Source organism: Candidatus Nitrotoga sp. 1052 (genome assembly GCF_927312905.1).
Lineage (GTDB): Bacteria > Pseudomonadota > Gammaproteobacteria > Burkholderiales > Gallionellaceae > Nitrotoga.
Window position 1 is genome coordinate 1 of the sequence record NZ_CAKMHQ010000005.1, and the last position, 57,671, is coordinate 57,671.

44 protein-coding genes and 3 pseudogenes (1 of these 47 running past the window's edge) are annotated in these 57,671 nt (G+C 48.7%); 32 read left to right on the top strand and 15 right to left on the bottom strand.

Translation table 11 applies throughout. The features are described 5' to 3' along the window. Nucleotides 1–2,560 (top strand): annotated as a pseudogene (locus MJ768_RS00230) (AsmA-like C-terminal region-containing protein); the annotation flags it as partial. A gap of 35 nt (nt 2,561–2,595) precedes the next feature. On the opposite strand, the gene MJ768_RS00235 reads toward MJ768_RS00230, so the two are convergent. Further along, nucleotides 2,596–3,789: a pyridoxal phosphate-dependent aminotransferase gene (locus tag MJ768_RS00235; protein ID WP_239287200.1), complete on the bottom strand. Its 1,194-nt coding sequence runs from the start codon at nt 3,787–3,789 to the stop codon at nt 2,596–2,598. Nucleotides 3,790–3,866: 77 nt separating this feature from the next. Between MJ768_RS00235 and uvrB the strand changes: the two genes are divergently transcribed. Both uvrB and MJ768_RS00245 read left to right on the top strand, forming a co-directional pair. After that, nucleotides 3,867–5,888, top strand: a complete 2,022-nt coding sequence (gene uvrB / locus MJ768_RS00240; RefSeq protein WP_239287202.1) for an excinuclease ABC subunit UvrB — start codon at nt 3,867–3,869, stop codon at nt 5,886–5,888. Between the two features lie 61 nt (nt 5,889–5,949). Next, the gene (locus MJ768_RS00245) at nt 5,950–6,429 is read left to right on the top strand and encodes a low molecular weight protein-tyrosine-phosphatase (RefSeq protein WP_256449805.1); all 480 of its coding nucleotides are present in this window, start codon (nt 5,950–5,952) and stop codon (nt 6,427–6,429) included. Between the two features lie 132 nt (nt 6,430–6,561). Here MJ768_RS00245 and MJ768_RS00250 read toward each other — a convergent pair whose 3' ends face one another. Then, on the bottom strand, nt 6,562–8,994 hold the full coding sequence (locus MJ768_RS00250; RefSeq protein ID WP_239287204.1) for an Rne/Rng family ribonuclease: 2,433 nt from the start codon (nt 8,992–8,994) through the stop codon (nt 6,562–6,564). Nucleotides 8,995–9,366: 372 nt separating this feature from the next. Here MJ768_RS00250 and rluC point away from each other — a divergent pair, with 372 nt between their 5' ends. The 3 genes from rluC to MJ768_RS00265 all read left to right on the top strand — a co-directional run bounded on the left by rluC (nt 9,367) and on the right by MJ768_RS00265 (nt 12,987). Beyond that, nucleotides 9,367–10,308 (top strand): 23S rRNA pseudouridine(955/2504/2580) synthase RluC, encoded by a 942-nt coding sequence (rluC, locus tag MJ768_RS00255; RefSeq protein WP_239287206.1) that lies wholly within the window; start codon nt 9,367–9,369, stop codon nt 10,306–10,308. Nucleotides 10,309–10,741: 433 nt separating this feature from the next. Further along, nucleotides 10,742–11,473: a c-type cytochrome gene (locus MJ768_RS00260; RefSeq protein ID WP_239287208.1), complete on the top strand. Its 732-nt coding sequence runs from the start codon at nt 10,742–10,744 to the stop codon at nt 11,471–11,473. Nucleotides 11,474–12,033: 560 nt separating this feature from the next. Continuing rightward, complete coding sequence (locus MJ768_RS00265) at nt 12,034–12,987, top strand: DUF808 domain-containing protein (protein WP_239287210.1); 954 nt, start codon at nt 12,034–12,036, stop codon at nt 12,985–12,987. Nucleotides 12,988–13,165: 178 nt separating this feature from the next. On the opposite strand, the gene MJ768_RS00270 is transcribed toward MJ768_RS00265, so the two are convergent. The 3 genes from MJ768_RS00270 to MJ768_RS00280 form a co-directional block, all read right to left on the bottom strand. After that, entirely contained in the window at nt 13,166–13,780 is a 615-nt protein-coding gene (locus MJ768_RS00270) for a DUF1003 domain-containing protein (RefSeq protein ID WP_239287212.1), read from the bottom strand. Between the two features lie 424 nt (nt 13,781–14,204). After that, entirely contained in the window at nt 14,205–15,053 is an 849-nt protein-coding gene (locus tag MJ768_RS00275; RefSeq protein ID WP_239287214.1) for a GGDEF domain-containing protein, read from the bottom strand. A gap of 374 nt (nt 15,054–15,427) precedes the next feature. Continuing rightward, on the bottom strand, nt 15,428–17,569 hold the full coding sequence (locus MJ768_RS00280) for a hybrid sensor histidine kinase/response regulator (RefSeq protein WP_239287216.1): 2,142 nt from the start codon (nt 17,567–17,569) through the stop codon (nt 15,428–15,430). Nucleotides 17,570–17,971: 402 nt separating this feature from the next. Here MJ768_RS00280 and thrS point away from each other — a divergent pair, with 402 nt between their 5' ends. The 8 genes from thrS to MJ768_RS00320 all read left to right on the top strand — a co-directional run bounded on the left by thrS (nt 17,972) and on the right by MJ768_RS00320 (nt 25,385). After that, entirely contained in the window at nt 17,972–19,885 is a 1,914-nt protein-coding gene (thrS, locus tag MJ768_RS00285) for a threonine--tRNA ligase (RefSeq protein ID WP_239287218.1), read from the top strand. A 21-nt stretch (nt 19,886–19,906) separates the two neighbouring features. Then, nucleotides 19,907–20,425 (top strand): translation initiation factor IF-3, encoded by a 519-nt coding sequence (gene infC, locus MJ768_RS00290; RefSeq protein ID WP_239287278.1) that lies wholly within the window; start codon nt 19,907–19,909, stop codon nt 20,423–20,425. Nucleotides 20,426–20,586: 161 nt separating this feature from the next. Beyond that, complete coding sequence (gene rpmI / locus MJ768_RS00295; protein WP_173052938.1) at nt 20,587–20,784, top strand: 50S ribosomal protein L35; 198 nt, start codon at nt 20,587–20,589, stop codon at nt 20,782–20,784. A 10-nt stretch (nt 20,785–20,794) separates the two neighbouring features. Next, nucleotides 20,795–21,154 carry a 50S ribosomal protein L20 gene (gene rplT / locus MJ768_RS00300; protein ID WP_173052936.1) on the top strand — a complete coding sequence of 120 codons (360 nt, stop codon included), beginning with the start codon at nt 20,795–20,797 and terminating at the stop codon, nt 21,152–21,154. A 190-nt stretch (nt 21,155–21,344) separates the two neighbouring features. Continuing rightward, entirely contained in the window at nt 21,345–22,364 is a 1,020-nt protein-coding gene (gene pheS / locus MJ768_RS00305) for a phenylalanine--tRNA ligase subunit alpha (RefSeq protein ID WP_239287220.1), read from the top strand. A gap of 1 nt (nt 22,365) precedes the next feature. After that, a complete protein-coding gene (pheT, locus tag MJ768_RS00310) occupies nt 22,366–24,717 on the top strand; it encodes a phenylalanine--tRNA ligase subunit beta (protein ID WP_239287221.1) in 2,352 nt (783 codons plus the stop codon). Between the two features lie 10 nt (nt 24,718–24,727). Then, entirely contained in the window at nt 24,728–25,033 is a 306-nt protein-coding gene (locus MJ768_RS00315; protein ID WP_239287222.1) for an integration host factor subunit alpha, read from the top strand. Continuing rightward, on the top strand, nt 25,014–25,385 hold the full coding sequence (locus MJ768_RS00320; protein WP_239287280.1) for a MerR family transcriptional regulator: 372 nt from the start codon (nt 25,014–25,016) through the stop codon (nt 25,383–25,385). Before MJ768_RS00315 ends, MJ768_RS00320 begins: the two co-directional genes overlap by 20 nt. A gap of 111 nt (nt 25,386–25,496) precedes the next feature. Here MJ768_RS00320 and MJ768_RS00325 read toward each other — a convergent pair. Next, a pseudogene (locus MJ768_RS00325) lies at nt 25,497–25,676 on the bottom strand (IS630-like element ISCARN69 family transposase); the annotation flags it as partial. Nucleotides 25,677–25,799: 123 nt separating this feature from the next. On the opposite strand from MJ768_RS00325, the gene rimP reads away from it, so the two are divergent. From rimP to efp, 9 genes and pseudogenes are all read left to right on the top strand, one after another. Beyond that, a complete protein-coding gene (gene rimP, locus MJ768_RS00330; protein ID WP_239287223.1) occupies nt 25,800–26,225 on the top strand; it encodes a ribosome maturation factor RimP in 426 nt (141 codons plus the stop codon). A gap of 233 nt (nt 26,226–26,458) precedes the next feature. Beyond that, entirely contained in the window at nt 26,459–27,931 is a 1,473-nt protein-coding gene (nusA, locus tag MJ768_RS00335; RefSeq protein ID WP_239287224.1) for a transcription termination factor NusA, read from the top strand. A 250-nt stretch (nt 27,932–28,181) separates the two neighbouring features. Then, nucleotides 28,182–30,821: a translation initiation factor IF-2 gene (gene infB, locus MJ768_RS00340; RefSeq protein ID WP_239287225.1), complete on the top strand. Its 2,640-nt coding sequence runs from the start codon at nt 28,182–28,184 to the stop codon at nt 30,819–30,821. Continuing rightward, nucleotides 30,814–31,161, top strand: a pseudogene (rbfA, locus tag MJ768_RS00345) (30S ribosome-binding factor RbfA); the annotation flags it as partial. The gene infB and the pseudogene rbfA, both read left to right, overlap by 8 nt. A gap of 112 nt (nt 31,162–31,273) precedes the next feature. After that, on the top strand, nt 31,274–32,188 hold the full coding sequence (truB, locus tag MJ768_RS00350; protein ID WP_239287226.1) for a tRNA pseudouridine(55) synthase TruB: 915 nt from the start codon (nt 31,274–31,276) through the stop codon (nt 32,186–32,188). 213 nt (nt 32,189–32,401) lie between these two features. Further along, nucleotides 32,402–32,671 carry a 30S ribosomal protein S15 gene (rpsO, locus tag MJ768_RS00355; RefSeq protein ID WP_173052917.1) on the top strand — a complete coding sequence of 90 codons (270 nt, stop codon included), beginning with the start codon at nt 32,402–32,404 and terminating at the stop codon, nt 32,669–32,671. A 115-nt stretch (nt 32,672–32,786) separates the two neighbouring features. Then, nucleotides 32,787–34,898 carry a polyribonucleotide nucleotidyltransferase gene (gene pnp, locus MJ768_RS00360; RefSeq protein WP_239287227.1) on the top strand — a complete coding sequence of 704 codons (2,112 nt, stop codon included), beginning with the start codon at nt 32,787–32,789 and terminating at the stop codon, nt 34,896–34,898. 101 nt (nt 34,899–34,999) lie between these two features. Continuing rightward, a complete protein-coding gene (earP, locus tag MJ768_RS00365) occupies nt 35,000–36,217 on the top strand; it encodes an elongation factor P maturation arginine rhamnosyltransferase EarP (RefSeq protein WP_239287228.1) in 1,218 nt (405 codons plus the stop codon). A 6-nt stretch (nt 36,218–36,223) separates the two neighbouring features. Further along, a complete protein-coding gene (gene efp, locus MJ768_RS00370; protein ID WP_239287229.1) occupies nt 36,224–36,784 on the top strand; it encodes an elongation factor P in 561 nt (186 codons plus the stop codon). Nucleotides 36,785–37,013: 229 nt separating this feature from the next. Here efp and MJ768_RS00375 read toward each other — a convergent pair whose 3' ends face one another. The 4 genes from MJ768_RS00375 to tsaE form a co-directional block, all read right to left on the bottom strand. Continuing rightward, the gene (locus MJ768_RS00375) at nt 37,014–38,735 is read right to left on the bottom strand and encodes a bifunctional sulfate adenylyltransferase/adenylylsulfate kinase (RefSeq protein WP_239287230.1); all 1,722 of its coding nucleotides are present in this window, start codon (nt 38,733–38,735) and stop codon (nt 37,014–37,016) included. Then, nucleotides 38,728–39,693: an acetyltransferase gene (locus MJ768_RS00380; RefSeq protein ID WP_239287231.1), complete on the bottom strand. Its 966-nt coding sequence runs from the start codon at nt 39,691–39,693 to the stop codon at nt 38,728–38,730. Before MJ768_RS00380 ends, MJ768_RS00375 begins: the two co-directional genes overlap by 8 nt. Before the next feature lie 118 nt (nt 39,694–39,811). Next, entirely contained in the window at nt 39,812–41,143 is a 1,332-nt protein-coding gene (locus MJ768_RS00385) for an N-acetylmuramoyl-L-alanine amidase (RefSeq protein WP_239287232.1), read from the bottom strand. Next, entirely contained in the window at nt 41,119–41,610 is a 492-nt protein-coding gene (tsaE, locus tag MJ768_RS00390; protein WP_239287233.1) for a tRNA (adenosine(37)-N6)-threonylcarbamoyltransferase complex ATPase subunit type 1 TsaE, read from the bottom strand. The genes MJ768_RS00385 and tsaE overlap by 25 nt, the downstream gene beginning before the upstream one ends. Between tsaE and queG the strand changes: the two genes are divergently transcribed. Beyond that, a complete protein-coding gene (queG, locus tag MJ768_RS00395) occupies nt 41,605–42,675 on the top strand; it encodes a tRNA epoxyqueuosine(34) reductase QueG (RefSeq protein ID WP_239287234.1) in 1,071 nt (356 codons plus the stop codon). The genes tsaE and queG overlap by 6 nt on opposite strands. A 155-nt stretch (nt 42,676–42,830) precedes the next feature. Here the strand turns inward: queG and MJ768_RS00400 are convergent, their stop codons facing one another. Beyond that, entirely contained in the window at nt 42,831–44,999 is a 2,169-nt protein-coding gene (locus MJ768_RS00400) for a glycosyltransferase (RefSeq protein ID WP_256449806.1), read from the bottom strand. Nucleotides 45,000–45,241: 242 nt separating this feature from the next. Here MJ768_RS00400 and MJ768_RS00405 point away from each other — a divergent pair, with 242 nt between their 5' ends. Next, entirely contained in the window at nt 45,242–46,039 is a 798-nt protein-coding gene (locus MJ768_RS00405; protein WP_239287236.1) for a dimethylarginine dimethylaminohydrolase family protein, read from the top strand. Between the two features lie 63 nt (nt 46,040–46,102). Here the strand turns inward: MJ768_RS00405 and MJ768_RS00410 are convergent, their stop codons facing one another. Further along, nucleotides 46,103–46,612: a DUF1993 domain-containing protein gene (locus tag MJ768_RS00410; protein WP_239287237.1), complete on the bottom strand. Its 510-nt coding sequence runs from the start codon at nt 46,610–46,612 to the stop codon at nt 46,103–46,105. 324 nt (nt 46,613–46,936) lie between these two features. Between MJ768_RS00410 and MJ768_RS00415 the strand changes: the two genes are divergently transcribed. The 4 genes from MJ768_RS00415 to MJ768_RS00430 all read left to right on the top strand — a co-directional run bounded on the left by MJ768_RS00415 (nt 46,937) and on the right by MJ768_RS00430 (nt 50,753). Then, complete coding sequence (locus MJ768_RS00415) at nt 46,937–47,953, top strand: DUF262 domain-containing protein (protein WP_239287238.1); 1,017 nt, start codon at nt 46,937–46,939, stop codon at nt 47,951–47,953. Next, on the top strand, nt 47,937–48,554 hold the full coding sequence (locus MJ768_RS00420) for a hypothetical protein (protein WP_239287239.1): 618 nt from the start codon (nt 47,937–47,939) through the stop codon (nt 48,552–48,554). The genes MJ768_RS00415 and MJ768_RS00420 overlap by 17 nt, the downstream gene beginning before the upstream one ends. A 415-nt stretch (nt 48,555–48,969) precedes the next feature. After that, nucleotides 48,970–49,626, top strand: a complete 657-nt coding sequence (locus MJ768_RS00425; RefSeq protein ID WP_239287240.1) for an HAD-IA family hydrolase — start codon at nt 48,970–48,972, stop codon at nt 49,624–49,626. Nucleotides 49,627–49,805: 179 nt separating this feature from the next. Continuing rightward, complete coding sequence (locus MJ768_RS00430; RefSeq protein WP_239287241.1) at nt 49,806–50,753, top strand: S49 family peptidase; 948 nt, start codon at nt 49,806–49,808, stop codon at nt 50,751–50,753. A gap of 11 nt (nt 50,754–50,764) precedes the next feature. Here MJ768_RS00430 and MJ768_RS00435 read toward each other — a convergent pair whose 3' ends face one another. Continuing rightward, complete coding sequence (locus MJ768_RS00435; protein ID WP_239287242.1) at nt 50,765–51,394, bottom strand: arylesterase; 630 nt, start codon at nt 51,392–51,394, stop codon at nt 50,765–50,767. Here MJ768_RS00435 and MJ768_RS00440 point away from each other — a divergent pair. The 3 genes from MJ768_RS00440 (at nt 51,393) to MJ768_RS00450 (ending at nt 55,874) form a co-directional block, all read left to right on the top strand. Next, complete coding sequence (locus MJ768_RS00440) at nt 51,393–52,061, top strand: ABC transporter ATP-binding protein (protein WP_239287243.1); 669 nt, start codon at nt 51,393–51,395, stop codon at nt 52,059–52,061. The genes MJ768_RS00435 and MJ768_RS00440 overlap by 2 nt on opposite strands. Next, nucleotides 52,058–54,520 carry an ABC transporter permease gene (locus MJ768_RS00445; RefSeq protein ID WP_239287244.1) on the top strand — a complete coding sequence of 821 codons (2,463 nt, stop codon included), beginning with the start codon at nt 52,058–52,060 and terminating at the stop codon, nt 54,518–54,520. The genes MJ768_RS00440 and MJ768_RS00445 overlap by 4 nt, the downstream gene beginning before the upstream one ends. A gap of 268 nt (nt 54,521–54,788) precedes the next feature. Beyond that, nucleotides 54,789–55,874, top strand: a complete 1,086-nt coding sequence (locus MJ768_RS00450; RefSeq protein WP_239287245.1) for a porin — start codon at nt 54,789–54,791, stop codon at nt 55,872–55,874. Between the two features lie 263 nt (nt 55,875–56,137). Here MJ768_RS00450 and MJ768_RS00455 read toward each other — a convergent pair whose 3' ends face one another. After that, nucleotides 56,138–56,989: an SEL1-like repeat protein gene (locus tag MJ768_RS00455; protein WP_239287246.1), complete on the bottom strand. Its 852-nt coding sequence runs from the start codon at nt 56,987–56,989 to the stop codon at nt 56,138–56,140. Between the two features lie 235 nt (nt 56,990–57,224). Beyond that, nucleotides 57,225–57,671, bottom strand: partial view of an NADH-quinone oxidoreductase subunit NuoN gene (nuoN, locus tag MJ768_RS00460; RefSeq protein ID WP_239287247.1) — the 3' portion only. 1,005 nt of this gene lie beyond the right edge of the window; the window shows 447 of its 1,452 coding nt (coding positions 1,006–1,452); its start codon lies off the right edge, out of view; it ends in the stop codon at nt 57,225–57,227.

Here is a 57,671-nt window from a genome sequence, read left to right on the forward strand (position 1 = left end):
GGCTAGGGCAAAAGCGGAAGCTGAAACGGCTCGCCTCAAGGCAGAACAAGAAACGAAAAAAATAAAAGCGGAATTGGAAGCTGCGCTGGTCAAGGCAAAAGAGGAAGCGGAAGCATTAGCCAAGGCTCGATCCGAAGCTGAAGCTGTGCGTATCAAGGCAGAGCAAGAAGCGACGAGAATCAGGGCGGAACGGGAAGCTGCGCAGGCCAGAGCAAAAGTGGAAGCGGAAGCCAAGGCGCATGCTGATGCTGAAGCATCCCGCCTCAAGGCAGAGCAGGAAGCGACAAGAATCAGGGCGGAACAAGAAGCTGCATTGGCTAGGGCAAAAGCGGAAGCTGAAACGGCTCGCCTCAAGGCAGAACAAGAAACGAAAAAAATAAAAGCGGAATTGGAAGCTGCGCTGGTCAAGGCAAAAGAGGAAGCGGAAGCATTAGCCAAGGCTCGATCCGAAGCTGAAGCTGTGCGTATCAAGGCAGAGCAGGATGCTGCACAAATCAAAGCGGAACAGGAAGCTACTCAGGTAAAAGAGGACGCGGAAGCTAAAGCGCGTGCCGTAGTTGAAGCTCTGCACTTTAAGGCAAAGCAAGAAGCGGAAAAAGTCAGAGCGAAACAGGAAGCTGAGCAGGCTAAAACAAAAGTGGAAATGGAAGCTGCAGTCAAGGCTCGTGCCGAATCTGAAACGGCTCGACTCAAGGCAGAGCAGGAAACGTCAAAAGTAAGATCTGAGCTGGAAGCTGAGCAAGCCAAATCACAAGTAGAAGCCAAGGCCAAGGCCCGTGCTGAAGCCGAAACGGCTCGCTTTAAGGAAGAACAGGAAGCGGCAAGAATCAGAGCTGAACAAGAGGCTGCACAGGCAAAAAAGAAAGCTGAAGCAGTTCGATTCAAGGCAGAGCAGGAAATGTCAAAAGTCAGATTTGAGCTGGAAGCCGAGCAAGCCAAATCACAAGTGGAAGCGAAAGCCAAGGCCCGTGCCGAAGCCGAAACGGCTCGCCTTAAGGGGGAGCAGGAAGCGGCAAGAATCATAATGAAACAGGAGGCTGCACAGGCCAAAGCAAAAGTGGAAATGGACGCTAAGATGCGTGCCCAAGCTGAAGTAACACGCATCAAAAAAGAGCAGGAAGCGATAAGAGTCAAGGCGGAACATTTAGCTACGCTGGCCAAAGAAAAAGCGGAAGCGAAGGCACGTGACGAAGCTGCGGCGCACATCAAGGCTGAGCAGGACGCGGCAAAAATTAGAGTTGAACAAGAAGCGGCGCAGACTATGGCCGAGGCAAAAATGGAAGTGTCAGCTAAGACACAGGCCGCTCAAGTGCCGGAAATGAAGGCTGTTCAGCGAGTCGCCATAACACGTAGTAAGCCGTTGCCTTGGGGCAAGATAGCGGCTGGCTTGATTGTGCTGCTATTTCTACTGGCCGCTTTGCTGCCTTATGTTTGGCCGATGCAGGGCTATGTCACGCAAATTGAGCAGAAATTGTCCGCTCAACTGCAGCAACCGGTACATGTCGGCCATTTGCGTGCGACATTGCTTCCCCAGCCGAAACTGGAGTTGGAGGATGTATCCATAGGTGGGAGCCAGGAGTTAAAAGCGAGCAGTGTTGTGCTGAATTTCGATTTTTCTGCATTATTAAGCGAGATTAAAGCGATTCACAGTCTGGAAATCAGCGATCTTATACTTAGTGCTGAGAATTTCGATAAGGCGTTATTGTGGCTACAGACCGCAGGCGGTGACACCCATTATCCAGTAGCGCGCATGGTGTTGCAGCGTGCGCGTGTCAGCGACGATGAACTTAGTCTGCCGCCTGTAAATGGTGTGGTGAATTTTGATGGGCAAAGACATTTCGCCAAGGCAGTATTGAAGAGCGTGGATGGCAAGCTTAGCATAGAGCTACAGCCGCAGCAGTCCCGCTGGCAGATCGCATTGGCTATCAAGCAAGGTTATGTGCCGCTGTTGCCGGACATTTTGTTCAACGAGCTGACCGTAAAAGGCGAGTTGGGCGTAGGCGAAATCAAGTTCCATGAAATCGACGGGCGTTTGTATGGCGGCATGCTGACAGGCAGTGCGCACCTGACTTGGTTGAAGGGCTGGCAAATGCAAGGGCTTGTGAATGTAAAGGCTATGGAACTGCATGATGTGTTGCCGCAATTCGGCATTGCTGGTGAAATGGACGGTGACGCTAATTTTATTCTGCGTGGGGAGAAACTTCCCCTGCTGGCTAAAACCCCGCATCTGGATGGCAAATTCTTGGTAAAGAAGGGGCTTATCAATACCATTGATATGGTAGAAACTTCACGCATGCCCACCCGCAAGGTTGCGTCCAGCGGTCGCACACATTTTGACGAATTGAGTGGTGTGCTACAGATAGATAACAACAGAAAGCATCTGCGCCAGATTAAAATTTCAGCTGGTGTAATGAGTGCAAATGGCTATGTCGATGTTGCAGCGAACAAGCAATTATCAGGACGGTTAAATGTCGATTTGAAAATTCGCGCTGACTTGGGCAGCGTGCCGCTGGTATTGTCCGGTACTCTTACCGAGCCAGCCTGGAGCACGAGGCGTTAATTGGCAGCGTTTGCGAGGAATGAAACAAAATGGAATTATGAAAATGCCTTGGAGATTCGGCTAATCGCATTTTTCAAATTCTCCATCGAGGTGGCGAAAGACAGACGAATGTAGCCTTCACTGCCGAAAGCCGAGCCAGGCACTATGGCCACACCAGCCTGCTCCAGCAGGTATTCGGACAACGCTACGTCGGTAGCTTCTTTGATGATGCTTTTCTGGTGCAAAGCCGCAATAACCGGACGCACGTCGGGGAAAGCATAGAACGCCCCTCCACTCGTTATACATTTGACACCGGGAATTTTGTTCAGCGCATCCACTACGTAAAGATGTCGCTCGCGGAATGCTTTGAGCATCGGCGCAATGCAGCCCTGATCCCCGTTCAAGGCTGCTTCCGCAGCTACTTGCGAAATCGAAGTGGGATTGGATGTGCTTTGTGATTGCACATTTTCCATTGCCGTGATGATGTGTTCTGGCCCTGCGGCATAACCGATCCTCCAGCCTGTCATTGCATAAGATTTGGACACGCCATTCAGGACCATAGTGCGTGAATAAAGATCGGGGCAGGCATTCAGAATGTTGACGAATTTTTCGTCACGCAACGCAATGTGCTCATACATATCATCGGTGGCTATCAGTATCTGAGGATGTTTGCGCAACACTTCGCCCAAAGCTTGTAACTCTTCCAGGCTGTAAACTGCACCGGATGGGTTGCTTGGGCTATTGATTACCACTATTTTTGTTTTGGTTGTGATAGCCGCAGCTAATTGTGCAGCGCTCATCTTGAAGTCTTGTTCGATGCCTGCCTGCACGATTACCGGTTTGCCCTCTGCGATGAGCACGATATCCGTATAGGATACCCAATAAGGCGCCGGGATAATTACCTCATCGCCGGGATTGATTAAGGCAAGCGCCAAGTTGAAAAAACTTTGCTTGCCGCCGCAGGAAACCAGGATCTGTTTCGATGTGTAATCCAGCCCATTGTCGCGTTTGAACTTGGCGACGATAGCCTGCTTCAGAGAGGGTGTACCTCCCACTGCGGTGTATTTGGTGAAACCCTTGTTGATCGCGGCTATAGCCGCATCCTTGATATGCTGCGGAGTATCGAAATCGGGTTCGCCTGCTCCCAACCCGATAATGTCCTTTCCTTCCGCCTTCAATTTGGAAGCTCGCGCGGTAACGGCGAGAGTGGGGGAGGGTTTGATTGCTTGTACGCGCTTCGATAGTTCCAAGATTGTATCCTTATGGGTTCAGAGTAAACTGTCCCGTATTTTAAAATTTTTAATTCAAATTTGGCTGAAATTATACCGTGATTAAGACTTTTCCCAATAGCCCATATTTTTTGCACCAGCCTTTTGAACCAGCGGGCGATCAGCCCACTGCGATTGCGCAATTGGTTGAGGGGATAAATGAGGGGCTGTCGTTTCAAACTCTGCTTGGTGTGACGGGCTCCGGTAAAACATTCACTATGGCGAACGTAATCGCCCAATTGGGGCGACCGGCCATCATCATGGCACCAAATAAGACGCTGGCGGCGCAGTTGTATTCTGAAATGCGCGATTTTTTTCCTGAAAACGCCGTGGAATATTTCGTCTCCTATTACGATTACTACCAGCCAGAGGCTTACGTTCCATCGCGTGATATGTTTATCGAGAAAGATTCCAGTATAAATGAGCAGATCGAGCAGATGCGCTTGTCGGCTACCAAATCCCTGCTGGAGCGACAGGACGTGGTGATTGTGGCCACCGTTTCGGCCATCTATGGTATCGGCGACCCGGTGGATTATCACGGGATGATTTTGCACCTGCGTGAGCATGAAAAATTAGTACGGCAGGACGCAATCAAGCGTCTCACAGAGATGCAGTATGAGCGTAACGATGTGGATTTTTCGCATGGGCATTTTCGAGTGCGCGGCGATGTAATCGACATCTTTCCGGCTGAAAATAGCGAACATGCATTACGACTGACGATGTTCGACGATGAAGTGGAAAGCTTGTCGCTATTTGATCCACTTACCGGCCATATCTTGAGCCGCGTGCCGCGTTTTACCGTGTACCCGTCCAGTCATTACGTCACGCCGCGCAGCACCACATTACAGGCCATAGAAACCATCAAGGTTGAGCTGGCTGAGCGCATAGATTTCTTTCAGCGCGAACATAAATTGGTGGAAGCGCAGCGTATCGAACAGCGTACTCGCCACGATCTGGAAATGCTGAACGAGATCGGTTTTTGCAAAGGAATCGAAAATTATTCGCGTCATCTGTCTGGACGCAAGGCAGGTGAACCACCACCTACGCTGATTGATTATCTACCGCCCAATGCGCTGATGTTTATAGATGAAAGCCACGTTACCATCCCGCAGATCGGCGGCATGTACAAAGGTGATCGGGCGCGCAAGGAAAATCTGGTCAACTACGGTTTCCGAATGCCATCCGCACTGGATAACCGTCCGCTACGTTTTGACGAGTTTGAACAAGTAATGCGTCAATCCATATTTGTTTCTGCTACACCGGCTGTTTTTGAGGCAGAGCATACCGGGCAAGTGGTGGAACAATTGGTGCGTCCGACTGGATTGGTTGATCCACAGATTGAAGTGCGGCCGGCCACACATCAGGTGGATGATTTGATGTCTGAGGTTAATCTGCGTACTGCCAAGGGGGAGCGAGTGCTGGTCACCACGCTGACCAAGCGCATGTCAGAAGATCTCACCGAATACTTTTCCGAGCACGGCATTAAAGTGCGTTACCTGCATTCAGATATTGAGACCGTTGAGCGGGTAGAAATCATCCGTGATCTGCGTTTGGGCATGTTCGACGTGCTGGTCGGCATTAATCTGCTGCGCGAGGGATTGGACATCCCCGAGGTGTCACTGGTAGCCATACTTGATGCTGACAAGGAAGGTTTTTTGCGTTCGGAGCGTGCACTCATTCAGACTATAGGCCGCGCTGCGCGCCACATCAACGGTAGCGCAATACTCTACGCTGATAAAATTACCAATTCGATGCGCCGTGCCATCGACGAGACCGAGCGCAGGCGGAACAAGCAGCTATTGCACAACGAACAGCACGGCATTATTCCCCAAGGTGTGCAGAAGCGCATCAAGGACATCATTGAGGGCAACTATGAGCCAGATGCTGCGCGCAAGCAACTGAAAATAGAACAAGATCAGGCCAAATACTTGGCGATGAGTGAACGTGACCTTGCCAAGGAAATTAAACGGCTGGAAAAAGAAATGCTGCAGGCAGCGAAAAACCTCGAATTTGAGCGTGCCAGTGAATTGCGCGACCAGTTGAAGAAGCTGCGGGAGAGTGTATTTATGTCCCCACTTTGAGTTGGAGAATTTGAATTGCTGATACATTACAATACGTTTTTTATTGTAATGAGTAGAATAATTGAAAAAAGTTAGCGTTTTATTTTGCTGCATGGGAAATATCTGTCGATCACCCACTGCTGAAGCAGTTTTCCGCGCACGTGTTGAGGAAGCGGGGTTGGTACAGCACATCCTGATTGATTCGGTAGGTACGCATGATTATCATATAGACAAACCGCCGGACACGCGAACGCAGCGCGCTGCATTACAGCGCGGATACGACATGAGTATGTTGCGTGGGCGACAGGTTGAGGTTGCTGATTTTACTCGTTTCGATTATGTGCTGGCGATGGATTGTGCCAATCTTGGTATTTTGCAACGTTTATGTCCGGTGATGGAGCGAGGACGTTTGGGATTGTTTCTGGAATATGCGAGCCGGCATGACGAGCGTGAAGTTCCCGATCCGTATTATGGTGGGGCAGACGGTTTCGAGCGTGTACTTGATATGGTGGAGGATGCGTCAGAGGGTTTGTTACGGCATATTCAGAAGTCCCTTATGTAAAGTAAAGGGTTGTGTTTGTTGCGTATATTTTTGATGTCGAATGATGCAGGAAAAATAATAAAGCCGCGCAGTTATACTGTGCGGCTTTATTATTTTGCATAATATACATTTGGTGCAATGCTACTGGTTCAACTATAAGTTCAAAGTTTGTTGAGTCTCGATTTGCACCAGCGGCTCGTTGTTTTCCATACTGTAAATTTCACGTGGACGCGAGCGGCGACGTGACGCTGGCGGTGCAGTTTCAACCTGGGCAGTAGCCGCCGCTGTAGAGCGTTTGATTGCGTCAGTTTCGATCTGCACCAACCCGTTGTCATTGGTTGCAGGGCTGGCCTGATTTGATGTAATTGCCTGCTCAACAGGAAGTTGGCGCGGTTCTATATTTTGAATATTTTGTGGCTCAGCAGGTTCGCTGTGGCGTGTGGTTTCAACGGCATTCATTACAGTACTCGGCGTAGTTTCGGTCAGGATAGACTGCTCACCTGCTAATTGGCCGGCTGCCTGCTGATCACGCCGTTCGCGTTCGCGCTGGCCACCGCGCCGACCGCGCTTGCGTCCAGTGCTCTGACTATTTTCTTCCGCTGGTTCAGCTATAGTTGCGACTTTTGCTATGCTTTCCAATACCGCTGTTTCGACTGGTACGCGTGGTGGCCGGGGCGGACGTGCAGCGCGCGGTTCCTGTGTTTTGGGTGCTGTTTGCACAGTTTTTTCTATGCGTGGATGCGCTTCTTCACGGTCACGGCGCGGATTATTGCGCTGACGGCTGCCTTCTGGTCGATTACTATCCGGGCGGTTACCACTTGGGCTACGGCTTTCTCGTTCACGTCGAGGCGGATTATGGGTGCGCGGTTTAGGGATCAGCTTTTCGGGAGTTTTTTCCGCACCCAGTGACTTGAGCCAGCCTATCAGCTTGGTGAAAATAGAAGGTTGCGTGGCACCCCGGACTGCCCGCATTGGTGCTGGCTGCGGTGGCGTGACACCTTGAACTACGGCTTGGGGGCGCTGCGGCTTGGCTTCTTGCGCGGCTTTGGCAGTGATATGGTTTGCTTCCGGTATCGCCACCAGCTTGTAGCTGGCCTGCAAGTTTTCGGCGGTCATGTCGTCTTGGCGCAAACGGGTCACGGTATAGTGGGGGGTTTCCATACTGGCATTAGGAATCAGCGTAATGACCACCTTTAGCCGCGATTCGATTTGGTGGATCTCAGCGCGCTTCTCATTAAGCAGGAAGGTGGCGACATCTAATGGCACTTGCACGTGGATAGCGGCACTGTGTTCTTTCATCGCTTCTTCCCGAATGATACGCAGGATGTGCAAGGCGGAAGATTCGATGCCGCGGATATGGCCGATGCCGTTACAACGGGGACAGGGTGTGTGGCTGGTTTCTTCCAGGCTAGGTTGCAGGCGTTGGCGCGACAGTTCCAGCAGGCCGAAGCGCGAGATTTTCCCAGTCTGTACACGCGCACGGTCATAATGCAAGGCATCGCGCAAGCGATTTTCCACTTCACGCTGGTTGCGGGTGCTTTCCATATCGATAAAATCGATCACGATCAGACCACCCAAATCGCGCAGGCGCATCTGCCGTGCAATTTCTTCGGCAGCTTCCAGATTGGTATTGAGCGCGGTCGACTCTATATCCGCGCCGCGCGTGGCGCGTGCTGAGTTGATATCGATTGCGGTGAGTGCTTCGGTATGATCAATAACAATGGCGCCACCGGAGGGAAGATTTACTTGGCGTGCATGCGCCGATTCGATCTGATGTTCAACCTGGAAGCGCGAGAACAAAGGTACGTCATCCTGATACCGTTTGATTACATGGACATTGTTTGGCATGACCGTGCTCATGAAAGCCCGTGCCTGTTGGTAGATATCGTCCGTGTCGACTAGAATTTCACCGATTTCAGGGTGGAAATAGTCGCGTATGGCGCGCACCACCAGGCTGCTCTCGAGGTAGATCAGCGAGGGTGCCTTTTCGGTTTTTGCCGCGCTTTCGATGGCATCCCACAATTGTTTGAGGTAGTTAAGATCCCATTGCAACTCTTCCAGATTGCGGCCAATTCCGGCAGTGCGCGCAATAATACTTGCACCTTGCGGCACTTCCAATTGCGACAGGATGTCGCGCAGTTCATTGCGCTCTTCGCCTTCGACACGGCGAGATACGCCACCACCGCTGGGATTATTGGGCATCAGCACTATGTAGCGGCCAGCCAGACTAATATAAGTAGTTAGGGCGGCTCCCTTATTGCCGCGCTCGTCTTTTTCCACCTGGATGAGCAGTTCCTGGCCTTCGCGCAATGCTTCCTTGATGCTGGGACGGCCGCTACCTTCTTGATTCAGGTAATTAATGGGGGAAACTTCTTTGAATGGCAGGAAACCGTGGCGGTTGCCGCCATATTCGACGAAGGCTGCTTCCAGGCTGGGTTCGATACGGGTAATTATGGCCTTGTATATATTGCTTTTTCGTTGCTCTTTGCCAGCGGATTCAATGTCGAGGTCGATCAATTTTTGACCATCGACAATGGCGACACGGAGTTCTTCCGCTTGTGTCGCATTGAATAACATGCGTTTCATTATATTTTCTCCCGCGCTCTGACACGGGCAGAACAAGTCTACACACGGCTAACCGCGCGCGAGAAAGCGAATAAGAGCCGTGCAAACAATGCTGATATAGCGATGCCGACGGTTGTTCAAAATATTGTTCTCGTTATTAGCTTGTTAATAATTAACAGGTGCCGCCAATTTTGTTATAGGGGCGACACGGAAAAAAATCCACAGGTGCTTTGAGCGCGCAAATCAATTACTATCACTGCTTCTTCCGGTGAGTGACATTAACCGGATTGCGTTGGAACGGGGCGGCGGCATTGTTGCCTGCTCCACACTCACGGGGAATTCGCATCCCGTTTTTCCGTTAGCCAATACGCGTTATCGGGAAGTATAAGCATAATGAATGATTTACGCAAAGAATCTGTAACCTGGACCAATATTGACGAGGGTAGCTGCGATCAGCGTATAGATAATTTTCTATGCAAACATCTTAAGGGTGTCCCCAAGAGCCATATCTATCGTATTCTGCGTAGCGGTGAAGTGCGCGTGAATAAGAAGCGTGTGGATCAAACTTATCGCCTGCAACTGGGCGATCATGTGCGTATTCCGCCGGTGCGGGTAGCTGAAGCGCAAGATCGTGACTATGTCCCAGCACTTGAATTTCCTATTCTGTACGAAGACGATGCACTGTTGGTGATCGACAAGCCATCTGGAGTAGCGGTACATGGCGGAAGTGGGGTTAGCTTCGGCATTATTGAACAATTGCGTAGTGCCCGTCCGCAAGCCAAGTTCCTGGAACTGGTTCATCGCCTGGACCGTGAAACTTCGGGCGTGCTGTTACTGGCGAAGAAGCGCTCTGCCCTAGTTCACCTGCACGAGCAGATGCGCGATGGAAAAAATGACAAGCGATACCTGTGCTTAGTATTAGGCAAATGGCAGAATGTTAAGCAGCACGTTAAATTACCACTACATAAATTTAACACTCAGAATGGTGAGAAACGCGTAATGGTGCGCGAAGATGGGCAAACTTCGCATACCATCTTTACCCTGCAAAAAAGCTGGCCTGAATTCAGCTTGCTTGAAGCTCAGCTTAAAACTGGACGCACCCACCAAATTCGTGTGCATCTTGCTCATCTGGGTTTTCCCATCGCGGGCGATGATAAGTACGGCGATTTCTCGCGAAACAAAGAATTGATAAAGCAGGGCTTAAAGCGCATGTTCCTGCATGCGCACAGCATTACTTTCACCCATCCGCTGACGGCTGAGGCTATGCAACTAAGTGCACCGTTGCCGAAGGAATTGCAGGGGTTCATGGATGAGTTGGATGGAAAAACTTTGTGACTAGTGTAGTGTTGCACGCTAATTGAAACATATTAAACCCGGTAACTACGCGGTTTGCAGCCTGATTATAAATTCCATCAAAGGCTCTTCACTACACTGGTTGTCCCGTCCCGTGTGATCATATCCCCGTCCGTAGCTGGCCACTGTTTAGAGTCCGTCAGTTGATGCGAGACATTATTGAGTCATTACAGAAAGAGAAGGGGCCATGAGCAAAGTCCACCCATGCGGCGGAAAAACCTTGTTGAACTAAACCATTGGAGAGCTGTACCTACGGGAATTGTAAGATTTTTAAGCAGAGTGTCAACCGAATATCGTTAGGGTGCAGCAATAGGTAGCAGCTATTGCTAATCTACATCAATTGGGTTTATATTCAAAACGTTCATCTTGCCACCTAATAGGCAAGGAATGAGTACATCAACAAAATGAGGTGGATATGAAACAGTCGAGATTTGTTATTGCCATTGCCGTGCTGATGTTATCGGCGTGCGGAAATAAGAGCGAAAAGGAGTCCACAGCAGTCTCAGCATCGCCACCTTTAGCTGAGCACAACACTACCGTTGCTACCACCGATCAGTCATCAATGGCCTCACCCACAAAGGACAAGGTATCGGAAATGACATTGCCAGCATCGACGGTCGCCACTCCAACTGCACCTGAAAAGATAGGCAAGCTCCCGAAGACAAATGACGACATAAAGGACGAGTTGGTTAGCCGTAAAAAGGTACCGAGCGCAGAACAAAACTCTCCTATTATTACCGGGCAACCAATGCTCACGCCCACAAAGGGAAAGGTGCCGGAAAAGGCAGTGCTAGAATCTGTTGCCTCTAAGCCCTCCTCTCCGGCGAAGACCGAAATGCCACCTACGGTGAATGACGGCATGGAGGGCGGGTCGCTGAGTCGTGAGGAGGGACTGGCCTTAGCTAACAAAAGCGGCTGTCTAGTTTGTCACAAGATCGAAACCAAGTTAGTTGGCCCCGCATGGCGTGATGTAAGCAAACGCTACAAGGGTGACCATGAAGCCAAGGCACGTCTGATTGCAAAGGTGAAGGCGGGCGGCAAAGGTAATTGGACGGAGGTAACCGGTGGAATCGCAATGCCACCGTATTCCCCTCGGGTATCGGATGAAAATATCGAGAAGTTGGTGACATTTATACTGTCCCAATGAGCGATTGAATGAAAACAGCCCTCGGTGCAACTGTATTTTCAATCATCAAATGATTGCCTGGAGAAAGCCAATAAGCGGCAAAGGGGCGGGGTGCCGCATCGGGAACCGGTTCAGGATAGGTCGAATTGGCCCATCTTAAGCCATAGTGATGCCCTCAGAGGCAGTTTTAGCATAGAGATTTACCCCATCCGCTGCCCCAAGCGGGCTTCTCTGGCCATACTGAGGCTTTTTGGTACATGCTGCAGCTCCGCTTTTACCCTGCGTTCGGTACCAGCCCGGATTAAATTATCCATAAGTAATTTTTTTTAATAAAAATTATAGTAAATAGTTCAATTTTGGGCGGTTCAGATTCGGCTTCAGTTCAGTTTTCGCAGCCAGCCACTTAATTTTCGATTGCGCTTAATTTTCTTAAAATCCCGTTCTATAAGTAATGGGGACAAAGCGCCGATTTAAAAAAATATGATTGTAAACACCGTAATTGACGTGATTTGCGTCCTTACCTTATAGGCATAATATTTATGCCAGTCTACGCATCAGTCAATTAAACCGGGATTTTTAACATGGCGGGAACCAGCCTTTTAACCCTAATCGATGACATTGCATCGATTCTGGATGATGTTGCTGTAATGAGCAAAGTCGCAGCTAAAAAAACTGCAGGGGTACTCGGGGATGATCTAGCGCTTAATGCTCAACAGGTGACAGGCGTCACGGCCGACCGAGAATTACCCGTTGTCTGGGCGGTTGCAATAGGATCACTCAAAAACAAATTCATTTTGGTGCCTGCTGCAATTGCTATTAGCACCTTTATTCCATGGGCAGTGACGCCATTGTTAATGTTGGGTGGAGCATTCCTTTGTTATGAAGGATTTGAAAAGCTTGCACATAAGGTGATGCAAAGCAAAGCAGAAATCAATGTGCATCACATTAAACATGTGGAAGCGCTCGCCAATCGTGGTGTCGATATGGCCGCTTTCGAGAAAGACAAGATTCGAGGAGCGATCCGTACTGACTTTATCCTGTCTGCTGAAATTATTGTGATTACACTAGGAACAGTTGCGATGGAATCGTTTTGGAAGCAGGTTGCGGTACTTACGACAATAGCCATAATTATGACTGTCGGTGTCTACGGCTTGGTGGCTGGTATCGTTAAGCTGGATGATGGTGGGATATACCTTAGTCAAAAAAGCGGTGCGAATTTACTTCGCAAAACTCTGCGTTGCATAGGAAGAGCTATTTTGAAAATTGCCCCTTACCTGATGAAGAGCCTATCCATCGTTGGCACGGTTGCCATGTTTATGGTAGGTGGGGGTATTCTCATCCATGGCATATTTGGTGTATCTGAATTGATCCACAATTTGGCACATAGCGACAGTGGCATTATTAGTTCGATAGTGAATATTGGGGCACCTGTGCTGCTAAATATCCTGACTGGAATTGTAGTTGGTGCGGCTGTCCTCATCAGTGTGACTGTTGCAAAACGCATTTTTCGGGCGAACAAATTGCCAAAAATTTAGCACATATTTCGCAGGCACCTCCACTCGTTCGGCCGTTTTGGGATTACGTCCAAAGTAATCGATAATTTAAAATTACTGGCTTCCCTGAGCAATGCGTGGGCTGGTATTAAAGAGCTACTCAACAGGCTCATGATGCTACCGCACTTGAACTTAATACTGCCTGATTCGTGGGGAAACCTCAGTCTCTGTCCTGTTTAGCTTCTCCAACGGACTTCAATTGCTCGTTCGGCTCGCTACATTCATCCAGTGCAGCAAGTACAAGATCCGGATTCATTGACTGCTGTAGTGCTGCCGCCTCAGGATCATTATGGTTTCTGACATTAGGCAAATCGCGCCTAAGCTCTTCCAGAAGGTCGATAAGCTTGGCGGCCTTTTGCTCTGTCAATAGCGTCACTTTCAGGTCCAGATGCGCCCTTCGTTCTTCGAGTTTGGAGAGCCGATTTTGCTTGGTCAGAATCACGATTGTTGTTAACAACGCACCCAGACCGACAATTCCCTGTAGCCAGAAAAACGGCGCCGGATCGAATTCAGCCATACCAAACTGGCGCAGTACGATATTGGCGAGCATCCAGAATGCGACAAAAAGCAGAATGAAGCCAATAAAAACCGGCTGTCCGATAAAAAGGCTGATGCGCTCGAGGATCCGTTGCCAATGACTAACCTTTTGTTCTTCACGCTTATAGAACTCCAGAACGGCCTCAATATTCTGGCTGATCTGGTCGCGTTCGGTCTCGAATGACGTATTTCGGGCATTCAGAGGGGATGCAGGCGGAACGGCAGGTTTGGAATTCATCAGAGCAGGTTGCTTGATCCGGCAGATCCAAAAAACGGGCAACTCATGACACACCCTTGATCTTGTGTGTCCCAACCACACTGGCTTCCATCGGAAAGACCACGATGACCCACGCTTGCCTTGGAACAGGCGCGTTTTTTACTCGTTGAGAGCGGCCAATATAGGTTGACAATGTTCCCTTTCGATTATTAAGACTTAGTTGCACCACTGATTGACCCGCCTGTATATTTTTGAAATGAACCACTAAAAAAGCATCGGACTAGATGGCACGGTGGGTTGCATTTACTGTTGTAGAAAAAAGCTACAGATCCAAGTATCTCAATCAAATATTCATTTCAATTTACAGCGGAGTATTACCTCAAATATAGAACAGCGAAAAGAGGTCATAGGTTCGCGTTTCCTGATTTTTGATGGAAATTCGCTATCAGCGGGCAATTGCATATCCGGATTTAAGCCGCTTGGCTTGGTACATTGCCTTGTCCGCGCTCTTAATCAAGTCGTTCGCAGACTTGCCATGTTTAGGGAACATTGAGATTCCGATGCTTGCCCTTATTACGAGGTCGCGCGTACCTATGTTGCATGGCTTTTGAATAGCTTCAATAATTTTTTTCGCGACCAACGTGGCATCTCGTATATTGTTAATTTCCATCAGCAAGTACAAAAATTCATCACCACCGTGGCGGCTGATTGTATCGTCAACACGAGTAGTCTCCTTGAGTCGCTGCGAGATGGTCTGCAACACAGTATCTCCTACATCGTGCCCATACTGATCATTAATATTTTTGAATTCGTCCAGATCCACAAACATGACTGCCAGATTCCAGCCGTGTCGATTTGCTTGCGATAAGCCGTGTTCAAGCCTGTCATTGAAAAGTACGCGGTTGGGAAGGCCGGTTAATGGATCGTGAAACGCAGCATGACGTGCCGATTCCTCTTGCGCTTTGACCGAGACTAACTGGTGCTCTAGCCTCTCTCGCTCTTTGATCTCGCCCTCTAGCGCAATATTAACTGCTGCCAATTGTTCAGCTGCATCTTGTACTTTTATTTCAATTTCTCCGCTTATTTCAAGGGCTTTTTCAACCCCTGCGGGCTGTTCTTGATCTGCAAGTTCTTGCTCGAGAGCAATATTGACAGATGACAACTCTTCGGCACACTCCACCACAACGTCCTTTATCTGCTCGCTATGAGCTAGTGTTCTAGACAAAGGGGTGGCAGTTTTAGATGGTTTTGGCAATTTTCCTAGCTTAACTTTAATTCTCTGATTAGATTTCATAAGCTATTCTTAAAATAATTTGAAAATGATATCGTTCCTCTCTAAGATAATCTGTTCGCTAGCACACTCAAGATGTGAATTATGTGCACAAACTTAAGGGGCAGTTTCTTGGTGATATGGTGCGTAATTAGGAAATCAGAACCAATAATTTCCAGTTACCGGATTTATTCGGTTCGAGGAGCCAAGTGTAGAGCTTACAGAGTGATGCATGGCAAAGCCCAGTGCAGCCCCATGGCATAGAAACTGTTCAGATTGAACTGTCCAACCCGAAGTTATTCTTCAACTCCTTAATGATTTGGTTCATGTGCGGTTAGACGACTTCAGTCGTCTGCATCTAAGCTGCGCTGTCCCCCTACTATTTGTAGGTGGATAGTTTAATTTTTTTGACCAACTTTTTTTTCTGCAAATTCCAGCGCCATATTCACTGCTTCCATGAACTCTTTGACCTTGATGGGTTTGGTTATATAGAGGAATAATCCTGCCTTCAATCCCCTATCGATGTCGAGTGGCAATGCATTGGCACTGATGGCAATAACTGGAATATGCGCAGTGGCCGGATCCTTACGCAGAATTTTCAGAGCTTCGAGCCCGCTGATGCCAGGCAGATTGATGTCCATCATGATCACGTTCGGCTTAAATGTGCGCGCAATCTCGATGCCGTCATACCCATTTACCGCAGTCAGCAGTTGGATATCGGGGTAGCGCGAAATGATTCCCTCGACCAATTGCATGTTTGCCGGGTTATCCTCAACGTAGAGCAAGGAATGTGGCTGCGCTCCGTTTAGCACAGGCAGTTGGACCAATGTCGTTGTTTCGGCCCCTTCCATGGAAAGGCGTGGCTCAGTAGCCGAGTTGAGTTCGAACCAGAACACGCTCCCCACACCCACGGTACTTCTTACGCCGATTGTGCCTCCCATCAATTCAACCAGTTGCTTGGACAGTACGAGACCGATGCCTGTGCCTTCTTCGCTGCCGGCATCCTGTCCGAGACGGTTGAACGGCTGAAAAAGCTGCGCAATCTGTTCCGGATGTAATCCCGCACCGCTATCTTCGATGCTGATACGAATGCGTCCCGGCGTGCTCTCAATACATCTCACCTCAACTTTACCCTGCTTAGTGTTGTATTTGATCGCATTGGAAAGCAGGTTGATGAGAACCTGCTTCAAACGGGTTCGATCGGCACAGACATAGAGAGGGATGTCGAACTGGGGAAAGGCCAGTTTGATGCCACGCTGCTCCGCCTGATTTTCAATCATGCTCTGGCATTCGAGCATGACTTTGTCTAGCGCCACCGGTTCTTGCGACATTGGCACCTTTCCGGATTCAACCGTCGCGAGATCGAGAATCTCGTTGATCAAAGTCAGCAGATGCCATCCACCCTGAAGAATATAGGCTATGCTTTTCTTCTGTAAAGGCGTTGCATGCGTGGAATCGGAATCCATCAGCTGCGCGAAGCCGAGGATAGCATTGAGCGGACTGCGCAACTCATGACTCATGCTGGAGAGGAAATCTGATTTGGCGAGGTTGGCTTTGTCCGCCACAGATCTAGCGCTCTCCAGCTCGATGTTTTTTTCTTGCAGCACCTGATCCTGGCGATTGCGTTCGGTGATGTCGGTGAAAAGGACGGCAACTTTGCAGCTATCTTGGCCGTCGACTCGGAAAGCATAGACATCGAACCAACGGCCATCCAAGGCTTTCGCTTCGTTTAAAAAGCGCACCGGTTCGCCCGTCAAGGCGACTTTGCCGTAAATGTCAAACCAATGCGCTTCAAGATTCGGGGCCAATTCGCGTATCCGTTTTCCCGTGGCTTCGTGAATTCCAGTCTGTTTCTCGAAAGAAGGATTCACTTCCAAAAAACGGTAATCAACTGGCTTGTCGTATTCGTCGAAAATCATTTCGATGATGCAAAAACCTTCGTCGATTGATTCGAAGAGCTTGCGATAGCGTTTCTCGATCTGGCTCAGCGCCTCTTTCTCCTGCTTCCGCTCGCTAATGTCGGTAAATGCGAGGCGCACCGAGTTTCCGCTGTTGGCAGACTTCATGTGCAGACAGTCCATATGGGCATAAAAGAACGAGCCATTACCGCGCTTGAGTACCAATTCGCAACTCTCACGATCATCGTGTTGTAAAACGCTCAGGAAAAAACGGTTCCAGCAGTCGTTGTCTTCGGCTGCAACCAAATGTGCAAAACGGCGTTGCAGCAGTTTCTTGCGTTCGATTCCCAGCAGCGCGGCGCCGGTGAGATTAACTTCGGCGATCATGGCATCGCGGGTGAGGGTTAGGTAACCGACGGGAGCGAAATCATAAAGGTCCACGTAGCGATCACGTGATTTTTCCAGTTCAACCTGCGCCTGCCGCAACTCCTCGTTCTGCATCTCCAGTTCAACCTGATACACCTGAAGCTCTTGCAGGAACTCCTCGGCAGGGCGCGGTGCCCCGTCTTTCCCTGATGCGCGGACAAGTTGCATTTCAGCTTTCGTGCATAGCTGGCCTGGCTCGTTTAGTTTTTTTCTCATATGTTTTCCTGACAGCCCGGTTAAATCCGGTTTTACGTAGGGGCGAATAAATTCGCCCAGTTTACGCCCGTTTCATGCGGATACCCTTAGGACAGAAGGTCCTCTGCGAGGTGAACCCGCACTTGCCCAATTCCATTGGATGTTCCTATGAAATCTTTTCCATCGCCAGCAGGATCATCTCGGTATCGCCGCTATTGTCGACAATGCGGCGGACGTTGAGCAGCATGCGGTGATGAAAGCCAGGTAACATCTAGCCATATGACCATATTATCAAAATAATTCACAACCTTACTAAAATATAAATATAATAAATGCGGCTATGCTGCACTTTAAGACGTTTTTTCTGCGGTTTTTTGTGTACGGGTTCATCACTTTTACTTTAATTAAGATATATATATATATATGATTTGTATTACATTGCCAGATGGCTCGCAACGCAGTTTCGCGCAGCCCGTTACCGTCGCCGAAGTTGCGCAGAGTATAGGTGCGGGCTTGGCACGTGCGGCGCTGGCCGGTAAGGTTGATGGGCATCTGGTTGATACCTCTCACCTTATTTTCTCTGACGCAGCATTGTCCATCATTACCGATAAGGACGAGGACGGGTTGGAGATTATTCGCCATTCCACTGCCCACCTTCTGGCCTACGCGGTCAAGGAGTTATTTCCAGAGGCTCAAGTGACTATTGGCCCGGTGATTGAAAATGGGTTCTACTATGACTTCTCTTATGCACGTCCGTTTACCCCGGATGATTTGGCGGCGCTTGAAAAACGCATGGCGGAATTAGCCAAGCGTGATATTCCGGTAACGCGCAAAGAGTTGCCGCGCGACGAAGCGGTGGCCTATTTCAAAAGCATAGGTGAGCATTACAAAGCGGAGATTATCGAATCCATTCCCGTCGAGCAGGGCGTGTCACTTTATACCGAGGGTGATTTCACCGATTTGTGCCGTGGCCCGCATGTGCCGTCCACTGGCAAGCTCAAGGCGTTCAAGTTGATGAGTGTGGCTGGCGCATACTGGCGCGGGGATCAACGCAACGCCATGTTGCAGCGTATTTATGGCACAGCTTGGGCTAAGAAGGAAGATCTAGATGCCTATCTACACCGCTTGGAGGAGGCAGAAAAACGTGATCATCGAAAACTTGCCAAGCAGCTCAATTTATTCCACATGCAGGACGATGCGCCCGGCATGGTGTTTTGGCATCCGAATGGTTGGGCCATCTGGCAGGTAGTCGAGAACTATATGCGCGGCAAGTTTCGCGAGTATGGTTATCAGGAAGTGCGCACGCCCACCATGATGGATCGCACGCTTTGGGAGAAATCCGGGCATTGGGAAAATTATCACGACAATATGTTCACTACCCATTCAGAGGCGCGGGATTTTGCGGTGAAGCCGATGAATTGTCCGGGACACGTGCAGATTTTCAATTACGGCCTGCGCAGTTATCGCGAGCTACCCCTGCGTCTGGCCGAATTTGGATCCTGCCATCGTAACGAGCCGTCTGGCTCTCTGCATGGCTTGATGCGTGTGCGGGGCTTTACCCAGGATGATGCACATGTTTTCTGTACCGAACGTCAGATCGAAAGTGAAGTAGCGGATTTCATCGTGATGTTGCAAAAGGTGTACGCAGATTTTGGTTTTAATGATGTTTTGGTAAAACTTTCAACTCGTCCAGAGAAACGTGTTGGTTCCGACGAAACTTGGGATAAGGCGGAGGCGGCGCTGGCTGCGGCATTACGTCAGAACGATCTGGAATATGAATTGCAACCCGGTGAGGGGGCATTCTATGGGCCGAAAATAGAATTCTCTTTGAAAGACACGTTGGGACGTGTGTGGCAATGCGGCACCATTCAGTTGGATTTTAACCTGCCGGTACGCTTGGGAGCGGAATATGTGGATGAGGACAACACGCGCAAAGCGCCGGTGATGCTGCACCGCGCCATTCTTGGTTCGTTGGAGCGTTTTATGGGGATTCTTATCGAACACCACGCTGGGGCTTTTCCGCTGTGGTTGTCGCCGGTGCAGATGGCAGTGGTGAATATCTCGCAGGCACAAGATGGTTATGCTACTCAAGTGGCGGAAACTTTGCGAGCAGCCGGGTTTCGTGTGCACCTGGATTTGCGCAATGAGAAAATTACCTATAAAATACGAGAATATAGCTTACAAAAATTGCCTTATATACTGGTAATAGGTGATAAGGAAATGGCTGCTGATTTGGTTGCCGTGCGAACCCGAAAAGGTGAGGATCTTGGGCAGATGTCGATGGCGGTGTTATTACAACACCTGCAATTGGAACTGCAAGCGGGTAGCACGGTTTAATTTTTTAATGGAGAAACTGCAATAGCTCAAGATAAAGAACAACGCCTCAACGAGCAAATAACAGCACCTCAGGTGCGGCTTGTTGGTGTAGAAGGGGAGCCACTTGGTGTTGTGGCAGTCGCGGAAGCGTTACGTTTGGCTGAAGAGGCTGATTTGGATCTGGTGGAAGTTGCGCCGATGGCGGAGCCGCCGGTTTGCCGCATCATGGATATTGGCAAGTTCAAGTATGCCGAGAGCAAGAAGCAGCACGAGGCTAAGCTTAAACAAAAGCAGATTCAGATAAAGGAAGTCAAGTTCAGGCCAGGTACGGATGATGGCGATTACAATATCAAATTGCGTAACCTGACTCGATTTCTAGGGGAGGGTGACAAGACCAAAATCACGTTACGTTTTCGTGGGCGTGAGATTGCGCATCAGAATATTGGCATGCAAATGATGGAGCGGGTTATGGCTGATCTCGGAGAGCATGGTACCGTGGAACAGTATCCTAAAATGGAAGGTCGTCAGATGGTGATGGTACTGGCGCCGAAGAAAAAATAATTTATGAGGTAAACCTCCGGCCACGCTGGGGTAATTTGATACTGCTCGGGTTAAGGGACTGGTCAGAGCAGATTAGTAGTAAACAGTCCCAGATAAGTGATTCCAGGTTTTAAAGTGTTCCTGCCAGGAGCCTCCTGATGTCATCAAATAAAGGAGTAGTTATGCCTAAAATGAAAACAAAAAGTGGTGCTGCAAAGCGCTTCAAAGTGCGTGCAGGCGGCAGCATCAAGCGCGCACAAGCATTCAAACGCCACATCCTGACCAAAAAGACCACCAAGAGCAAGCGTCAATTGCGTGGTACTACCGAAGTTCACGCAAGCAATACGGCGTCTATTCGCGCCATGATGCCCTACGCATAAGGAGTAGAACATGCCAAGAGTTAAACGTGGTGTAACGGCGCGAGCGCGCCATAAGAAAGTTTTAGATCTGGCCAAGGGTTATCGTGGCCGCCGTAAAAACGTCTATCGTATTGCCAAAGAAGCAGTAATGAAGGCTGGCCAATACGCCTACCGTGATCGTCGACAACGCAAGCGCCAGTTCCGCACATTGTGGATTGCACGTATCAATGCAGCGGCACGTGAGCAAGGCCTGAGCTACAGTGTGTTCATGAACGGCCTCAAGAAAGCCGCGATTAGCATCGACCGCAAGGTGTTGGCGGATATTGCCGTATTTGATAAGCTTGCCTTCATACAGATTGTCGGTCAGGCCAAAGCCAGCCTCGGCGTTTAAGCGCAAGCTAAACTACATTCAAGAGGCGTTCGGCGCCTCTTTTTTGTTTTTTATAAAGTCGCTCAAGTTATATGCTTGATTAGCAATTAACTTTTCTGAGCGATTTTAGGGCGATTTGCGATTTCGGCCCGATTACGTCGCTAACCTCTCTATCTCCCCTGTCAGAGGAGATACTTAATAAATAACAGTCATGCAAGAACTTGAGAAAATTCTCGATGAAGCACTGAAACAGTTTGCCGCGATTGAACAGGCAGCGGAATTGGAGCAAGTTAAGGCGCGCTATCTGGGTAAAGAAGGTCGTTTGACTGTGTTGTTGAAAGGTCTCGGCAAACTGTCCGCCGAAGAGCGTCCAGCAGCAGGGGTGCGGATCAATCAGGTTAAGCAGGGCATCGAAAGTGCCTTGCAGCAAAGACGCGAGGCCCTACAGTACAGCCAGTTACAACTTAAACTTAAGGCGGAGGCGCTGGATGTCACCCTGCCGGGCAGAGGGCTGGGTTGTGGTGGGTTGCATCCGGTCACGCGCACGCTTGAGCGCATTGAGAGCCTGTTTCATTCACTCGGTTTTACTGTTGCGTCGGGTCCGGAAATCGAGAGCGATTTTTATAACTTTACAGCGCTCAATATTCCGGAGAACCACCCGGCGCGTGCCATGCATGACACGTTTTACGTCGACCAGAAGCATGTATTGCGCACCCACACTTCGCCGGTGCAGATCCGCTATATGGAAAATAATGCACCTCCACTGAAAATTATTGCGCCGGGGCGGGTGTACCGCTGCGATTCGGATGTGACCCATTCTCCCATGTTTCATCAGGTGGAAGGCCTCTGGATTGATGAAGATGTGAACTTCTCCATGCTTAAGGGCGTGCTGTCGAATTTTATGCAATGCTTCTTCGAACGCGATGATTTGCAGGTTCGCTTCCGTCCCTCATTCTTTCCATTTACCGAGCCTTCGGCAGAGATGGACATCCAGTGTGTGCAGTGCAATGGTAAGGGTTGCCGCGTGTGTAGCCATACTGGCTGGCTAGAGGTGTTGGGCAGTGGTATGGTGCATCCGAATGTGCTGAAACACGTCAATATTGATAGCGAAAAGTATTTGGGTTTCGCCTTCGGCCTTGGGGTCGAGCGCTTGGCGATGTTGCGCTATAGTGTGGCTGATCTGCGCCTCTTCTATGAAGGTGATTTACAATTTCTGAAGCAATTCAACTAGCATGAAATTTTCCGAGAATTGGTTAAGGTCCTGGATCAATCCCGAGCTTTCCAGCCATGAGCTGGCGCATGCGTTGACCATGGCTGGGCTGGAAGTGGAGGCGCTGGAATCAGTCGCGCCTGCATTCAACAATGTAGTAGTGGCGGAAGTGCTGGAGGTGATCAAACATCCCAATGCGGATCGGCTAAATGTGTGCCAGGTCAATGTGGGCGAGGCTGCGCCGCTGAATATCGTTTGCGGCGCACCCAATGTTGCCGTTGGTATGAAAGTGCCTTGCGCGCGCATTGGTGCAGTATTGCCAGGTGACTTTGTCATAAAGCAAGCCATGGTGCGCAACGTCGATTCCTTTGGTATGTTGTGTTCTGCTAAGGAGCTTGGATTGGCCGAAGAGAGCCAGGGCCTGTGGTTGTTGCCTGAGGATGCACCGGTGGGGGCGGGGTTACGCGAATATCTGGAATTGGACGATATGTTGTTCACCTTGAAGCTTACGCCCAACCGCAGTGATTGCTTAAGCATGGCAGGCGTGGCGCGGGAAGTGGCGGCGATTGCTGGCGGCACGTTGAATGCGTTGCAGGTTTATCCCGTTCAGTCGAGTTTGACTGAAACGTTAGCGGTAAATATTGATGCTCCCGAAGCTTGTCGGTTATATTGCGGCCGCATCGTGCGCGGTATGAATTCCGCTGCTGCGACGCCGTCATGGATGATGCGCCGTCTGGAGCGCGGCGGGCTGCGCAGTATCAATGCAGTGGTAGATATTACCAATTATGTCATGCTCGAGCTTGGTCAGCCCCTTCATGCCTTCGACCTGGCAAAACTTGCCGGTGGCATCGCAGTGCGCTATGCGCGATCGGGTGAGGAATTGGCATTGCTCAATGGGCAAAGCGTCACGCTGCAGGATGACATGCTGGTGGTCGCAGATGATACGCGATTGCTGGCATTGGCTGGGATTATGGGCGGCGCGGCAAGCAGCGTGGAAACGGCTACTCGTGATGTCTTTCTGGAGAGCGCCTTCTTTGTACCCGATGCAATTGTTGGGAAAGCGCGTAGATTGACCATTTCCACTGATTCTTCATATCGTTTTGAGCGCGGTGTGGATTTTGCCGCGACACGCATGGCACTGGAACGTGCAACACAATTGTTGCTGGAAATTTGTGGTGGGCAAGCTGGTGCGATCAACGAGGTGCATGGAAAATTGCCAGCACGCGATGCGATATTATTACGCACTAGCCGAGTAAAACGCGTGCTGGGTATTGTACTGGATGCTATCCAAATTACCGCCTTGCTGCAACGTTTGCAATTTAAATTTGAACAGCAGGGTGACGATTTCCATGTGACACCGCCCAGCTACCGCTTTGACATTTCGCTGGAAGTGGACTTGATCGAGGAAATCGCACGGATAGCCGGTTACGATAATATTCCGGCACAGCCGCCACAAACTGCAGCCTTGATGGTGCTGCAAACTGAAACACAGCGTCCAGTGTCTCGCCTGCGTCAACTGATGGTGGCGCGCGACTATCAGGAAACGATCAGTTATGCTTTTCTCGATGCAGAGGTCGAGCGTGATTTGTGCGCTAACACCACGCCCGTTACTCTAAAAAATCCCATCTCCAGTCAATTGGCGGTGATGCGTAGCAGCCTTTTAGGTGGTTTGATTGGTGCCTTGCGTATAAACTTTGCACGCAAACAATCGCGTGTGCGTCTGTTTGAAACAGGAGTGTGCTTTACAGGTGAAAGTTATGCCCAACGTGAGCGGTTCGCGGGATTGTGTTATGGCACACAGTTTCCTGAACAATGGGGTGAAACGGCGCGCAGCGTGGATTTTTACGATGTAAAGGCAGATATAGAAGCGCTGTTTGCTCCAGCGCTATTGAGTTTTTTGGCGTCGCCGCACCCCGCCTCCCACCCCGGACGTTCGGCACAAATCTTTCTGCATGGTCAGATGGTGGGTTGGGTAGGAGAGTTGCATCCGAAGTGGTTGCAGCAGTATGGGATTTCGCAGATAGTGGTGTGGTTTGAGGTTGAGCTGGATGCCTTGATATCAGCCGATGTACCACATGCCAGCGAGATTTCTAAGTTTCCGCCGGTTCGTCGCGATCTTGCCGTAGTCGTGGATGAAAGTGTAACGGCCCAATCTTTATTGGATGCCATGCTAGGTAGCAATACCTCATATGTGGCAGAACTCGCGCTGTTTGATCTGTATCGTGGTAAAGGCGTGGGGGACGGAAAAAAAAGCCTTGCTTTCCGTGTGTTATTGCAAGATACTCAAAAAACATTAATTGATAGTGAAATTGAACTAAGTATCGCGCGCTTAGTCGCGGTTTTGCAACAGCATGGTGCGCAGTTACGTATATAAGGGGTGATCAATGACATTGACCAAAGCAGAGCTCGCGGATTTACTGTTTGAAAAAGTTGGCTTGAATAAGCGTGAAGCCAAGGATATGGTTGAGTCCTATTTCGAGGAAATTCGTGCTCAACTTGAACATGGTGAAAGTGTCAAGCTGTCAGGTTTTGGCAATTTTCAGCTACGTGATAAGCCCCAACGCCCCGGGCGCAATCCAAAGACAGGCGAAGATATCCCCATAACGGCACGCCGCGTAGTGACTTTTCATCCCAGCCAGAAACTCAAGAGCATGGTAGAGATAAACTATGATGGAAAACCACAAGCTTAATACCGCTCTGCCATCGATTCCGGCGAAGCGTTATTTCACTATTGGCGAAGTAAGTGACTTGTGCGGGGTGAAGGCGCATGTATTGCGTTATTGGGAGCAGGAGTTTACCCAACTTAAGCCAGTTAAGCGGGGTGGTAATCGGCGCTACTACCAGCATCATGAAGTTCTACTTATCCGTCGTATCAGGCAATTGCTGTATGAAGATGGGTTCACTATCAGTGGAGCTCGTGGTCGCCTGGATAACTTTATCGGGCAACGGGTAGAAAATTCACAACAACAGCTGCTTCAACTATCCGCTAATTCGTCCGAGCTACGCCGAGAAATCCGCGAAATACTCGCCCTACTAGGGTAGCGCTTCGTTTTTCTTCGAACCAAGCTTACGATTGGCACGGTTCTGGAGAATATCATTGGCCTTGGCAGCCCAGATGTAGTGCTCTTGTCCTTTGGTGTCTCGCGTCTGACGCAGTAACTGAAGCCACTCGGTGTGGCGATGTCGCTGCTGGCATTGGGCGATGACTTGTCCGTTGAGCACGTTGAGCGCGGCGGACAAGTTGGTTGTGCCGTTGCGTTTGTAGTCATGGGTCATGGTAACCGCGCGCCATTTCTTCAGAGGCAATCCGGGTTGCGTTCGATCTAGTGCTTGACCACACAACTCCTGTAAATAACCGATGTGGTGAGGTCAATTTCCACTAACAGATTATTTTTGCTATAATCCACGCAGTTTTCCAGATGGGCCTAGGCCCGTTTTTTATTTGTGGGCATGATCATGGATGTGGCGAGATTGGTGGAAACGACGGTGGCTGGCTTGGGATATGAGTTGGTTGACTTTGAAGTGTCCGGCAGGGGGTTGATGCGAGTATTGCTCGATCAGCCATCGGGAATTACGGTGAAAGATTGTGAATTGGTCAGTCACCAGTTAACTCGTTTGTTTGCGGTAGAGGGGGTGGATTATGGGCGCCTTGAAGTCTCATCTCCGGGGTTGGACCGGCCGATCAAGAAGGAAGCAGATTTCATACGCTTTTGCGGCATGAAAGCGCAGTTAAAATTGCGCATACCGCTGGCAGGTCGTAAGAATTTCATCGGCATTCTCGGTAGCCTTCAGGATGGCGTATTACAATTAGATGTGGATGGCAAACAGGTGCTGATCGAGCTATCCAATTTGGATAAGGCGCATTTAGTGCCTACATTCTGAATATTATGACCATTTGCTTGTAGCAAACGATTTGCTTAAACCGAACACCTTTTGAAATTCGCTTTACGCGTGATGTATAAAAAAATTTTGTTTGTCTAGCCCCGCAATGTGAAAGAGCAGTGTGGTTACTTATACACCTGGCTGAAAAAAATTAAACATAGCAAATGTTAAGTATAAAAAATAAGCGAGTGAGTGAGTTAGTTTAAAAACATTCGGGTTGGTTGGAGGCAGTGATGAGTCGTGAAGTTCTATTATTAGTTGATGCCTTAGCGCGTGAAAAAAACGTGGACAAGGAAATCGTGTTTGGTGCGCTGGAGTCTGCTTTGGCGTCCGCCACCAAGAAGCGCTTTGCCGAGGAGTCTGATGTGCGTGTCAGTATTGACCGTAACACTGGCGAATATGTGTCATTTCGTTGCTGGCAGGTAATGGATGATGAAACTTTTGAAACTCCTGATCTGCATGTCAAGCTTAGCGAGGCTCGTAAACGTAATCCGGATATCCAGCTGGAAGAATTTATCGAAGAGCCATTAGAGTCCATCGACTTTGGACGTATAGGTGCACAGGCAGCCAAACAGGTGATCTTTCAGAAAATCCGTGACGCTGAGCGCGAACAGATTCTGAGTGACTTCATGGAGCGAAAGGAGCATTTGGTGTCCGGCACGGTGAAGCGCATCGAACGTGGTAATGCCATCATCGAGTTTGGCAAGATTGAAGCGTTGCTGCCACGTGATCAGATGATTCCAAAGGAGAATATGCGCGTTGGTGATCGTGTGCGCGCGTATTTATTGCGTGTGGATCGTTCAATACGTGGACCGCAAATTACCCTGTCGCGCATCACGCCTGAATTCTTGATTAAGTTGTTCGAACTTGAGGTTCCGGAAGTTGAAGAGGGGTTGCTGGAGATAGTTAGTGCTGCGCGCGATCCAGGAGTTCGCGCAAAGATATCGGTACGCTCCCACGATAAGCGGATAGATCCAATTGGCACTTGTGTGGGAATGCGTGGCTCGCGTGTACAGGCTGTAACCAATGAGTTGGCGGGCGAGCGCGTTGACATTGTATTGTGGTCGGAAGACCCTGCTACCAGTGTAATCAATGCACTAGCTCCAGCTGACGTGACCAGCATTATGGTAGATGAAGACAATCACAGCATGGATGTGGTAGTTGAGGAAGAAAATCTTGCGCAGGCTATTGGTCGAAATGGGCAGAATGTTCGCTTGGCCAGCGAGTTGACCGGATGGGAACTTAATATCATGACTATGGAGGAATCCAGCCAAAAAAATGAGCAGGAATTTTCCAAGGTGCGTGATTTATTCATGGGCAAGCTCGATGTGGATGCGGAGGTAGCGGATATTCTAGTCCAGGAAGGTTTTAACACACTAGAAGAAGTGGCTTATGTGCCACTGAACGAAATGCTGGAAATCGAATCACTTGACGAGGCAACAGTAAATGAATTGCGTAGCCGTGCGCGTAATGCCTTGTTGACTGCAGCAATTGTCAACGAAGAGCAGGTGGAGCATAACATTGAGGATTTAGTTAAACTTGAAGGTATGGACGAGCAAACCGCACGAATTCTGGCAAGCAAGGGCATCGGCACGCAGGAACAACTTGCCGATTTGGCCGTGGACGAACTGGTTGAACAGGCGGGTATAGATGAAGAACGCGCAAATCGGTTAATTATGGCTGCACGCGCTCCTTGGTTTGCTTAATGGAGTTGACTAAGGATAATTATGTTAACCCGAACGTCCCATAAATTTGCATGATATATATTCCAAATATTATTGGATGTTCAAATTTTGTAAAGGGTCAGCGCGGTCATTTGTGTACATCCGATAGAACAAAATCTTGCTTGGCAAAGACTAACGAGGGCGTAAATTAATTTATAAACCGTTCCGGCTAATGGTTTCTGTTGAGTATTGAGTGCTATAAGTCTCAAATTTTGGGGATTAAGGGGTAGTGATGGGAAAAATGAATGTAGCGCAGTTTGCTGGCGAGCTTGGCTTGCCGGTTGGATTGCTGCTTGAACAACTACAGGCGGCCGGGGTTGCCAAACAGCAGGAATCAGACAGCATATCGGAACAGGATAAGGCACAGTTGCTGGAGCATCTGCACAGCACGCATGGCAGTGGCAGCGACAAAAGTAAAAAAATTACATTGACTCGCCGTGAAACCACGGAGATCAAGAAGGCGGATAGCACGGGCAGGGCTCGCACCATTCAAGTTGAAGTGCGCAAGAAGCGCGTGGTTGCACCAATCACAGCTGCCCAGATAGAGCAGCCAGCTGCTGTTGCAGCAAAGGTCATCCCAGCGCAGGCTGTATCAAAGACCTTAAAGGCGGAAATATTAGGCGAGCAGGAGATTGCTCTGCGTACTGAAGAGGCACGTAATCAAGCAGAATTAGCCTCACGCCAGGCCGCCGAAGTCCAAGCCAAGAAAGAATATGCCAAACGCAAAGCGATGCCAGTTGTCGAACCTGTGGTGGAACCTGTGGTGCCGCCCATTAAAGTGCCTGAACCCAAGGTGGTTTCAACTACCGAAATAGCGGTAATTGCTGTTGCCAAGCCTGATTTGGCCGAAGGTACGTTGCATAAGCCTATGCCCAAGCCTGGTGACAAGGTTGTGCGGCCTGCAGCCAAGAAAGGTGTTAAAGCCGCCGCCCCAGATAAAGCCAGTCCATGGACCGAGGCTGGTCACAAGAAGCGCACCCCTGCAGTCATTGATACGCGACCTAGCGGTTGGACGGCTGGCCGTGGAAATGTTAGCCCACGCCATCATGCCAAGCATGTCAAGCAAGAAGAAGCTGCCCAGCATGCTTTCTCACTGCCGACCGAACCAGTCGTGCATGAGGTCATGGTGCCAGAGACAATAAGTGTCGCTGAATTGGCACAAAAAATGTCAATCAAAGCAATCGAAATTATCAAGGCACTAATGAAATTAGGTTCCATGGTGACCATTAATCAGGTGCTGGATCAGGAAACCGCGATGATTGTGGTGGAAGAATTGGGCCATATTGCCAAGCCAGCCAAGGTGGATGATCCTAGTGCTTACTTGACAGAATCTGACGAGCACAAGAATGCTCCTCTTGAGCCGCGCGCTCCGGTAGTTACCGTAATGGGTCACGTTGATCATGGTAAGACCTCATTGCTGGATTACATCCGTCGAACCCGTGTGGCCAGCGGCGAAGCAGGCGGCATCACGCAGCATATCGGCGCTTATCATGTGAATACCCCGCGCGGCATGATTACTTTCCTTGATACACCGGGCCATGAGGCATTTACGGCAATGAGGGCACGCGGTTCGAAAGTGACTGACATTGTGATTTTAGTGGTGGCAGCCGACGATGGTGTAATGCCGCAGACCAAAGAGGCAATTCACCATGCCAAGGCAGCCAACGTACCCATCGTGGTAGCTGTGACTAAGATTGATAAGCCTGATGCTAATTCCGAGCGCGTAAAACAAGAATTGGTTGCAGAGGGTGTGGTGCCGGAAGACTGGGGCGGTGACACCATGTTTGTTGAAGTGTCTGCAAAGACCGGACTGGGTATCGACTCCTTGTTGGAAAGCGTGTTATTGCAAGCTGAACTGTTGCAACTCACCGCACCCAAACTAAGCTTGGCCAAGGGCATTGTGATTGAAGCTAGGTTGGACAAGGGCAAGGGGCCGGTAGCAACCATATTGGTGCAGTCTGGCACCTTGAAGCGAGGCGATGCAGTGTTGGTCGGCGTAGTATCCGGACGCGTGCGTGCCATGCTGGATGAGAACGGTAAGGCAGTAAATGAGGCAGGGCCATCGATTCCAGTGGAGATTCAGGGGCTATCCGAAGTGCCTATAGCGGGTGAAAGCGTGCTAGTGCTTTCAGATGAGAAAAAAGCACGTGAAATTGCCTTGTTCCGTCAAGGCAAGTTCCGTGCTGTGAAATTAGCCAAGCAGCAGGCCGCTACGCTGGAAAATATGTTCGAACAGATGGCAGAAGGCGAAGTGCGTATGCTGCCATTGATTATCAAGACCGATGTGCAGGGTTCTTGTGAAGCTATTGCACATGCCCTGCAAAAACTATCCACCGATGAGGTCAAAGTTAACCTGATCCACAGTGCTGTGGGCGCGATCAGCGAATCCGACATTAACCTGGCGTTGGCTTCCAAGGCAATCGTGATTGGCTTTAATACCCGTGCCGATATTGCTGCGCGCAAGCTGGCGGAATCTGCCGGCGTAGATGTGCGTTACTACAATGTTATCTACGAAATGGTAGATGAAATTAAAGCGGCTCTGTCAGGTATGCGGGCTCCGGAAAAGAAGGAAGTCATCCTCGGTATGGTGGAAGTACGCCAGGTATTCGTAATCTCCAAGATCGGCACTGTGGTCGGTTGCTACGTGACCAATGGCATAATCAAGCGTAATGCGCAGGTGCGAGTGCTGCGTAATAATGTCGTTATTCATACTGGCGAACTGGATTCGTTGAAACGCTTCAAGGATGACGTCAAGGAAGTAAGATCGAATTTCGAGTGTGGTTTATCGTTGCGTAATTTTAATGACCTCGAAGTGGGCGATCAGCTTGAAGTATTTGAAATAATCGAAGTGGCACGCCCTCTAAATGCCTAAAGGCTACGCCAGGACAGACCGCATAGCCGAGCAGATTCAGCGCGAGGTGGCTCAACTGTTGCGCCTCGAAGTGAAAGATCCGCGCGTGCGCATGATCACCCTCACGGGAGTTGAGGTGACCAAGGATTATTCCCACGCCAAGGTGTTCTATACGTCCCTGGACGGCATAAGCGATGCAGTGCAGCAAGGTTTGGAGCACGCAAGCGGTTATTTGCGTAGCCAACTCGCACATACGATGAAGTTGCGTATCATGCCGCAACTGCATTTTATTTACGATCCTTCGATCGAACGTGGCGCGCATTTGTCACAGCTTATTGATGAAGCAGTTGCCAGCGATAAAGCATTACACAGCCCTTCCATAACTCCTTTGGACCACTTGTCACAAGAGGGCGAAGCCGATCACTCGCTTCCTCCTGACAAGGAGGTAGCGAAGGACGTTTCGAGAAGGTAAAATGACCCGCATAATGCGTCCATTAGACGGCGTTTTGTTATTCGACAAGCCTCTAGGACTCAGTTCCAATATTGCCTTGCAAAAGGTACGGCGCTTGTTTCAGGCAGAGAAGGCGGGGCATACTGGTACGCTTGATCCCCTGGCGACTGGTCTGTTACCTGTTTGTTTTGGCGAGGCTACTAAGTTCACCAGTTCACTACTGGAGGCAGACAAAACTTATTGTGCATTGATTAGGCTTGGTCAAACGACTACCACGGGCGATGCCGAGGGCGAAATTACCAGCAGCTGTGCTGTAAAGCTGGATAAAGCACAGATATGCGCGGTATTACGCAATTTTATCGGTGAAATTCAGCAGATGCCGCCTATGCATAGCGCCATCAAACATAAGGGAAAACCACTGTATGAGTATATTCGTAAGGGCGAAACTGTAATACGTGCAAGCCGTAGCGTGACCATACACGAGTTGGTATTGGAGCGCTTCGCGGGTGACGAGATGGAGATTACAGTGCGTTGCAGTAAGGGTACTTACGTGCGCACGCTGGCCGAGGATATTGGATTGGCTTTGGGGTGTGGTGCACACCTGCAAGGATTGCGCCGTACAGCGATTGGCCGGTTTGGCCTTGAAGGTGCGCATAATTTGAATCAGATGGAGTCGGTAACCATGCTAGAACGAGAGGCATACATTTTACCGTTAGATAGTTTGCTGCAGGATATGCCTGTGCTTGATCTGGATGTGTCACAAGTGACCCGCATTGCCCAAGGGCAGCGGCTCGCTATCGAAGCAGCATTGCTGGACGGTAAAGTTAGATTATATGGAGCAGGGCGCTTCATTGGAGTGGCCGATCTCGTGGAACAGCGACTGACCCCCGTAAGGTTGTTGTCCAGCGTGGCGAAAAACGCCGCTTGCATAGAATAGGTTTCGGCTCTATTTAAGGTATTTCTGATAGAGGTGCTCGAGAAAATGAATCTGAGCGGGAAGCTGTAAAGATAAGCAAAGGTGTGCGTTAATTTATGAAGCTTCAAGCTAATTAACGTGATATTGGATTATGTTCTTGTCCGAATAAACTTGAGCAACCGCCGCATTCGAGAGTAAAATGCGGCACTTTTTATTTAGTGGAGTGTGAATATTATGTCTATAACGGCAGCGCAAAAAGCGCAAATTGTGACTGATTACCAACGCATCAAAGGCGATACTGGCTCACCAGAAGTACAGGTTGCACTGATGACTGCTCGTATTAATTATTTGACAGGTCATTTTAAGGAACACATAAAGGATCACCATTCTCGTCGCGGTCTGCTGCGATTGGTTAGCCGTCGCCGCAAGCTCCTGGATTACCTCAAGGGCAAGAATGAGGGCAGCTACCGTGCACTGATTCAGCGTTTGGAATTGCGCAAGTAGTACTTTTATAGTGGGTCGCAGATGCGGCCCGTGTTGTTTTGGGTGAGTAATCCCAACTATCTATGGCCTTACCCCATGGCGCATTAGCGCCACGTCATGCACAGAGAGGCGTACTTTGAGTCACTACAAGAAAACATTAGCGTATGGCAATCATCAACTCACCTTAGAAACTGGGGAAATCGCACGTCAGGCTAGCGGAGCAGTCGTGGTCAGTCTGGATGATACGGTCGTTCTAGTCACCGTGGTAGGCAGGAAAGATGCCAAACCGGAACAGGATTTCTTCCCATTGACTGTGGATTATCAGGAACGTACCTATGCTGCAGGCAAGATTCCCGGCGGTTTCTTTCGACGTGAAGGACGTCCCAGCGAAAAGGAAGTCTTGACGTCCCGCTTGATCGATCGCCCGTTGCGCCCGCTATTCCCGGCAGGTTTTTATAATGAAGTGCAAATCGTTGCTACGGTGATATCTTCTGATAACCAGATTGACTCTGATATTCCTGCCATGATTGGTGCCTCTGCTGCCTTGGCGCTGTCCGGTATTCCGTTTGATGGCCCCATAGGCGCGGCGCGCGTCGGCTATCTTAACGGTGAGTATGTACTTAACCCGACCGCTGAGGAACTTGAGCTATCCAAGATGAATCTAGTAGTTGCTGGTACGGAACAAGCAGTTTTAATGGTGGAGTCAGAAGCACAAGAATTGCCTGAAGACGTTATGCTGGGCGCGGTCATGTATGGCCACCAGAAAATGCAAGCGGTGATTCAGGCGATCATTGAAATGGCGGATACAGTTGGTGCACCGGATTGGGATTGGAATGCGCCTGTGCATGACATTGTGTTGAGCTCAAAAATTGCCGAACTGGCCGAAAGTGGCTTACAGCAAGCTTATGCCGTACGCGAGAAACAGGCGCGGACCAATCAAGTAAACGAGATTCGCGCACGCGTTCTGGAAGCCGTGTCAGCATCGGAAAATGGTTTGGTGCCAAAAAATCACCTTAATGATTTGTTCCAAGCACTGGAATCCAAGATTGTACGCGGCCAGATACTAAGCGGCGAACCTCGCATCGATGGGCGTGACACACGTACCGTGCGTCCTATTGCCATACGCACTGGCGTATTGCCACGTACGCACGGTTCAGCCCTGTTTACCCGTGGTGAAACTCAGGCACTGGTAGTGGCCACTCTAGGCACTGCGCGCGATGCGCAGAAAATCGATGCCTTGCAAGGCGAATATTTGGATCGCTTCATGCTTCATTACAATTTTCCCCCATATTCAACCGGCGAGACTGGTCGCGTTGGTACACCAAAGCGACGTGAAATTGGCCATGGTCGTTTGGCTAAGCGTGCCCTGGTCGCAACGTTGCCGAGTGAGGAAGAGTTTGGATATTCCATTCGCGTGGTTTCTGAAATCACCGAGTCGAATGGATCCAGTTCAATGGCCTCGGTATGTGGTGGTTGCTTGGCGATGATGGATGCCGGTGTGCCAGTCAAGACTCATGTGGCAGGTATCGCCATGGGTTTGATTAAAGAAGGTAATCGTTTTGCTGTACTGACCGACATTCTTGGTGATGAAGATCATCTGGGTGACATGGATTTTAAGGTGGCGGGGTCAGAACAGGGTATTACTGCATTGCAAATGGACATCAAGATCAATGGTATAACGCGTGAAATTATGCAAGTTGCCTTGAGCCAAGCGCGCGAAGGACGCTTGCATATTCTTGGTATCATGAAGCAGGCCATGCCTACGGTACGTGAAGAAGTGTCGGCACATGCACCACGCATGATTAAAATTAAGATCAACCCGGAAAAAATCCGTGATGTGATTGGCAAGGGCGGTGCTGTGATACGCGCGTTAACTGAGGAAACTGGCACCACTATCGATATCGACGATGAAGGCAACGTAACTATTGCCAGTATTAGCGGTGAAGGTGGAATGTTAGCAAAAAAACGTATTGAGGATATTGTAGCGGAAGTTGAGGTAGGCAAAATTTATGAAGGTCCGGTTGTCAAACTGTTGGATTTTGGCGCGATTGTGAATATCATGCCTGGGAAAGATGGTTTGCTCCACATCTCGCAAATTTCAAACGAGCGCATTAACGTTGTGTCGGATGTGCTGAAAGAAGGTCAGATTGTAAAGGTCAAGGTGCTCGAGGCTGATGAGAAAGGCCGCTTGCGCTTAAGTATGAAGGCTCTTATCGTGCTAGAGCCTGAAGCGCCTGTTTCAGAGTAAAGGATAAAAACACAGTGCAATAAAAAAGCCCCTTGGTACGGGGCTTTTTTATTTAGAAAATAAAAATAAGAAAATGCTTTTAAATGCACATTGCGAATGGAATGAATAAACCGAATACCTGCGATATTTTTTGCGCCGTGATAGACAATTTCGGTGACATTGGCGTGTGCTGGCGGCTGGCTAAACAACTGGTGCACGAGCATGAGATGACAGTGCGATTATGGGTGGATGATCTGTCAAGCTTTCGTAGACTGCACCCGGCAATCTGTCCAGATATGCCAATACAGCATTGTTTTGGCGTGGAAATCAGGCACTGGAGTTCAACTTTTTCGGAGCTTTCATTTTCAAAGGTAGAGCCGGCGCAACTTGTGATTGAGGCGTTCGCATGTGAACTGCCCGAGCGATATGTGGCAGCGATAATGGCGCAAGAGTGCAAACTGATTTGGATTAACTTGGAATACCTCAGTGCGGAAGAATGGGTGGCTGGCTGTCATTGTCTACCCTCGCCACATCCTTTTTTACCCCTCACTAAATATTTTTTTTTCCCGGGGTTTACCCCGCAAACTGGTGGCTTGCTGCTGGAGAGAGATCTCATTGCACGACGTGATGCATTTCAGAGCGAACTGCACATGCAGGCCTCATTTTGGCGAGCACTGGGCGTGCCATTACCTAAATCCGATGAAGTACGAGTGTCGTTATTCTGCTATGAAAATATCGCGCTGCCGGAATTACTTTCTACTTGGGCAAAGAACAATATCCCAATACTGTGTTTAGTGCCGGATGACTGTGTGCTGCCTCAGGTGGCAGCTTTTTTTGGACGGGAATTCGTTGTAGCGGGCGACATATTACAGTACGGTAATTTGGAAGTCCGCGTATTGCCGTTTATCGAACAGGAGCGTTACGATGAACTGTTGTGGGCCTGCGATATTAACTTTGTGCGAGGGGAAGATTCCTGCGTGCGCGCGCAATGGGCGGGCAAGCCATTTGTTTGGCACATTTATCCTCAGCAGGATAATGTACATATTAAGAAGCTGAGCGCTTTCATGAAGTTGTATTGTGCCGGACTGCAGCCAGACGCAGCACAAGCATTGCATAGGTTGTGGGAAGGATGGAATATTGGACAAAGCGGGAACCAAGCGGCCTCGACAAGCTCTAACCTCGCTTGGAATGAATACTGGGAGCACAAAGCGTTATTGCTGAGGCATGCGCGTGAGTGGTCACAGCATATATCCGGCAATAACCTCGTTTTGAATTTGCTGAATTTTGTTCAAAAAATTGATAGAATACGCGGCTTGGAAAGTAAATCAGATTTAAGGTAAGTAGACATGAAAATAGCACAAGAATTGCGGGCAGGTAATGTCGTCATGGTCGGCAGCGACCCCATGGTGGTGTTAAAGGCCGAATATACCCGCTCTGGCCGTAATGGTTCGGTAGTTAAAATGAAATTCAAGAACCTGTTGACAGACTCGCCGAGCGAGGCAATATATAGGGCGGACGACAAATTCGATGTAGTTTTGCTTGATCGAAAGGATGCCACTTATTCTTACTTTGCCGATCCTATGTATGTGTTTATGGATGCTGATTACAATCAGTATGAGGTGGAAAAAGAGAACTTGGGTGAATCGCTCAACTACCTCGAAGACGGTATGGCCTGCGAGATGGTTTTTTATAACGATAAAGCCATTTCGGTCGATCTGCCGAATACTGTCGTACGCGAAATTATCTACACCGAACCCGCAGCGCGTGGTGATACCTCCGGTAAAGTAATGAAGCCTGCCAAAATTGGCTCTGGTATAGAATTACAGGTGGCTGCATTTTGCGAAATTGGTGATCAAATTGAAATTGATACACGTACTGGCGAATTTAAGCGCCGTGTTAATGCCTGATGATCCTAAGAGAAGCTCAAGTCACTGCTAAAAGCCAGTCAATATCTCAAGCCTGATGAGACGCTAAAACAACTGGATGCAATCGCTTCAGTGATAAGCGACAATGAAGACCGCTGCTGCGCCCAACAAGGCTAAACAGCGGTTGCTTTAGACTACTCCCAATTGTTCTTTTGTGGAATGAAGAGTTTTTTGCAATACTTTTCAACCCGAAATAAATTAATGCCGTCATTTAACGCAAATATCCTTCGTGTTCTAGTTTGAGCAAAATTTGCTGAACCGCCTCTTCCACGCTAATATTTGTAGTGTCAATTACTAGTTCGGGTTTTTCCGGGGTTTCATAGGGATCACTGATGCCGGTGAATTCTTTAACTATGCCAGCACGGGCTTTAGCGTAAAGTCCTTTGCGATCACGTCCTTCGCATACGTGCAGCGGCGTGGCCACATGAATTTCAAAAAAACCGCCCAATGGTTCGATCATGATCCGTACGTCTCGGCGCGTAGCGTGATAGGGTGCAATCGGTGCACAAATGGCAATGCCGTGGTTCTTGGTGATTTCGGAAGCTACAAAACCGATTCTCCGTACGTTGATATCGCGATGCTCACGCGAGAAACCCAGCTCGCTGGAAAGATGTTTGCGCATGATATCGCCATCCAGCAAAGTAACTTGCCTACCTCCCATCTCCAGCAGCTTGGTCATTAGCACTTTGGCCAAAGTTGATTTTCCGGCGCCAGATAAACCTGTAAAAAATATCGTAAGGCCCTGTTTGTCGCGGGCTGGATAGGCTATACGTAATTCATTCAGTACTTCCGGGTAAGAAAACCACTCAGGAATTTTTAGCCCTTCCGTTAGGCGACGCTTCAATTCAGTATCGCTCAAACTAGCGCTAAGCGCACCTTCAGGTACTTCTTCCAGAGGTAGATATTGTGCACGTTCTTCTACGTAAACCATGCGTGGGAATGGAATCAATTCTATGCCTACAGCGTTGCGCTTCGCTGCATTGGCGGGCAAACAGTATTCCTGAAATAAATCCATGCCGCGTCGGGTACCCTCATTTTCCGAATACTCGCCGCCAACAATTAAATGAGAGCAGCCATAATTGCGTTGCACAATAGCTTTCCAAAAAACTTCACGTAAGCCGGATCCGCGAGGGTATAGGGGAAGTAAGGATATGGCTGTGGTCGTGGAAGAAAAACGCGGCATGATGGCTTGATAGCAGCGTATCAAGGTGAAGTAATCGGGATGATCAGATTCTGCGTTGCCTATGATAGGGTGGATTAGCAAATTGGCTTCATAGGTCATGGCGGATCGCAACGTAAATTCATATTGAACACGATGCAATGGTTGGTGTGCCTGAAAAGCAATGACACGGCGCCAGCCGCGCCGCGCGAAAGATTTGCGCAATTCTTCCGGGGTAAGGTGGAGTGTCGGGTAGTCGTGGCGTAAGGGCAAGGATAACCCTTCAAGACGTCCAGAAACAGCATACTGGCCTTTTTGTTGCAAAAGATGGGCGACACCGGGGTGAGCGGGGTCATCGGAATTGAATAGGACTTGTGCTTCCACTGTTCTGTCAGGTTGCCAAAGTTCTTCCACAGTGATCACGGCCAGCATGAAGCCTTCCGGGTCACGCAACGCAAGACAGCTTCCGGGCACAAGTTGTTGGGCAACTGAATCTGGAATATCCAGAGTAATGGGCATAGGCCAAAACGTGCCATTGGCGAGGCACATGTCATTCAGAACGCTGTTGTAGTCGGCCTGGTTCATGAAGCCACGTAATGGAGAAAATCCCCCGTTTAGTAGCAGCTCCAAGTCTGATAATTGTCGCTGATTAAGATCCAGTGATGGAAAGTGTATGGCTTCGCGGCATAGGGTTTCCGCGCGTGTTTGGTCGATATTCAGATTGACCAAGTCGCCACCATATGGTGTGATTAATTTGTCTATTTTGTTAGTCATTGTGACTGAATGTTGTGTTGAAAATTTTATTGAACCGGTCGAACTGATTTTCCGGCATGCAATTAATGCCGGCTGCACCTTGTCTTCCTCCGCCAGTTTCAAATTGCTCGCACACTTTATCGGCACCGGTTTTTTTAGCCAATGGCGCTCGCACGCTAACCACGAACCCTCCATTAGTGCGTTTGGTCAATATAGCATGGGCTTTAAAAGGGAATGCAGTGGCCAGGAGATTCCCGAATACGCCGGAGATGCGCCGACTCCATGGTGCATCGGGAAGAATGTAAATTGCCCCGGCGGTGCTTTCAACTTCTGGTTTTAATTTTTTGGCGAGTGCAATATCTTCAATATAGCCATTTTTCAAAGTATCAAAGACTGGTTCTTCATGGATAAAGGTAAATGGGTCGCGATGATGATGCATGACTTGATAAAGTTCGGCTGGATGAAAATATAAATCTTGTAATGATTCTCCATAAGCATTGTAGTTAATGCATTCTCCTAATTCTTGCAGTGCATCCAGCTGGGTAGCGGTAAGTTGCAGAGTCTTTGATGCGTGAATGGCGGATTCATGCATATTGTCCCCAAATGCGGCGACTACTGCCCAGATTACAAATTGTCCGTTAAGGTGATTGTTAACCAGCAAACTAGTACAGATGTTGGGACAGGTGTCGATAAAAGTGGTTAGTTGAGGATGAACGGGAATGTCGCCAGGAATATGATGATCAAAATATTGTACTTGCGCTCCACGATCCAGTGCTAGCAGTAGTGCCTCCCGGTTTTTGCTCATGGCAATGTCCAAAACAGTAATTTGGTCACCGATTTCAGCCTGGATTTGCGCCAGTAATGAAATGTCCCGTTTTACACCCGTGACGAGAATACTTTTAGCCGGATGAGCGAGACGTAGTTGATGCAGGGCACAAATACCGTCCGCATCGCCGTTAAATATATCGTAAATTGTCACGTTGCTCTCTATCGTTAACTTTTAGCTATCAGATAAATAGAGATTGCATGGGTTGGCGATTTTCGTCCAACATGCAAATACTGTGTTATTTATCACGCGAATTTATGGGATGCTTGGGTTAAGTGGAAGTTAACTTATTCTGCACTAAAAGGGGTTTTGATAGCGCGGGATTTTTCGCGAAATAGCTTTTGATGCCACTGAGAATGGCGCGCGCTATTTTTTCCTGATAGCCCTTGTCATTCAAGCGAAGCTCTTCGCTAGGATTGCTGATGAAGGCGGTTTCAATCAATATCGAAGGAATGTCCGGTGATTTCAGCACGGCGAAACCAGCTTGCTGAACAGAGCTGCCATGTAATGTGTTGATGTTGCCCATTTCACCCAGCACATGCTTGGCTAGCTTCATGCTGTCGTTGATGGTGGCTGTTTGCGAAAGATCAAGCAATGTGCGCGCGAGATAGGGGTCTTTTACTGCGAGATTCACGCCGCCAATTAAATCAGCCTCGTTTTCTTTTTTTGCTAGCCAGCGCGCGCTGGCGCTAGTAGCGCCGCGTTCGGAGAGGGCGAACACAGAGGAGCCGCGTGCATGTGGTTTAATGAAAGCATCAGCATGGATAGAGATAAGTAAGTCGGCGCGCACTTGGCGCGCTTTCTGCACACGTCCATTCAGTGAAATGAAATAATCGCCGTCGCGAATTAATACGCCATGCATGTCCGCGGTCTCATCCATCAGTTCTTTCAGTTTGCGTGAGATCGCCAGCGTAACGTTTTTTTCGTATGTGTCATTGTATCCTTTCGCGCCCGAATCTTCGCCGCCATGCCCTGCATCGATAGCAATGATGAGCGTACGTGTACTCATCTCAGGTCGGAGGCGCGATGTAGATTTGCTTGATTTAATTGTCGGCTCCGGAATTGTCTGCGTACCTGCTATTTTATATTTTTTTGATTCACTCTCTTGAGGTAACCGACTTACGGTGGTGGGAGCGGGTTCCAGCGTGCGAGGTGCTGGCTCCTCCTGCAATAGTGCCATCATCGGATCAAAGGGAATTGCGGGGTAGATATCAAGAACCAGGCGGTGGTTGTATTTTGCCACCGGCATAAGGTTGAATAATTGCGGCTTGACTTGGGACTTAAGATCGAACACCAAACGCGCTATGCCGGGTTTGAAACGGGCCACGCGTACACTCTTTATGTAAGGGTCGTCGCTGCGGATTTTACCAACGAGCTCATTAAGAGGACCGTTTATTTCGACATCTTTCAGATCAATCACCAGTCGATCGGGGTTTCTAATGGAAAACAGTTCATAGTGGATCGGTTTGGCTGATTCCAGCGTTAGGCGAGTGTATTCAAGTGCCGGCCAAACGCGGGCAGAACTGATGGCGATAGCTGCCTGCGCGTGGGGGAGCCACAGCAAAAGGCCAAATACGACTAACTTTGCAGTACTTTTAAGCATTCCCTGCCTGCCTGTGAAATTGCACGGACTTCAATTTTGCGACCATTACATATTGTTTCAGCAGATAATATTTCGAGTGTAATTTCAATATCTGCTTGTGGCACAAGATCTTGCGCTTTTTCTGGCCACTCCACTAGGCATACGTTCCGCCCGTCAAACTCATCGCGGAAGCCGGCGGCATCCCATTCATCCGCGTCGTGGAAGCGGTAGAGATCAAAGTGACACAAGTGTAACCCACCAGCTTGATACAGCTCAAGCAAAGTATAGGTCGGGCTTTTTACCCGTCCAATATAGCCCATCGCATGCAGCAGTGCACGTACCAAAGTGGTTTTACCGACGCCTAAGTTACCGTGCAGATAAATAACCATGCCAGGCTTTATTCCTGGGGCTAGTCGTGCCGCAAAAGCAACGGTAGCGACTTCATCGGCCAGCAACAGGCTTATTCGGCTATTATTCTGATTATGCAAATCGAGACACCTCAAATTGTGGATTACACCGCACTGGCCACCAAAATAAAAGAATGGGGTAGGGAGCTTGGATTTCAGGCAGTAGGTATCGCTGATATCAATCTTCATGATGCCGAGGAACGCTTGCTGGAATGGCTCGCGCGAGGCTTCCATGGCAAGATGGATTATATGGCAAAACATGGTGCCAAACGCAGCCGTCCGGCGGAATTGATTCCTGGCACACTGCGTGTCATCTCTGTACGTATGGACTACTATCCACCCAGTGTGAAAGACAGTTGGGAAGTGATGGAGGATGGCAGCCGTGCTTTCATTTCACGCTATGCCTTGGGACGCGACTACCACAAAGTTTTACGCAACCGTCTGGAAAAACTGGCTAAAAAAATTCGCACTGAGGTGGGAGGTTTTAGCTATCGCGTATTCACCGACAGTGCGCCAGTAATGGAAGTAGAGTTGGCATATAAAGCTCGGTTGGGCTGGCGTGGTAAACACACGTTGCTGTTGTCGCGCGACCATGGTTCGTGGTTTTTTCTGGGCGAGCTTTACACCGATCTGCCGCTTCCCATTGATGAGCCGGAATCGGATCATTGCGGCACCTGCATGGCGTGCATTCAAGTGTGTCCGACGCAGGCTATCATCGCGCCATATAAGCTGGATGCACGACGCTGCATATCCTATCTGACCATCGAACTTAAAAGTAGTATTCCTGTTGAGTTACGCCCGCTTATCGGCAATCGCATCTACGGCTGCGATGATTGTCAAATGGTGTGTCCATGGAACCGATTTGCGCACAAAAGCCTCGAACCGGATTTCGCTGCAAGGCACGGGCTGGATGATGTCGCATTAACTGAATTATTTGGATGGAACGAGGAAACGTTCAATCAGAAATTTTCTGGCAGTGCTATTTATCGCATCGGCCATGAGCAATGGCTGCGCAACATCGCTGTGGCGCTGGGTAATGCGCCCAACAGCATTGAAGTGCTGGCCGCGCTGCAAGCCCGTGCTCAAGACGCGTCTCCGTTAGTGCGCGAGCATGTGGCGTGGGCACTGGAACGGCAAAGAAGCTGACCATTTGTAATCCCAAAAATCTATTAAAAATAATCGTATCTCTTTTCCACTGATCATTCCATCACCAGATAGTGGCTTCTCAATCAGCTTTTTCACCTATTGATATATCTATTTCAAAATCATTTTTACTCGCTTCGAAATAAGTTTTTTTACGATTAACACCAGCGGATGCTGTGTTTGGACGAAAACTGAAGCGATTGCTTCGGTGACGTTGAAGATGGCGTAGAAGTATCAAGTTTGAGTAGTGCATCAATAACATATTTATTTTGACAAAGATGCATAGCCAGTTTCGAAAAACCTGACGAGTGCCCAGCTGTTACGTTTGCAAAGTAAAGTTTGGTTGATCGACCTAGCGCGATTAGATCGATAATGGAATTGATTGTCGCTTTCTTGCGCTGCTCATCATCGCTGTGTGTGGCGCTATAGTGAAGAGGTTTGTTTCCCGTTTGCGGCGTCTGACTACTTATCAAAATTTTTGATAACGTAAAGAAACTTCTTGCATGTGATATAACTTCTGCATCATCGCTACATACCAATAATGATTTATTAGTAACACTAGAATAAATATCCAGAAATAAATCTTTATATTGGGTCTGGTAATCGGTATTTCTGACATGTACCGCAAAGTAATCGTGACCAAGGTGTTGAATTCGATCTAAAACGATTGGGCGAATATTTTCAGAAATTGAGATTCTATTAAGTAAATCAAAAGATAAATCTCCACCACCGGATTGCTCGTGAATTAGAACCAATTCATCATAATTTTTATCAAAATTAAATGTGAGTATTGCAGTTGTTTCTCTGTCCACACAATTTTTAGAATCTATCGAGTAAACCGCAAAATAAGTTCTTAACTTGCCTTGGACGGAATGTGGAAAACAAGTAAGGGTATTAAGAAAACACAGCTGCTCCTCAGACAAACTAAAATGAACCTTCGTTAAACTATTCCTTGGTGAAAAAAATTCTGAAAACTCCGCAAGTAAACCAGAATTAAGGGTGTCGATAATAAGAGTTCGCCCAAATTTTTCAGCATATCTCCAACATTGCTCAATTTGACAGAGCGTATCATTAAGGCCTCCATGTGGCCGGCAAAGCAAAAATTTTTCAATTTCCTGAGAATCGCGAAGCTCTTGCGATGGGGCATTCATCAAGCTAACGCCTATAACGGAAGACTGAACGAGAGGCTTTGCTCGGGAAATTACTGATATGCGTTGTGCAAGCTCATCTGCACCAGCTTGAAATGTCGGATTGATTCTCGCTCTCCAAACAAACTCAAGTGCTTCTTCATATTTATGGGAAGCTTCTAGAATGAGCGCCATGGTCATACAGAATTCAGCTGCAGACGGATTTATCTCGATTGCCCGTCGGGCCAACTTCTCTGCCGTAGCCAACTGACCGTCGTGAAGACCCAGACGGGCAAGCCCGTGCAAGGCACTGGGGTCGTCGGGGTACGTATCAAGCGTTTTATCGAACAGGGCGCGGGAAAGCGTAAAATTCCCGTCGTGGAAGGCGCGAACTGCCCCCATGCACATCTCGGTAAGCCTGCGGGTGTGATAGGACGATGCGTTGGCCCATTTGGCGCGCAACTGATTTTCCGAACGTAGAATGCGGGGTCTATCCCGGTTTGCTCCAGGACCAGTACCTGAGGTACCCAAGTCGGGTCGATAGTTGAATCCCACCACCGGAACAAATACAAAATCGCAGTGCTCTGCAATTTGATGCAAAAAATCGCGATCCTCACAAATTTCAAATGTTTCATCAAAGCAGCAACCTAATACAATGACTTTGCGGCGGATAATTGCTGCCTGCCAGTAAAACAAAGGACCGTAGTACATCATTGCGCGGTTAAACGGGCTACCAAACAATTTTTTGACGTTCCCATGCTCGTCAAGCATTCTGGCCCGACCGTAAACCAGCAGCGCTTCAGGATATTCACGGGAGGCACTCAGCATTGCCGAGAGGAAATCAAAATCGTAAGTATCGTCATCGTCCAGAAAGCAGAACCACTCACCATGCACGGCTTGCAACCCTTCGTTGGCGGCTTGCGGTCGCAGCAAACGGCGGTGGCCGCCGACGATTCGTATCGAATGGCCAGACTGCCAAGCTATAACCGGCAGTGTTGGGTGGTTCCCGCCAGTTGCATCAACGACTATAACTTCAACGTTCGGATAATCCTGTCGTGCGATTGATTCCAGCGCCACGTGAAGCTCCGGCCGCCCCATGCTGCGCACAATGACGGAGACGAGTGGTAGAGTTGGCTGATTGCCAGGATGTACTGCAAGAGTTTCCTGTGAAAAATGGGTTGGGGAAAAGATGGGGGACATGGACTTAAGTTTGTCTGTTCAGTTATTATAAAAAATATAACGGTATTGAATTGAACCTAATGTTAACTCACTAAACGCAGTAAATTACATCCAAATTTGCCCCGCGTATAGATACTGCCCTGCTCATTATTTGAACGGGATTTTATCGGTGTGGTAGTGTTTCAGCAAAAATCCCACACTACCGGTTAATTGTTTGACATTCCAACTCGCAGAGTTAACCTTATAAGAAAATGGATGAGCCGATGAAGACATTTCTGATGTGTGAACCCAGGTATTTTGAAGTCAGCTATGTCATCAACCCCTGGATGACTGGAAACCAGGGGCTGGTAAATATGGAGTTGGCGGCGAAGCAATGGAAAAATTTCCATGACATTCTCTCCAGTAAAGCATCGATCAGGCTAATCGAGCCGGTAGCTGGATTACCGGATATGGTATTCACCGCCAATGGCGGTTTGGTATGCCGCGATCACGAAGTTATTGTGTCTTCATTCCGTTACCCGGAAAGGCAAGCGGAGTCGCCGTACTTCAGCAAGTTTTTTGAGGATTCCGGTTATCGCATCAGGCGGCTGAATAGCGATATTAAATTCGAGGGTGCGGGTGATGCGCTTTATGATTCCAATGGGCAAGTGTGGGTTGGTTACGGGCACAGGAGCGATGTAGAAGCATTAGATGAAATCGCCGCAATTTTGCACACTCGGGTAAACGGACTGACTCTTGTTGACCCGAGGTGGTATCACCTTGATACAGCATTTTGCCCTTTGGCGAATGGGTATGTTATCGCTTATGAAAAAGCATTCTCATCCCAGAGCGTTAATAAAATCAAAAATGAATTCAGCGACAAAATCATTTGGGTCTCGGATCAGGATGCCAATAACTTCGCCTGCAATGCGGTAAATATCGGGAATGATGTCATTTTAAACAAGGCTTCGGACGAGTTGAAGGTTGCGCTCAGTAAACATAAATTTTCCGTTATCGAGGTTGACGTTTCGGAATTCATTAAAGCGGGGGGCGCATGCAAGTGCCTCACTCTTGAGCTATAACGAAGCGCATCCCCCCAACATTTGGCGACTATATCGTGCGTCGCGCTCTAAACTCAAATAGCCTTAATAGTCACCCATAAAGTCGCCTTTGCCAACTTCCAGACCATTGTGCCGCAAAATCGCATAAGCCGTGGTGACATGGAATAAAAATTGCGGCAAACCGTAGTTGGATAGGTAGTTGTGGCCAACCATTTTTTTCTCTTTCGGTGTGCCCGGGCGTAACACGATTTCACGCGTTTCGCTGCCTTCGAATTGTGAGGGCGTCAGGCTTTCAATAAACGACAAGGTCTTGCCAATTCGTGCCTGCAACTCCGCGAAGGTTTGTTCGTTATCGTCATATGCTGGTACCTCAACACCAGCCAGTCGCGCTGACACGCTCTTGGCGAAATCGGTAGCAATTTGCACTTGGCGGCTCAAGGGGAACATATCAGGGCATAGCCGTGCCTCCAACAGTACTGTCGGTTTAAAATTTTTCTCGGTAGCGTATGCTTCAGCCTTGGTCAAAATAACGTTGAGGCTGTTCAATAGCTGTTTGAAAACAGGCACGGACGTGGTGTACATATAAGTGGTCATAGGTTTTTCTCGGTTAATTGATAGCAGTTATTGTCATAGTATTCATAGCCGCGCGCAAGTCATCGATATGCCGCGCCAATAAATTGAAGTGCTGTTCAGCCAGATTAACAGTGAAGAAGTATGTGCCTCCCGCTGTATTGGCACGTCGGAAACGCATGTGTTCATCCGCCCCCTGTGATGTTGGGCTTCATTTCATTCAGCTCAACCTACCGGCCTTTGATATTTTTGTTCTAGTAGAGAGGGGGTTTTGCTGCTAGATTGCGAGGTTGATGTATTTATAGCCCCCGTTACTTGAGCGGGGGTTAATGTAATAAAGGAAAAATTATGCTAATTAATCCAAGCCCAATGAACGTATTGGATTACTGTAATGCGTTTATCGATGGAAGCATTAAGGTTGATGCAAACTATCAACGGACAGACAAAGTATGGCCAGAAAAGGCAAAGCAATACCTAATTGAAACAATCATCTTAGGGTATCCAATCCCCAAGTTGTTCTTACATCAAAAAATCGATTTAAAATCTAAGAAATCAATAAAGTATGTTGTTGATGGTCAGCAAAGATCAAGAGCTATCATAGAGTACTTCACAGGGAAATATTCCATTTCCAACTCAACTTCCATTCCAGATATGGCAGGTAAATATTTCGATAGTCTCCATGAAGATTATCAAAATGCATTTTTGAGCTACTCATTGCCAATAGACCTTTTCGTGTCAGCGTCCAGAGAAGAGATTATTGAAACATTTAGACGAATAAATTCATACACAGTGCCTTTGAACGCTGAAGAAAAGAGACATGCAAATTATCAAGGCATTATGAAATGGTTTATTTATGACTTAGCTAGGAAATTCTCGGAAAAGCTCACTGTAATTGGAGCATTAACTGAGAAAAATCTATCTAGAATGGCGGATTTCAAATTCTTATCTGAAATTATTTTATTTCTTGATAGGGGCGAAATTGTAACAACAGGCGCGAAGCTATTAGATAGCTTGTACTCGAAGTATGACAATGATTTCCCGAAGATTAATTTCGTTAACGATAAGATTGAAGACTCTATGTCTGTGATATTTAAATGGGACTGGTTAGAGGGATTAAATGTCGTCAAACCTTACATTTTACAAATGATCATATTATCAATTGCAAATAATCATGATCATATGCAATTTCTTCCAGAGTATCAGATCAGAGAGAATTTCTCACAATTATCAGAAGCAATAGAGTCAGATACCCACCCTCATCTCGATAAATTTGTCGCAGCCGCATCAAGAACTACGAATGACAAAGTCAGAAAAACGGTTATTTATGAATATGTAACTAGGGCAATGTATGAACCCTTGTCTTAATCTATCAGTTATTTCTGAAAAATTTAAGAAACGAATTACAAAGTTGCATGTAGACGCAAAGTCTAATCCTGACAAAATTGAACGATATTGCATTTTCGCAATATCTCAGCTTAACAATTTTCTACGTGCGCATTTGCTCTCAATAAGACTAGGTGCTGTTAACTCAAGAAATATTGCCCTTAGCTATCCTGTTACATATTTGTCAGATGATCAGATAATTGATGAGTTTATTCATCAGGGCTATCCCGGGAAATGGAAATCTGGGAAAGTGGGCACATGGAGCCTTAAGGATGAACCTGCATTCCACACGACAAGAGTATTTCTTTGCATCGTCTCAAAACTACATCCAACTAATGAACCCAATATACAAACCGCATTAATCGACTCATGGAAAATAGATGTCCTCAGGGAGGCAAGAAATTACTTTGCTCACCGATCAATTTATACTGAAAAAAATGCTGTTGCAAAATCTTCTCAGCATTACACTGTGGGAGCAGTAAGAGCCACCGAGGTATTATTTCAATATGACGCAACCATAGCATCAACTGTACTAGACGATATTCATAATTATTTATTATCCTTTGCCGATGACATAAGCTAAAAACAAGGCAGTAGTAGTATAGTTTCCCAGTGCCCAGATTCATCACCTCGGGCGCACCGCTTAAACCAAGTTCGCCATTGTTCGGCGAACGCTTCGCGGATTCAGCTTGTAGGTTTCATGGACTTAACCATGATTTTTATACTCAAAATTTATTACACTAGCAACAATGCATATTTCAAGCTTATTTTGCCAAGTCAGCAATAAACTTTGATAGAGACTGGATCTCAGCATCATTGGCGGTCAAGCCTCTTGCCGATATTTATCCAAATTCCCAGCCAAACGAGCGTTACTTGAATTTGATCGTCGCGTTGTTTTGATAGTGCGCAATGCAGACGGTAGTATGTATATCGGCAATGCTTGGTAGTGATGCCAGCAAAAATGCTAATATCCGCGCCTTATTTTTTGGTGGATTTCTATGGCTAAGCGTTACGATTTGATTGTGTTCGATTGGGATGGCACAGTGATGGACTCCACCGCAGTAATAGCAAGTTCGATCCAGGCTGCATGTCGGGATTTGGGCTTAACCGAGCCTAGCGATGTCGCTGCGAAGTATGTAATTGGCTTGGGGTTGAATGAGGCGCTGCGCCAAGCCGTGCCGGATTTGCAGGAGAGTCAGCGCGATGATCTAGTGGCACGTTACCGCCATCATTTCCTTGCGCAGGGTGAGGCTATTCCATTGTTCGAGGGAGCGCAGCAGACAATTGCGGAGCTGCATGCTGCCGGGCACTGGCTGGCAGTGGCGACGGGCAAAAGCCGACAGGGATTAAAGCGGGCCATGCAAACCAGCGGGATGGAGTCTTACTTCCACGCTACCCGCACGGCAGACCAAACATTTTCCAAGCCGCATCCAGCGATGCTGCTGGAAATTATGGATGAGCTTGGAGTTGCAGCGCAGCGTGTGCTGATGGTGGGCGATACCACGCATGATTTGCAAATGGCGCGTAATGCTGGCGTGGACGCGATTGGTATGACGCACGGCGCGCATCCGGTAGATCAGTTGCGCGCTCTGGAACCGCTGGCGTTGCTGGACGATTTTGTCGGGTTGCGCGCATGGTTTAAAGAGTACGCCTGATATACTGGAGGGCAACTCTAAAAATTCAGATTTCGTTACAATACGTTGTTGCTCACAAAAAATGTTTCCTTACATATCAATTATATGCTGCGCCAACATTTTTTATTCGCGCCTAGTCTTGTTTAGAACTCTTAATTTTTAGAGGTGCCCTGGGTGCAGTTTTTTATTGAGGAATAATTATGTCAGAACAAAACAATAACTGGGAACGCGGCGTGCTGGAGAAGCTCGCTATGTCGGCCATTCAGGAGCAGCGCCGGGCGCGCCACTGGAGTATTTTTTTCAAGGTGCTGACGTTTGGCTATCTCTGCATTTTGCTATTCCTGTTTATGGGCTGGATAGGCAAATCCGAGTTGCCATTAACTGGCAAGCACACCGCGCTGGTGGAAATGCATGGCGTGATCGCGGCAGAGACCGCAGCCAATGCCGATAGCGTTATGACCAGCCTGCAGGATGCATTCAAGGATAGTCACACGCAAGGGGTGATTCTGCGAATGGATAGCCCCGGCGGTAGTCCGGTGCAATCGGGTAATATTAACGATGAAATCCACCGTTTGCGTGCCAAGTACCCAAAGATCCCGTTGTATGTAGTAATTGAAGATATATGCGCTTCCGGCTGTTATTACGTGGCGGCGGCGGCGGACAAGATTTTTGTCAATAAAGCGAGTTTGGTTGGGTCAATCGGTGTGTTGATGGATAGTTTTGGCTTTACTGGCACGATGGAAAAGCTAGGGGTGGAGCGCCGCTTGATGACGGCGGGCGAGAACAAGGGTTTTATGGATCCATTTTCGCCAGTTAATGTGGGACAGCAGGAACATGCTAAAAATATGCTCGCCGAAATTCACCAGCAATTTATTGAGGTAGTGAAACAAGGACGCGGCAAGCGTCTGAAGGAATCACCCGATATATTCAGTGGCTTGATCTGGACCGGTCAAAAGAGCATTGAGCTGGGCTTGGCGGATGGCATGGGCAGTATGGATAGCGTGGCGCGCGATGTGATCAAGGCAGAGAACATTGTCGATTTCACTACCCACGAAGGTATCGCTGAGCGGCTCGCCAAGCGTTTCGGTGCGGGGGTGGCGAGCGCTTTCCCGGGTGTATCTACACAGACTGGCATTAAATTTCGTTAAACAAGACACCTTTAAAAATTGTGCGCCTTCAATAGAGGTTTCAGTTTGGCCAGAATGGTCTGGAGGATTTGCGCTTGCGCCGACGCTATGGGGTGCAAGTTGTCGGCCTGAAATTGGTCCGGCAAAACATTTTCAAGCATGAACGGAACCAGCTCTATATGGTGGCGCTGCGCCAGCCGGGAAAAGAGCGCCTTGAATTGATCCGTGTAGTTTTTGCCATAATTGGGCGGTAACTGAATTCCCACTAACAGCACTTTTCTGTTGCCTTGGCGTGATTGTTGGATAATAGCGCTGAGATTACTTTCGATATCGGCGATAGGCGTACCGCGCAGGCCGTCATTGGCACCCAGTTCCAGAATGACAATGTTGGGGGAATGTTGACGCAAGGCTTGGGCAATGCGCTGCCGTCCGCCAATGGTTGTTTCGCCGCTGATGCTGGCGTTAACAACTTTATATTGTGGATGGCTGCGTTGTAACTCTTGCTGCAACAGGTTGACCCAGCCCGATGCCCGTGGAATGCCATATGCCGCAGAGAGACTATCGCCAAACACCAGTATGGTTTGTTGTTGCGCGCCACTCACCCCAGACAGCAGGCAACACACACATAATAAAACTGATTGAAAGAAAGTAGGAAATTTCATGGCGTCTATTTTGCGGGCAATGAATCTGGGTAAGCAAGTAGAAAGTGGTGGCCAGCCTCTTGTTATCTTGCACGAGGTTAGTTTTTCCGTCGAGCCGGGCGACAGCCTTGCTATTCTGGGTGCGTCCGGTTCCGGTAAGTCCACTCTATTGGGATTGTTAGCCGGACTGGATGTGCCCAGTAGCGGTACAGTGTACCTCGACGGGGTTGATATTTTTTCTTTCGATGAGGATGAACGCGCGCGTTTGCGTGGTCGTCTGGCAGGTTTTGTTTTCCAATCATTTCAGTTGTTGCCAGCTTTGACCGCGCTGGAAAACGTGATGCTGCCGCTGGAATTGCACGGCGCGTCCGATGCGCGCGAGCGTGCAACAGCTGCCCTGCAGCGCGTGGGACTGGCCGCGCGCCTGAGTCACTTACCCAAACATTTGTCCGGCGGCGAGCAACAGCGCGTGGCGATGGCGCGTGCATTTGTCGTGCAGCCGAAAATCCTGTTCGCAGACGAACCTACAGGCAATCTCGACGCTGCCACTGGCGGCCAGATCATTGATCTGATGCTGGAGTTAAACGGCGCGCAGGGCACCACGCTTATATTAGTTACTCATGATGAAGTGCTGGCGCAACAGTGTGGTCGGCAGTTGCACTTGGCGGCAGGACGGATTGTGCCGTGAATACATTGCATTTGTCATGGCTCATGCTGCGGCGGGACTGGCGCACTGGAGAATGGCGCGTGCTGCTTATCGCTTTAGTGCTGGCAGTGGGCAGCATTGCTACCGTGGGGTTGTTTGCCAACCGGGTTGGCTTGGCCCTGCAGCAGGAAGCTACTAGCCTTTTGGGTGCCGATCTGCGCCTTGTCGCAACACATCCATTCCCGCCAGCTTATCGGGCAGCAGCACTGCAACGGAGTCTGCGCGTGGTCGAGGTTGCGACTTTTCCCAGCATGGTGGTTTACGGCCAACAAAACGTGCTGGCGGAAATTCAGGCGGTGGGAGAGGGCTATCCGCTGCGCGGCAAAATTCAAATTGACGATGGCACGCCACATGTTGCGCAAGGTATACCTACGCCCGGCACGGTGTGGGCGGATAAGCGTTTGCTGCAACGCATGGGATTGCAGCTGGGTAATGAAGTTGTCATCGGCGCACTGCGTCTGCGCGTGGCTGCGCGCGTGGTACGTGACGTGGATCAGTCTGTCGGTTTCGCCAGTTTTGCACCACGTGTGCTGATAAATGCAGCCGATCTGCCTGCTAGCGGCCTGATTCAACCTGGCAGCCGTATCAGCTACAGAATACTATTCGCAGGTGATTCGGCACAGCTTGCCAACTTGCGTGCCTGGCTGAAAGGACGGCTGGTAGCAGGTGAAAAACTGGAGGACGTGCGCGATGCGCGTCCGGAAATTCGAACTGCGCTGGAGCGTGCCGAACATTTTTTAGGACTGGCGGCGCTTACTGCCGTAGTGTTGGCAGGTGTTGCTATGGCGCTGGCCGCGAGCCATTTCATCATGCGCCATCTTGACACCTGCGCCATGATGCGCTGTTTGGGGGCAACGCAGACGCAGGTATTGCGAATTTTTATGTACCAGTTTTTGCTGCTGGGCGTATTTGCCGTTCTGTTGGGTGGCTTGCTCGGTTACGCGGCTCAATCTGCACTGGTGCAGTCCATAGAGACCATGCGTGAGGCTGCTTTGCCGCCGCCGGGTTGGCTGCCATTGTGGCAGGCTGCAGCCAGCGGTATGGCGCTCCTGTTTGGATTTGCTTTCTTGCCGTTGTGGCAGTTGAAAAGAGTGTCGCCGTTACGCGTTATCCGCCGTGAATTGGGTATGCCCCCGGCGCGTACCGGTTTGCTGTATGTGTCAGGCGCTGCTGTGCTGAGCGTGCTATTTCTGTGGCAGGCCGGTTCACTCAAGCTGGGATTGACCGTGTTGGCGGGCTTGACAGCTGGCATGCTGCTGTTTGGTCTGCTGGCATGGCTTGCCGTGCGCACTTTGACATGGCTACCCCTGCGCGGGAGTCATGCCTTTGCGAATTTGGCCAGGCACGGGCGCACTAATGCGCTGCAAATTGTGGCACTAAGTTTAGGCGGCATGGCCTTGCTGCTGCTTACCTTTGTGCGTGCCGACCTGTTGGAAAGTTGGCGTGGGCGCATGCCGCCGGATGCGCCGAATCGCTTTATTGTCAACATCCAGCCCGATCAGCGCGCCGCGATAAAAAATTTCTTCACACAGCAGCAATTACCTGCGCCACAATTATTTCCCATGGTGCGTGGGCGGCTGATAGCAATCAACAACCACGCAATCAGTGGGAACAATTACCTCGAGGCGCGTGCCCGAGCGCTTGTGGAACGCGAGTTCAACCTATCCTGGTCAGATCACCTGCCAACTGATAATGCCTTGGTACAGGGTGCATGGTGGGAGCAGGGCGCATCATCGGTGTTGTCGGTGGAAGAAGGGATAGCCAAAACGTTGGGTATCAACATGGGCGACACCTTGACTTACGATGTGGCGGGCAGCCCGTTCAGTGCGCAAGTGGTAAACCTGCGCAAGGTCCAGTGGGATTCCATGCAGGTGAATTTTTACGTGATCACTGCGTCCGATATGCTGAAAGATTATCCGGCTAGCTACTTGACCAGCTTCTATTTGCCAGCTGATAAGGCGCAGGCAAGCGATGCGTTGATCAAAGCCTTCCCCAACCTGCTACTGATAGATACCGATGCAGTGATCGAACAAGTCCGCCAAATCATGGATCAGATAGCCCAAACCATGAGCGCGGTCTTCCTGTTTACCCTGTTGAGCGGCTTGGCTGTGCTATATGCCGCGCTGCTCGCTACGCAAGATGAACGCATTCATCAGGCCGCCATCCTGCGCACATTGGGAGCCGACAGCCGCTATTTGCGGCGATTGCACCTGACCGAGTTTGCCGTGCTGGGCGCATTGAGTGGCCTGTTCGCAGCAGCAGGTGGGACCTTGCTGGGTTGGGTGCTGGCAATCAAAGTACTGGAAATTCCTTATCATTCAAGCGCGTTAATCTGGTTGGTTGGCGTGAGCGGCGGGATTGTTACGGTGACCTTGGCAGGATGGTTGGCTACGCGGCGCGTGGCGCAGATGTCGCCGCTACAGGTGTTGCAATCTGTTTAAGCAAAGACGTGGAAATTGAAAAACGAATAATCGCCTCGGACTAAGTGTCACGTCAACTGCTGGTTGCTCTCATCTATCTGAAGAGAAAGGCAGTTTCAACAGGCAATTGCGATATAGCCATTTCAAAAGCCGGTACCGAGCCAATCTGGAGTCAGCGTGCTCAATGCGATTGCGCTTCCCGCCTCATACTTCGGATACCAGCTTTTGAAAAGTGCTTTTGCGACTGTGCAAAACCTGTACGAATAAAAGCACTAATAAAGAAAATCCCATGAAAAAACTAATTATCACTATCGCAGTGATTGCTACACTTGCAGGTGGCTTTGCCCACGCAGAAGATAAAAAACCAGATACCGCGTTAACCTTTAACGGTTATGCAGAAACATACTATAGCTACGATTTTAATAAACCAATCAATAACACTAAGCCACCATTTATTTACAGCTATAACAAAAATAATGAAGTTTCAGTGAATTTGGCTTTTGTGAAAGGATCGTACAACACAGATACTGTCAGAGCTAATCTCGCATTAGCCGGTGGTAGCTATATGAATTCTAATTATGCATCTGAGCCTGGCGTGTTGAATAATATCTATGAAAGCAATGTTGGCCTGAAGCTTTCTAAAAAAAATAACCTGTGGTTTGATGCTGGTGTTTTTTCTTCGCATATAGGTTTTGAAAGTGCGATTGGTAAAGACAATTGGACTTTGACCAGAAGCATAGGAGCAGATAACACACCTTATTATGAAACTGGCGCCAAAATCAGTTATACGTCAGAGAATGATGTATGGTTTGTGAGTGCATTAGTTCTGAATGGTTGGCAACATATTCAACGCGTTGAAGGAAACTCTTCCCCTTCATTTGGTACGCAGGTTACTTATAAGCCTTCCGCAAAAGTAACTTTGAATTGGAGCACATTTATTGGAAACGACAAACCTGATAATGATAAGAAAATGCGTTATTTCAATGATTTTTATGGAATTTTTCAGCTAAATAATCAGTTTGCCGCAATATTTGGTTTTGATATTGGAGCCGAACAAAAAAATAAGGGCTCATCAGCCATGAATACGTGGGTCAACCCATCGGTTATCTTGAAATATACGCCAACAGCAAAAACTGCTATCGCGATCAGAGCTGAATATTATGATGATAAAAATGGGGTAATCATCTCAACTGGCACGTCTAATGGTTTTAAAACATGGGGCTTTTCGACCAATTTTGACTATACCATTGCAAAAAATATTGTGTGGAGAGCAGAAGTTAGAACATTGAATAGTAAAGATGCTATTTTCACAAAGAATAATAATATGGTTAACGGCGATGCTTTTGTGACGACGGCATTGGCTATAAGTTTCTGATGAGATCATTGGCCTTTATGATAAAAAATCGTAGGTAATAATGCCGCCTTAACTTTAGACATTTAGCATTCGACCTTATGTCACTCAAACAGTGTCGCAATTAAAGATAAAATGACAGTAATTTTTATTGCTTCCTAAGAGCAACGCCGGCTCCGACCCATCAGGGACTGAAAAGTTGCGCTTGTCGCGTTACTATCCAGCGCGGGGAACAGATGCTGCTGCAGCATTAAAAAAATTCCGTTTACTCAAAATTTCGGACACCCTCACATGTTAAGTAAGAATTGTGCTTTTGCATGCCCTTGACTAGCCGCTTTTTGAAACCATTCAATAGCTTTCGTAGTATCCTTGGTTACGCCTTCGCCATCTCGATACATCAAACCTAGATTGTATTGTGCTTCGGCATGCTGCTGAGCAGCCGCTTTCTGAAGCCACTCAATGGCTTTCGCAGCGTCTTTTGGAACGCCTTCACCATCTCGATACATCACGCCTAGATTATATTGCGCTTCGGCATGTTGCTGAGCAGCTGCTTTCTGAAACCACTCAAAAGTCTTGGCAACATCCTTGAGCACACCTTCGCCATTGGAATACATCCAGCCGAGGTTATATTGCGCTTCGGCATGCCCTTGAGCTGCCGCTTTTTGATACCACTCCATCGCTTTCGCAACGTCCTTGGGCACACCTTCGCCATAGGCATAAATTACTCCAAGGAAGAATTGAGCTTCAGCATGCCCTTGAGCAGCCGCTTTCTGGAACCACTCAATAGCTTTAGCAGAATCTTTGGATATTCCTTCACCTTTGGCATACATCACGCCGAGGAAGAATTGCGCTTCGGTATGCCCCTGAGTAGCAGCTTTGTGAAACCACTCAAAACTCTTGGCTGCATCCTTGAGTACGCCGTCACCCTTGGAATACTTCCAGCCGAGATTGTATTGCGCCTCAGCGACTCCCTGCGCAGCAGCTTTCTGTAACAACAGAAATGGATCTTCTGGCGGCGTTGATACCTTTTTCTGCACAGTAGGCGCAGCAGCTTTGCTCTTATTGCCAGCCGCCTGCGCTCCGCAATTGGCAAGTATTAGCAATAATGCAGCAAGCATAGGAATTGAGATAACGTTCACTGAATGTTCACCTTTATCAAGTTGGAATATAGCGAAGTGCAATTCGCTTATCATCACATTTTCATCGTTTACTTTGCGCTTGACGAGTTTTTTATTGGGTGAGGGCGCAAGACCGTGAAAAAAAGCAGCTCGCAAAAGTGGGGGATAACGCATTAAATTTTTGCGTGACTATTCAATCACAAACAAAAACTCCCGTCGAGTGCGGGAGTTTTTGTTTTCTACATTGCAGATTCGTTTAATGCAACATTAATGACTTCTGCACTGCCACTGCGCATACCGTTATCAATGTGCTGGGCATAATACCCAAGGCCAATATCGCCAGCCCGTTAATGGAAATCAGCAGGCCGTTGTCAGGCTGGATGGAAATTGGGACATGGGTTTCTGGGTGATCGAAATACATTAACTTGACGATACGCAGATAATAAAATGCGCCTATCAACGAGAACAGCACCGCCATAACGGCAAGAGGAATGTGCCCGGCGCCCACTGCCGCCTGTAAAACAGAAAGTTTGGCGTAGAAGCCTGCCGTCGGTGGTACCCCTGCCATAGAGAACATTAATATAAGCATCATGAAAGCGAGCCACGGGCTACGCTGGTTAAGTCCCTTAAAGTCGTTGAGCATGTCAGCCTCGAAACCTTCACGCGATAGCAGCATGATCATACCGAAACCACCTAGGCTCAT

Coding starts and splice junctions, on each gene's coding strand:
- truB (WP_239287226.1), top strand. CDS start 31,274: ATGACCCGCATAATGCGTCCATTAGACGGCGTTTTGTTATTCGACAAG.
- MJ768_RS00410 (WP_239287237.1), bottom strand. CDS start 46,612: ATGACCACTTATATGTACACCACGTCCGTGCCTGTTTTCAAACAGCTA.
- rplT (WP_173052936.1), top strand. CDS start 20,795: ATGCCAAGAGTTAAACGTGGTGTAACGGCGCGAGCGCGCCATAAGAAA.
- MJ768_RS00405 (WP_239287236.1), top strand. CDS start 45,242: ATGAAGACATTTCTGATGTGTGAACCCAGGTATTTTGAAGTCAGCTAT.
- rimP (WP_239287223.1), top strand. CDS start 25,800: ATGGATGTGGCGAGATTGGTGGAAACGACGGTGGCTGGCTTGGGATAT.
- MJ768_RS00275 (WP_239287214.1), bottom strand. CDS start 15,053: ATGAAATCTAATCAGAGAATTAAAGTTAAGCTAGGAAAATTGCCAAAA.
- MJ768_RS00400 (WP_256449806.1), bottom strand. CDS start 44,999: ATGTCCCCCATCTTTTCCCCAACCCATTTTTCACAGGAAACTCTTGCA.
- infB (WP_239287225.1), top strand. CDS start 28,182: ATGGGAAAAATGAATGTAGCGCAGTTTGCTGGCGAGCTTGGCTTGCCG.
- MJ768_RS00430 (WP_239287241.1), top strand. CDS start 49,806: ATGTCAGAACAAAACAATAACTGGGAACGCGGCGTGCTGGAGAAGCTC.
- pheT (WP_239287221.1), top strand. CDS start 22,366: ATGAAATTTTCCGAGAATTGGTTAAGGTCCTGGATCAATCCCGAGCTT.
- efp (WP_239287229.1), top strand. CDS start 36,224: ATGAAAATAGCACAAGAATTGCGGGCAGGTAATGTCGTCATGGTCGGC.
- MJ768_RS00320 (WP_239287280.1), top strand. CDS start 25,014: ATGGAAAACCACAAGCTTAATACCGCTCTGCCATCGATTCCGGCGAAG.
- pheS (WP_239287220.1), top strand. CDS start 21,345: ATGCAAGAACTTGAGAAAATTCTCGATGAAGCACTGAAACAGTTTGCC.
- MJ768_RS00270 (WP_239287212.1), bottom strand. CDS start 13,780: ATGAATTCCAAACCTGCCGTTCCGCCTGCATCCCCTCTGAATGCCCGA.
- rpmI (WP_173052938.1), top strand. CDS start 20,587: ATGCCTAAAATGAAAACAAAAAGTGGTGCTGCAAAGCGCTTCAAAGTG.
- nusA (WP_239287224.1), top strand. CDS start 26,459: ATGAGTCGTGAAGTTCTATTATTAGTTGATGCCTTAGCGCGTGAAAAA.
- MJ768_RS00420 (WP_239287239.1), top strand. CDS start 47,937: ATGAACCCTTGTCTTAATCTATCAGTTATTTCTGAAAAATTTAAGAAA.
- MJ768_RS00375 (WP_239287230.1), bottom strand. CDS start 38,735: ATGACTAACAAAATAGACAAATTAATCACACCATATGGTGGCGACTTG.
- queG (WP_239287234.1), top strand. CDS start 41,605: ATGCAAATCGAGACACCTCAAATTGTGGATTACACCGCACTGGCCACC.
- MJ768_RS00280 (WP_239287216.1), bottom strand. CDS start 17,569: ATGAGAAAAAAACTAAACGAGCCAGGCCAGCTATGCACGAAAGCTGAA.
- rluC (WP_239287206.1), top strand. CDS start 9,367: ATGAATGATTTACGCAAAGAATCTGTAACCTGGACCAATATTGACGAG.
- MJ768_RS00315 (WP_239287222.1), top strand. CDS start 24,728: ATGACATTGACCAAAGCAGAGCTCGCGGATTTACTGTTTGAAAAAGTT.
- MJ768_RS00440 (WP_239287243.1), top strand. CDS start 51,393: ATGGCGTCTATTTTGCGGGCAATGAATCTGGGTAAGCAAGTAGAAAGT.
- MJ768_RS00385 (WP_239287232.1), bottom strand. CDS start 41,143: ATGCTTAAAAGTACTGCAAAGTTAGTCGTATTTGGCCTTTTGCTGTGG.
- rpsO (WP_173052917.1), top strand. CDS start 32,402: ATGTCTATAACGGCAGCGCAAAAAGCGCAAATTGTGACTGATTACCAA.
- MJ768_RS00250 (WP_239287204.1), bottom strand. CDS start 8,994: ATGAAACGCATGTTATTCAATGCGACACAAGCGGAAGAACTCCGTGTC.
- MJ768_RS00450 (WP_239287245.1), top strand. CDS start 54,789: ATGAAAAAACTAATTATCACTATCGCAGTGATTGCTACACTTGCAGGT.
- MJ768_RS00435 (WP_239287242.1), bottom strand. CDS start 51,394: ATGAAATTTCCTACTTTCTTTCAATCAGTTTTATTATGTGTGTGTTGC.
- MJ768_RS00260 (WP_239287208.1), top strand. CDS start 10,742: ATGAAACAGTCGAGATTTGTTATTGCCATTGCCGTGCTGATGTTATCG.
- thrS (WP_239287218.1), top strand. CDS start 17,972: ATGATTTGTATTACATTGCCAGATGGCTCGCAACGCAGTTTCGCGCAG.
- MJ768_RS00265 (WP_239287210.1), top strand. CDS start 12,034: ATGGCGGGAACCAGCCTTTTAACCCTAATCGATGACATTGCATCGATT.
- earP (WP_239287228.1), top strand. CDS start 35,000: ATGAATAAACCGAATACCTGCGATATTTTTTGCGCCGTGATAGACAAT.
- MJ768_RS00425 (WP_239287240.1), top strand. CDS start 48,970: ATGGCTAAGCGTTACGATTTGATTGTGTTCGATTGGGATGGCACAGTG.
- MJ768_RS00415 (WP_239287238.1), top strand. CDS start 46,937: ATGCTAATTAATCCAAGCCCAATGAACGTATTGGATTACTGTAATGCG.